36 protein-coding genes (2 of these 36 running past the window's edge) are annotated in these 57671 nt (G+C 72.3%); 13 read left to right on the top strand and 23 right to left on the bottom strand.

The features are described 5' to 3' along the window. From ACZDYF_RS02895 to ACZDYF_RS02845, 11 genes are all read right to left on the bottom strand, one after another. Positions 1-57, bottom strand: partial view of an ABC transporter permease gene (locus ACZDYF_RS02895; RefSeq protein WP_475053114.1) — the start only. Its footprint begins 1062 nt before the window's first position; 57 of the gene's 1119 nt are visible here — the first part of the coding sequence; it begins with the start codon at positions 55-57; its stop codon lies beyond the left edge, outside the window. Next, complete coding sequence (locus ACZDYF_RS02890) at positions 54-1187, bottom strand: ABC transporter permease (protein WP_191792188.1); 1134 nt, start codon at positions 1185-1187, stop codon at positions 54-56. The genes ACZDYF_RS02895 and ACZDYF_RS02890 overlap by 4 nt, the downstream gene beginning before the upstream one ends. Continuing rightward, positions 1184-2797 carry a sugar ABC transporter ATP-binding protein gene (locus ACZDYF_RS02885; RefSeq protein WP_191792189.1) on the bottom strand — a complete coding sequence of 538 codons (1614 nt, stop codon included), beginning with the start codon at positions 2795-2797 and terminating at the stop codon, positions 1184-1186. The genes ACZDYF_RS02890 and ACZDYF_RS02885 overlap by 4 nt, the downstream gene beginning before the upstream one ends. Continuing rightward, positions 2794-4056 carry a Gfo/Idh/MocA family protein gene (locus ACZDYF_RS02880; RefSeq protein WP_475053105.1) on the bottom strand — a complete coding sequence of 421 codons (1263 nt, stop codon included), beginning with the start codon at positions 4054-4056 and terminating at the stop codon, positions 2794-2796. Before ACZDYF_RS02880 ends, ACZDYF_RS02885 begins: the two co-directional genes overlap by 4 nt. A gap of 186 nt (positions 4057-4242) precedes the next feature. Further along, positions 4243-5247 carry a sugar phosphate isomerase/epimerase family protein gene (locus tag ACZDYF_RS02875; RefSeq protein WP_191792191.1) on the bottom strand — a complete coding sequence of 335 codons (1005 nt, stop codon included), beginning with the start codon at positions 5245-5247 and terminating at the stop codon, positions 4243-4245. 77 nt (positions 5248-5324) lie between these two features. Continuing rightward, positions 5325-6014 carry a hypothetical protein gene (locus ACZDYF_RS02870; protein ID WP_475053097.1) on the bottom strand — a complete coding sequence of 230 codons (690 nt, stop codon included), beginning with the start codon at positions 6012-6014 and terminating at the stop codon, positions 5325-5327. Between the two features lie 396 nt (positions 6015-6410). After that, the gene (locus ACZDYF_RS02865) at positions 6411-11942 is read right to left on the bottom strand and encodes a ThuA domain-containing protein (RefSeq protein WP_475053092.1); all 5532 of its coding nucleotides are present in this window, start codon (positions 11940-11942) and stop codon (positions 6411-6413) included. Between the two features lie 161 nt (positions 11943-12103). Then, positions 12104-13279 (bottom strand): Gfo/Idh/MocA family protein, encoded by a 1176-nt coding sequence (locus tag ACZDYF_RS02860; protein ID WP_475053086.1) that lies wholly within the window; start codon positions 13277-13279, stop codon positions 12104-12106. Between the two features lie 90 nt (positions 13280-13369). Further along, entirely contained in the window at positions 13370-14431 is a 1062-nt protein-coding gene (locus ACZDYF_RS02855; RefSeq protein ID WP_475053079.1) for a substrate-binding domain-containing protein, read from the bottom strand. Positions 14432-14560: 129 nt separating this feature from the next. Then, positions 14561-15616, bottom strand: coding sequence for an ABC transporter permease (locus tag ACZDYF_RS02850; RefSeq protein WP_191792195.1), 1056 nt, complete (start codon positions 15614-15616; stop codon positions 14561-14563). Beyond that, positions 15613-17139: a sugar ABC transporter ATP-binding protein gene (locus ACZDYF_RS02845; protein WP_475053070.1), complete on the bottom strand. Its 1527-nt coding sequence runs from the start codon at positions 17137-17139 to the stop codon at positions 15613-15615. The genes ACZDYF_RS02850 and ACZDYF_RS02845 overlap by 4 nt, the downstream gene beginning before the upstream one ends. 429 nt (positions 17140-17568) lie before the next feature. On the opposite strand from ACZDYF_RS02845, the gene ACZDYF_RS02840 reads away from it, so the two are divergent. Next, the gene (locus ACZDYF_RS02840; RefSeq protein ID WP_191792225.1) at positions 17569-18702 is read left to right on the top strand and encodes an ROK family protein; all 1134 of its coding nucleotides are present in this window, start codon (positions 17569-17571) and stop codon (positions 18700-18702) included. A gap of 17 nt (positions 18703-18719) precedes the next feature. Continuing rightward, on the top strand, positions 18720-19385 hold the full coding sequence (locus tag ACZDYF_RS02835) for a ThuA domain-containing protein (protein WP_191792226.1): 666 nt from the start codon (positions 18720-18722) through the stop codon (positions 19383-19385). A gap of 141 nt (positions 19386-19526) precedes the next feature. Here ACZDYF_RS02835 and ACZDYF_RS02830 read toward each other — a convergent pair whose 3' ends face one another. Further along, positions 19527-20648: a hypothetical protein gene (locus tag ACZDYF_RS02830; RefSeq protein WP_475053066.1), complete on the bottom strand. Its 1122-nt coding sequence runs from the start codon at positions 20646-20648 to the stop codon at positions 19527-19529. An 81-nt stretch (positions 20649-20729) separates the two neighbouring features. Here ACZDYF_RS02830 and ACZDYF_RS02825 point away from each other — a divergent pair, with 81 nt between their 5' ends. Then, positions 20730-21719: a dihydrodipicolinate synthase family protein gene (locus ACZDYF_RS02825; protein WP_475053063.1), complete on the top strand. Its 990-nt coding sequence runs from the start codon at positions 20730-20732 to the stop codon at positions 21717-21719. Positions 21720-21744: 25 nt separating this feature from the next. Here ACZDYF_RS02825 and ligA read toward each other — a convergent pair whose 3' ends face one another. Next, positions 21745-24240, bottom strand: a complete 2496-nt coding sequence (gene ligA, locus ACZDYF_RS02820; protein WP_475053060.1) for an NAD-dependent DNA ligase LigA — start codon at positions 24238-24240, stop codon at positions 21745-21747. Positions 24241-24583: 343 nt separating this feature from the next. Further along, positions 24584-27313, bottom strand: coding sequence for a bifunctional acetaldehyde-CoA/alcohol dehydrogenase (gene adhE / locus ACZDYF_RS02815; RefSeq protein ID WP_475053054.1), 2730 nt, complete (start codon positions 27311-27313; stop codon positions 24584-24586). A gap of 189 nt (positions 27314-27502) precedes the next feature. On the opposite strand from adhE, the gene ACZDYF_RS02810 reads away from it, so the two are divergent. Then, positions 27503-29683 carry a prolyl oligopeptidase family serine peptidase gene (locus tag ACZDYF_RS02810; RefSeq protein WP_475053047.1) on the top strand — a complete coding sequence of 727 codons (2181 nt, stop codon included), beginning with the start codon at positions 27503-27505 and terminating at the stop codon, positions 29681-29683. Between the two features lie 114 nt (positions 29684-29797). On the opposite strand, the gene ACZDYF_RS02805 is transcribed toward ACZDYF_RS02810, so the two are convergent. The 3 genes from ACZDYF_RS02805 to ACZDYF_RS02795 form a co-directional block, all read right to left on the bottom strand. Beyond that, entirely contained in the window at positions 29798-32275 is a 2478-nt protein-coding gene (locus tag ACZDYF_RS02805) for a glycoside hydrolase family 65 protein (protein ID WP_475053041.1), read from the bottom strand. After that, entirely contained in the window at positions 32275-33015 is a 741-nt protein-coding gene (locus tag ACZDYF_RS02800) for an HAD family hydrolase (RefSeq protein WP_475053036.1), read from the bottom strand. Before ACZDYF_RS02800 ends, ACZDYF_RS02805 begins: the two co-directional genes overlap by 1 nt. Before the next feature lie 157 nt (positions 33016-33172). Next, a complete protein-coding gene (locus ACZDYF_RS02795; protein WP_475053033.1) occupies positions 33173-34237 on the bottom strand; it encodes a uroporphyrinogen decarboxylase/cobalamine-independent methonine synthase family protein in 1065 nt (354 codons plus the stop codon). Positions 34238-34481: 244 nt separating this feature from the next. Here ACZDYF_RS02795 and ACZDYF_RS02790 point away from each other — a divergent pair, with 244 nt between their 5' ends. Further along, positions 34482-35039: an ester cyclase gene (locus ACZDYF_RS02790; RefSeq protein WP_475053030.1), complete on the top strand. Its 558-nt coding sequence runs from the start codon at positions 34482-34484 to the stop codon at positions 35037-35039. A 22-nt stretch (positions 35040-35061) separates the two neighbouring features. Here ACZDYF_RS02790 and mnmA read toward each other — a convergent pair whose 3' ends face one another. Both mnmA and ACZDYF_RS02780 read right to left on the bottom strand, forming a co-directional pair. Beyond that, positions 35062-36318, bottom strand: a complete 1257-nt coding sequence (mnmA, locus tag ACZDYF_RS02785; protein ID WP_475053024.1) for a tRNA 2-thiouridine(34) synthase MnmA — start codon at positions 36316-36318, stop codon at positions 35062-35064. Beyond that, entirely contained in the window at positions 36315-37583 is a 1269-nt protein-coding gene (locus ACZDYF_RS02780; RefSeq protein ID WP_400274654.1) for a cysteine desulfurase family protein, read from the bottom strand. Before ACZDYF_RS02780 ends, mnmA begins: the two co-directional genes overlap by 4 nt. A 257-nt stretch (positions 37584-37840) precedes the next feature. Between ACZDYF_RS02780 and ACZDYF_RS02775 the strand changes: the two genes are divergently transcribed. Continuing rightward, positions 37841-38914, top strand: a complete 1074-nt coding sequence (locus ACZDYF_RS02775) for a phosphotransferase family protein (RefSeq protein WP_475053020.1) — start codon at positions 37841-37843, stop codon at positions 38912-38914. An 88-nt stretch (positions 38915-39002) separates the two neighbouring features. Here ACZDYF_RS02775 and ACZDYF_RS02770 read toward each other — a convergent pair whose 3' ends face one another. Both ACZDYF_RS02770 and ACZDYF_RS02765 read right to left on the bottom strand, forming a co-directional pair. Next, complete coding sequence (locus ACZDYF_RS02770) at positions 39003-39980, bottom strand: electron transfer flavoprotein subunit alpha/FixB family protein (protein WP_475053015.1); 978 nt, start codon at positions 39978-39980, stop codon at positions 39003-39005. An 11-nt stretch (positions 39981-39991) separates the two neighbouring features. Then, positions 39992-40801 (bottom strand): electron transfer flavoprotein subunit beta/FixA family protein, encoded by an 810-nt coding sequence (locus ACZDYF_RS02765; RefSeq protein WP_475053009.1) that lies wholly within the window; start codon positions 40799-40801, stop codon positions 39992-39994. Positions 40802-40982: 181 nt separating this feature from the next. Between ACZDYF_RS02765 and glgX the strand changes: the two genes are divergently transcribed. Next, entirely contained in the window at positions 40983-43277 is a 2295-nt protein-coding gene (glgX, locus tag ACZDYF_RS02760) for a glycogen debranching protein GlgX (protein ID WP_475053003.1), read from the top strand. 86 nt (positions 43278-43363) lie between these two features. Beyond that, on the top strand, positions 43364-45136 hold the full coding sequence (locus ACZDYF_RS02755) for an FAD-binding dehydrogenase (RefSeq protein ID WP_475052997.1): 1773 nt from the start codon (positions 43364-43366) through the stop codon (positions 45134-45136). A gap of 43 nt (positions 45137-45179) precedes the next feature. Here ACZDYF_RS02755 and ACZDYF_RS02750 read toward each other — a convergent pair whose 3' ends face one another. Continuing rightward, a complete protein-coding gene (locus tag ACZDYF_RS02750; protein ID WP_475052991.1) occupies positions 45180-45944 on the bottom strand; it encodes a hypothetical protein in 765 nt (254 codons plus the stop codon). 386 nt (positions 45945-46330) lie between these two features. On the opposite strand from ACZDYF_RS02750, the gene ACZDYF_RS02745 reads away from it, so the two are divergent. Continuing rightward, positions 46331-47161, top strand: a complete 831-nt coding sequence (locus ACZDYF_RS02745; protein WP_475052985.1) for a hypothetical protein — start codon at positions 46331-46333, stop codon at positions 47159-47161. Between the two features lie 71 nt (positions 47162-47232). Here ACZDYF_RS02745 and glgP read toward each other — a convergent pair whose 3' ends face one another. Then, on the bottom strand, positions 47233-49818 hold the full coding sequence (gene glgP / locus ACZDYF_RS02740; RefSeq protein ID WP_191792218.1) for an alpha-glucan family phosphorylase: 2586 nt from the start codon (positions 49816-49818) through the stop codon (positions 47233-47235). Positions 49819-50030: 212 nt separating this feature from the next. Between glgP and ACZDYF_RS02735 the strand changes: the two genes are divergently transcribed. The 4 genes from ACZDYF_RS02735 to ACZDYF_RS02720 form a co-directional block, all read left to right on the top strand. Then, positions 50031-52142: an alpha-1,4-glucan--maltose-1-phosphate maltosyltransferase gene (locus ACZDYF_RS02735; protein WP_475052982.1), complete on the top strand. Its 2112-nt coding sequence runs from the start codon at positions 50031-50033 to the stop codon at positions 52140-52142. Continuing rightward, positions 52139-53938, top strand: a complete 1800-nt coding sequence (treS, locus tag ACZDYF_RS02730; RefSeq protein ID WP_191792220.1) for a maltose alpha-D-glucosyltransferase — start codon at positions 52139-52141, stop codon at positions 53936-53938. Before ACZDYF_RS02735 ends, treS begins: the two co-directional genes overlap by 4 nt. 33 nt (positions 53939-53971) lie before the next feature. Next, positions 53972-55534: a phosphotransferase gene (locus ACZDYF_RS02725; protein WP_475052979.1), complete on the top strand. Its 1563-nt coding sequence runs from the start codon at positions 53972-53974 to the stop codon at positions 55532-55534. Between the two features lie 160 nt (positions 55535-55694). Then, positions 55695-57671, top strand: partial view of a glycoside hydrolase family 2 protein gene (locus ACZDYF_RS02720; protein WP_475052976.1) — the 5' portion only. The gene runs 774 nt beyond the window's last position; only the first 1977 of its 2751 coding nucleotides appear in the window; it begins with the start codon at positions 55695-55697; the stop codon falls past the right edge of the window.

Below are 57671 nucleotides of genomic sequence, written 5' to 3'. Positions count from 1 at the left end.
CTCGGCCGGCGTGGCGCCCGGGGTGCTCGGGCGGGCCGCGGGGCTGCTCGCGCTCATCGGGTGGCCTCCTTGCCGGTCGTGGCGGACGGGTTCTCGGGGTTCGCGGGCGCCCCTGGGCCGCCCGGTCCGCTGCGGGAGCCCGGTCGGACGGACTGGGCCAGGGCCCGGAACCTCGCTCTGCTGCTCGCGGGGTCGATCTGGCGGCGGGCGTACATGGCGACAGCGGCGATGATGATCGCGCCGCGCAGGACGTCCTTGAAGAACGGGCTGACGTCGAGCACGTTGAACACGGTGTCGAGCGAGGCGAGGATCAGGACGCCGGCGATGGTGCCGAGGATCGAGCCACGGCCTCCCATGAGAAGGGTCCCGCCGAGCACCACGGCGGCGATCGAGTTGAGGTCGTAGCCGTAGGTGTAGACCAGGGCGTTGCCCGTGCCGAACCGCGCCGCGATGAGCAGACCGGCAACGCCCGCGCACAGCGAGCACAGGACGTGGGCCAGGATGATCGACCGGTCCGTGCGGATCCCCGAGAGGCGGGCGACGTCGATGTTCCCCCCGACCGCGAACATGTGATAGCCCGGGCGGGTGCGGGTCAGGAGCACGACGCCGAGCACCATGACCACCGCGAGCACGACGACCGAGACCGGCACCGGGCCGATGCGCGTGTACCCGAAGGACTGGAACGCCTTGGGGACCTCGCCCGACGGGCCCTTGAACTGCGTGTCGAGGTAGCCCTTGATGATGAGACCGACACCGAGCGTCGCGATGAACGAGTTCACGCGGAGCTTCGAGATGACGAGCCCGTTGACCAGCCCGACGCCCGCGGCGACCGCGAGCGCCGCCACCACACCGAGCCAGATGCGCGACGGGTCACCGGCCATGGTCGTCGCGGCCACCAACGAGGACCAGGCCACGACGTACCCGACCGACAGGTCGAGCGACTTGCAGAGGATGACGAACGTCTGGCCGATCGCGACGAAGCCCAGCAGGCTCGTCTGGGACAGCAGGTAGAACAGGTTCCCCTGGCTGAAGAAGCTGCCGCCCTGTGCTGCGACGAGACCGGCCGAGATCACGAGGATGCCGACGAGCGCGAGGTAGACGATGCCCGTCGAGCCGAGCCGGCGCCGTCGGGGGCCGGACGTCGCGCTCCCCGCCCTGGGCGAAGCGGTGCTCACCGCGGTGCTCATTTCTCCTCCTGGAGGGTGTCGCTGTGCGCGGGACGGGGTGGTCGGACGGTGGACCCGACGGGGACGTCGAGCGCGGAGAGGTCGACCTCGACGTGCTCCGACGTGTCCCCCGCCCCGGTCGCGAGCGCCATGATGGTCTCCTCGTCGCTGCCCGCGGGGAGCTCGCCGGCCAGGCGGCCGTCGCGCATCACGAGGATGCGGTCGGCCATGGCGACGACCTCGGGGAGCTCGGACGAGATGAGCAGGATCGCGACCCCGCGCGCCGTGAGGGTGCGCATGAGGTCGTAGACCGCGCGCTTGGCGCCGACGTCGATGCCTCGCGTGGGTTCGTCGAGCACGATGACCGACGGGTCCGTCACGAGCCACTTGGCCAGGACGACCTTCTGCTGGTTCCCGCCCGAGAGGTACTGGACCTCGGCGTCCTCGGAGCGCGAGACCAGGTCGAGCGACGACAGGATGCCGGGGATCGCCTTGGCGCGGCGGTCGGACGAACCGGGGGTCACGGCGTCGAGCACGAGCCGCGCGTTCGCGGAGATCGACTGCTCGAGCGCGAGGCCCTCGGCCTTGCGGTCCTCGGTCACGAGCGCGAGCCCGAGGCGGACCGCCTCGCGGGCCGAGCCGACCGTGACGGGCTTGCCGTCGAGCAGGACCGTCCCCCGCGTGAAGGGGGCGACACCGAACACGCCGTGCGCGATCTCGGTGCGCCCGCTGCCCTGGAGCCCCGCGAGCGCCACGATCTCCCCTGCGCGGACCTCGAGGTCGATCCCGTCGACCTGGGTGTTGCCCGCACCCGCGAGGGCGAGCTTGACGGCTCCGGGCACCGTGCCCGGGTCCTTGTCCGGGTAGTAGCCCGCGAACTCGCGCCCGACCATGGTCCGCACGAGCTGGTCCGGGGAGATGTCGGCCGTCGCGGTCGTCAGGACGAAGTCGCCGTCCTTGAGGACCGTGATGGTGTCGCAGAGGTCGAAGATCTCCTTCAGGCGGTGCGAGACGTAGAGGATCGCGACCCCGCGGGAGCGCAGCTGCTGGACGAGCGCGTACAGCAGCTCGACCTCCTGGTCGGCGAGGGCCGCGGTGGGCTCGTCCATCGAGATGATGCGGGCGTCGTAGGAGACGGCCTTGACGATCTCGACGATCTGCTGCTCGGCCACCGACAGCGACCCGACACGCATCCACGACGCGAGGCCGTGGAGGCCGAGGTCGGCGAGCAGCGCGTCGGTGTCGCGGGCCATGCGCCGGGCGTCGACGATCCCGAACCGGCGCGGCTCGCGACCGAGGTAGACGTTCTCCGCGACCGTGCGCTCGGGCAGGAGGTTGAACTCCTGGAAGACGGTCGAGACCCCGGCCGCCTGCGCGGCGAGCGGGGACGCGAACGTGGCGGGCGCGCCGTCGAGCTCCATGGTCCCCGCGTCGGGCTGGTGGACCCCGGCGATGATCTTCATGAGCGTGGACTTGCCGGCGCCGTTCTCCCCGACGAGCGCGTGGACCTCGCCGGGTCGCACGTCGAGGTCGATGCCGCGCAGGACCGAGTTGCCGAAGAAGACCTTGCCGATGCCCCGCAGCTGCAGGAGGGGCGCGCTCGCGCCCTCGCCCGCCGTCGGTGCTGTCATGCCTCTACCTCCACCCAGGTGCCGGTGCGTGCGGAACGGGCCACGGCCTCCGCGAGGTGCGCGGCCCGGAGCCCGTCGGCGAACGTGGGCAGCCCGTCGGGCGTGCGCCCGGCGATGGCTGCGGCGGTGTCGCCGACGAGAGCGTTGAAGCAGTCCTGGTACCCCTGGGGGTGTCCCGCGGGGAGCCGGGAGTAGCGGGCGGCCGCGGGCGAGAGCGCCTCGGGGTCGCGCACGAGCAGGCGGCTCGTGTCACGGCGGCCCTCCCAGAGGCTCTCGGGGGCCTCCTGGTCGAACGCGAGCGTCGACTCGGAGCCGGAGATCTCGAGGAAGAGGCGGTTCTTGCGACCGGCCGAGACCTGGCTGATGACCGCGGAGCCGAGCGCCCCGCCGTCGGTCTCGTACTGGAGGGTCACGGCGTCCTCGGTGCGCACCGCGGTCGGTCGTCCGTCGGCACCGAGCCGCTCGGCGTTGACGGTCGCGGTCTGCGCGACGAGCCGCACGATGCGCTGGCCCGTCGTGAACTCGAGGAGGTCGCAGAAGTGCGACCCGATGTCGCCGAACGCGCGGCTCGCCCCGCCGAGCGCGGGGTCGACGCGCCAGTTGTCGTCGCTCGCGCGCAGCAGCCAGTCCTGGAGGTAGGACCCGTGGACCAGGCTGATCGTGCCGACGGCGCCGCTGCGCACCCGCTCGCGCGCCTCGCGCACCATCGGGTGGAAGCGGTAGGCGAAGGGCACGACGGTGACGCGGCCGTCCGTGGCGGAGGCCCGCGCGGCGAGGTCGGCCAGGGCGACGGCGCCGGCGAGGTCCGTGGCGAGGGGCTTCTCGCACACCACGTGCTTGCCTGCCGCGAGCGCCGCGGTGGCCAGGGGGACGTGCAGGAAGTTGGGGGTGCACACGTGCACGACGTCGACGTCGGGGTCGTCGATGAGCTCCTGCGCGGTGGCCGCGTAGCTCTGCGCACCGAGGTCGGCTGCTGCCTCGCGGGCACCGTCGAGGTCGATCCCGGCGACGGAGACGAGGTCGCCCCCGGCCGTGCGGATCGCACGGGCGTGGACCTCGCCGATGAAGCCGGTGCCGATGAGGCCGGCGCGGTATCCCGCGGCGGGCAGGCGGCTCGGCAGCAGGTCGGTCGCGGAACGGTCAGGGACGGGGATGGTCGCAGCGCCCACGGCGGCGTGTCCGTCCAGGACGGACGGCTCCGTCCTGGCGGCGGGGGCGTCGATGGCCCCGTGGTCTCGCGCGACTTCTTCGGCTCGCATGTCCCACACCGTAGGGCGACTTCTGACGAGCGTCAAGCAAAAGCCGAATGTTAGATGTCACCGTTCGGTAACTCCATCGGTTAAACAATTGCCGAGGCCTACCGTTCCCCCGGCAGACCGCCGTCCCCGGGCACGCCGAAGGGCGCCCTCCCCGGTGGGAGGGCGCCCTCACGGTGAGCTCCTGGCCTACTCCTTGGTCGAGAACGCCGCGTCGAACGCGGCCTCGGGAGCCTCGAACGCGTACTGCTTCACGAACGCGAGCGCCTCGGGCGCGCCCACGAGGCGGTCCATGCCCGCGTCCTCCCACTCGACCGAGATGGGCCCCTCGTAGCCGATGCTGTTGAGCATCCGGAAGGCGTCCTCCCAGGGCACGTCGCCGTGGCCGGTCGAGATGAAGTCCCAGCCGCGGCGGGGGTCGGCCCAGGCCAGGTGCGAACCCAGACGACCGTTGCGGCCGTTGTGCATGCGCTTCTTCGTGTCCTTGCAGTCCACGTGGTAGATCCGGTCCTGGAAGTCCCAGAGGAACCCGACCGGGTCCAGGTCCTGCCACACCATGTGGCTCGGGTCCCAGTTGAGGCCGAACGCCTTGCGATGACCGATCGCCTCGAGCGTGCGGACCGTGGTCCAGTAGTCGTACGCGATCTCGCTCGGGTGCACCTCGTGGGCGAAGCGGACCCCGACCTCGTCGAAGACGTCCAGGATCGGGTTCCACCGGTCGGCGAAGTCCTGGTAGCCCGCGTCGATCATGTCCTGCGACGCCGGCGGGAACATCGCGACGTACTTCCAGATCGACGAGCCGGTGAAGCCCACGACGGTCTTGACGCCCAGCCTCGCCGCGAGCCGGGCGGTGTTCTTCATCTCCTCGGCCGCGCGCTGCCGCACACCCTCAGGATCACCGTCGCCCCACACGCGGTCCGACAGGATGTCGCGGTGCCGCTGGTCGATCGGGTCGTCGCACACCGCCTGCCCCTTGAGGTGGTTCGAGATAGCGTAGACCTTCAGCCCGTGCGCCTCGAGCAGCGCGAGCTTGCCCGCGACGTACTCCTCGTCGTCCCAGCGCCACGGGTCCAGGTGGTCACCCCAGCAGGCGATCTCCAGGCCGTCGTAGCCCCAGCCCGACGCGAGGCGCACGACCTCCTCGAAGGGCAGGTCGGCCCACTGGCCGGTGAACAGGGTGATGGGTCGTGCCATGTCGATGTCTCCTTCGTTCCGACGCCCGGTGGTTCGGGATGTCTGGGTGGTTTCTGGGGCTCGGTGGGCGTACCGGCTCAGGGGCGCTTGGTGGCCGTCGCGCGGCGACGGAGCACGAGCACGGCCCCCGCTGCGAGGAGCAGGACCACGCCCCCCACGACGAGCGCCGTCGTCGGGACGCCCGACCCCTCGTCGCTCGCGGCCGCTGCCGAGGCCCCCTCTCCCGAGGCGTCGCCCTCGGCACCGTCCTGCGCACCGTCCTCCGCGGGCGCGGGCGCGGCGGGCGGCGGGACCACGTCGATCTGCGAGGTCGCGGTCGTGGCGACCGGGGTGGTCGTCGTCGCGGTCACGGTCCAGTGGCCGTCGGTCAGGACGTCGGGCGCGGACGTGTACCACCCCACGCCCTCGGAGGCCGACGAGAGCTGGAGGGGGCCGATCTCCGTCCCGGCGTCGGACACCGCCGTCACCATGACGTCGACGATCTCCTCGACCGGGTGCCCGTCCGTCTTGTAGGTCACGTTGACCGAGATGCCGCCGGCGCCGTCGCCGCCGATCGACAGGATGATGTCGCCTCCGTGCGCGCTCGCGGGCACCGCGCCGAGCACGGTCGCGAGCAGCGTCCCGAGCAGCAGCGCCATGCCGGCGGCCGCGGCCGCGCGCACGCGCCCGAGGGCGCGGGTCAGGGGGCCGGAGCGGGCGCGAGGGCGCGGGGTGCGCGCCCGGTCGGGACCGGTCTGCCGGTTCTGCTGCTGAGTCATGTCGCTCATCACCTCGTCGTGAAGAAGGGTCGTGCGTCGGGCTGTGCGGCCCGGTGGACCGAACGGTACTGCTGGACGTGCGGTGCACGACCGCGCCTCGCGCGGCGGTGCAGCCGGTGGTGCTCGCCCGCGGGTCGGACGTCCCACGGGCGCCCCCTCCGGTCTCGGAGGGGGTGGCTCCCGGCACCGGCCGGAGCACCGGGGTTCCGGTGCCGGGGGCCGGTGCTCCCCGGTCGCCGACTCACGTCGTCGTCCGGGGAGCACCCGGGTGTGCGCGGCCTTCGACCGTGCTGGCGAGGTCCCGGCCGAAGGGCCCTCGCCGGCACACGTCGGTCGACGCTCCACGGCACACCGGTCGTTGCCGGTGAGGTCGCGGCGTCACCGCCACGACCTCACCGGGGCCGGTCAGCCGCAGCTCGCCGCGGCGTGGTCGACCGTGTAGGTGGTGGTCCTCCCCTCGGCGTCCGTCGCGGTGACCGTGACCTGTCCGGCGCCGATCGACGCCGCACGGGTCGCGAACGACTGGTGGGCCGACTTGCCCGCCGCGACGCCCGTGAAGGTCTTGGTGCCGTAGGCCGAGCGGACCACGATCGTGACCGGGGCGTCGCCCGAGTTCACGGCCGTGACCGCGAGCGTCACGCGGTTCGCGACGCACTTCGGGGCCGCCGAGACCGTCACGGGGACGGTCTCGCCCGCGGGCACGTCGACCGACTGCGCCGAGACGTTCCCGGCCATGTCGGTCGCCCGGTACGCGAACGTCACGGCCTCGTCACCGACGGCGACCGGGGCGTCGTACGCGGCCCAGGTCGTCCCGTCGAGCGAGTACTCGACCGAGGCGACGCCCGAGACGGCGTCCGTGGCGACGACCTCGACCGTGCGGTCCTCGCGCAGCGTCGCCGCCACGCTCGGGCCGTCGGCGTCGATCTTGACCACCACGTCGGCGCCCGTCGCGTTCTCGGTGCCGGCCGAGGCCCGCACCTTGAGCGTGTGCTCGCCCGGGCCCGACACGACCACGGGGGCCGTGTACTCGGCCCACGCGCCGCCGTCGAGCTGGTACTCGCGGTAGACCTGCTGGCCGGCCGCACCGCCCGTGGTGGCGACCGTGACGGTCACCGGACCGGTCCACCAGCCGTTCGCGCCCGACGGCGAGGCCGGGTCGAGCGACCCGCTCACCGTGAGCGGCTCGGCTGCCGGGCCCACGACCTTGAAGTGCTCGAAGGTCGCGGTCGCGGAGGCCTGCTGGCCCGCGCCCAGGGCGTACAGACCGATCTTCGCGTCCGCCAGACCCGGGTTGGTGACCTTCTCCGCCATCTCGGTCCACGTCACGCCGTCGGCGCTGTACGAACCTGTGTAGGTCGTGCCCACCTTGGCCAGACGCAGCCACCACACGCCCTGCGTCAGGCTGTTGACGTTGGGCTGCGGGTTGAGGACGGTCGCATCGGCCTCGCTGCGCATCTCGAGCCCACGGTCGACCGCCGCGCCCGGCTGGTTCTTCGTGATGAAGTCCAGCTTGACGTAGTTGTCGTCGTCGCCGTACAGGATCAGACCACCCTGCTGGTACTGCTGGTCGAACGTCGAGCCGTCGACCTTGGTCTCGACGGTCCAGTCACCGGCAGGCTGGTCCTGCAGGACGATGTTCGGCACGTCGGTGTTGCCCGTGCCGTAGATGTCCGTGGGCGTCGTGTCGATCTCGAGCTTGCCACCGGCCACCCGGAGGCCCGACGCGTCAGGACGGACCACGGAGCCCCAGCGGCAGCCGTCGAGCGACGTCCCCTCGAACTCGTCGTCCGGCCCGGCCGCGGTGGCCGTGTCGTCCGGCGTGATGTGGAACCAGTCGAACTTCGCGTCGACCACGTCGGGGACGGAACCGTCGTTCGCGAACGCGACGAGCCCGATCTTCGGGTTCACGAGCCCGTGCAGCGACTTGGTCTCGGACATGGCCGTGAAGTCCAGACCGTCGGCCGAGTAGTACGCCCGCAGGTTCGACCCGTCGCTCGTGTAGCGCACGTAGAACGTGTCGGGGAACGCGGCCCCCAGGTTCGCCGTGTTGGACGCGGCCACCTCGTTGGGCGTGCCGTTCTCCTCACGGATGAACTGGAAGATGCGCTGGCTCGCGTCCGGCGTGGTCGAGCGGCCCTGGATGACCATCTTGGCGTAGTTGTCACCGTCGCCCCACAGGAGCAGACCGGCCTGCTGGTACTGCGCGCGTGCCGGGAAGGTGACCTTGGCGGTCGCCGTCCACGGACCCGAGGGCAGGTCCTGCAGGACGATGTTGGACACCGGTCCCTCGCCCTGGCCGTAGAAGTCCGCCTTGCTCGCGGGGATCACCAGGTGACCGTCGGAGACCGCGAGCTTCTGGTCCCGGCGGATGATCGTGGACCAGCGGTCCTCGTCCACCGCGGTGCCCGTGAAGTCGTCCGAGCGGCCCGAGAAGCACATGACCGGACCGGCCTCGTTGACCTTGATGTTCACGTACTTGACCGTGTACGCGCCACCGGCGTCGGTCACGCGGACCTGCAGCCGGTAGGTGCCGGCGGCCGTGTACGTGTGCGAGAACTCGGGACCGCCGTCGACGAACCCGCCGCCCAGCCCGTCGTCCCACGCGTAGACCAGGTCGGACGCCTCGCCGTCGGGGTCGGAGCCCGTCGCGGTCGCCGTGACCGTCAGCGGGGCCGGACCGACGAGCGTGGGCACGTCGAGCTCGACGTCGGGACGGACGTTGTCCGTCACGCCACGGCCCTCGATGTCCATCCAGTTGACGTTGATGCCGCCCGAGAGCAGGACGAAGTAGAGCGTCCCGCTGCCTTCCGGCACGTTCGTCAGCTGCGTCGACACGTCGCGGTAGACCTGCCAGTCCCCCGTGTTCGGCACGGTGATCCGGCCGATCTCGGGGCCGTCCGCCGCGTCCCAGCGCAGCGAGACCACGCCGTTCGCGTTGGGCGAGGCCACGCGCAGGCTGATCGCCTCGACGTTGGCCAGGCTCACGGGCTCGTGCGCCCACCAGTCACCGGGCTCGATGTAACCCAGGTTCTGGCCGCCGCCCGCGGAGTCCGAGGTGGTCTCCTTCTGGACGCCGGGGGTGCCGCTCGTGCCGATCGAGGTCTCACGACCCGTCGAGGTGTAGAACTCCGACTGGACGCGCTTGGGCTGGAGCACCTGCAGCGCGTTGCCCGTGAGCGGGACGCCGGCGTCGCCGCCGTCGTCCGTGTACGAGCCCTCGATGACCCAGAAGATGTTCGACTCGATGCCGTGCCCCTCGTCGCGAGCGGTCTGGAGCACGCCCTCGCAGCCGTACAGCTCCTCCATGGGGTGCGCGTGCGAGTCGTGGCCGAGCGAGGTGCGCAGCGCCACCGTGGAGCAGTCCACCTCACCGTCGGGGTCGTCGACCGTGATCCGGTAGCGGACCTGGTCACCCCACTCGAAGAACCCGCCGTTGTCCGGGAACTCGATCTTCACCACGGGCGCCTGGTTGCCGACGACGATCGTGACGTTCGCGACCGCGAGCTTGCCGTCGGGGTCGCTCACCGTGAGCTGCGCCGTGTAGGAGCCGTTCGCGGTGTAGGTGTGGGTCGGGTTGGCCTCGGTCGAGGGCGCGGAGCCGTCGCCGAAGGTCCACTGGAGCGAGATGGGCTCGCCCGCCGGGTGACGCGTGCCCTCCGAGGAGAACTGGACCGTCAGGGGCGCGGAGCCGCTCGTCACGTCCGCCTGGGCGTGCGCGATGGGCGACGGGTCACCCTGGACGTAGTTGACCTTGTAGACCGCGCTCGAGTCGTTGTTGCCGCCGAAGCCCGAGCCCCAGTCGATCACGTACAGCGCGCCGTCGGGACCGAAGTCGAAGTCCATCGGCCGGTCGAACCCGTTGGACGGGTCGAGCACGCCCGGCAGCACCCGGTTGATGTCGACGATCTGGTCACGCTTGTCGCCGTCGAGCTGGATCGAGAACATCGTGCCGTGGTTCCACTCGCCGAACAGCGCCTTGCCGTCCCAGTACGCGGGCCACTTCACGTCGGAGTCGAGCTCGGGGTCGAACTCGTAGACGGGACCGCCCATGGGCGCACCGCCGCCGCCGATCTCGGGGAACTGCGGGTTGGCTGCGCCGGTGTACCAGATCTCGGCGGCCGTGGCGGCCGGGAGCTTCTGGATACCCGTGTTGTTCGGCGAGTCGTTGGTCGTGCCCGCCGCGCAGTCGAACGACGCACCGGACTGGCCGGTCGCGAAGTTGTAGTCGACGTAGGACGTGTTGGCGCCCGTGCAGTACGGCCACCCGTAGAAGCCGGGCTCGCTCACGACGTTCCACTCGACCGCGCCCCGAGGACCGCGGGCCGGGTCGGCCGCCCCCGAGTCGGGACCGTAGTCGCCGACGAGGACGTTGCCCGAGGCCGGGTCGAGACCGATCCGGAACGGGTTGCGGAAGCCCATGGCGTAGATCTCGGGGCGCGTCTTGTCGGTGCCCGGGGCGAACATGTTGCCCTCAGGGACCGTGTACGTCCCGTCGTCCTGCGGCGTGATGCGCAGCACCTTGCCGCGCAGGTCGTTCGAGTTCGCCGACGAGCCCTGGGCGTCGAAGTGCTTGCGACCGGGGCGCTCGTCGGTCGGCGTGAAGCCGCCCGACTCGAACGGGTTGGTGTTGTCCCCCGTGGCGAGGATCAGGTTGCCGTCCTCGTCGAAGATCATGTCCCCGCCCGCGTGGCAGCACGTGTCGCGCTGCGTCGTCACGGTCAGGACCCTCTTCTCGCTCGCGAGGTCGAACGTCCTGGACGCCGCGTCGTAGGTGAAGCGCGAGATCCGGTTGTGCGGGCCGTCCGACCCGACGTTCGCGGGCGACCAGTAGGCGTAGAGCCAGCCGTTCGCGGCAAAGTCGGGGTCGAGCACCAGGCCCAGCAGCCCGTCCTCGTTCGCCTGCGTCACGTTCAGCGTGAGCGCCGTCGAGGTGACGTTGGTGTCGTGGTCGATGCGGCGGACGCGGCCGTCACGCTCGGCGTAGAACACCGTGCCGTCGGGTGCGACGTCGAGCATCATCGGGTTGCTCGTGTCCTCGTCGAGCGCGACGCGCTCGAAGCTCGCGCTCTGCGTCGCGTTGCAGTCCGAGTCGACGACGCCCGCGGCGGTCTGGATGCCGCCCAGCAGGTGCTCGACGAAGTTCGGCTCGGTGTAGCTGGCCTGCGTGTGGCCGCCACCGGTGTACCAGGAGCGCCCGCCCTCGTAGGTCTGGCACCAGGCGATCGGGTGGTCGGAGCCCATCTTGGCGCTGCCCGCGTCGTAGGACGTCTCGTCGAGGCTCGCGAGCACGTGCACCTTGTCGCGCGGGCTCGTGCGGAAGTTGTACCACTCGTCGAACCTGTCCCACCGGGACGGCAGGTGCGCGGTCGAAGGGTGGACCCCGTCCTCGACCTTGATCGTGGCGTCCTGGTTCTGCGGGTGACCGGAGAAGTAGGCGCCCACGAGGTTGCCGTACCAGGGCCAGTCGTACTCGGTGTCGGACGCCGCGTGCACGCCGGCGTACCCGCCGCCGTTGGCGATGTACCGCTCGAACGAGGCCTGCTGCTCGGTGTTGAGCACGTCGCCGGTCGTCGAGAGCCAGATCACGACCTCGTACTGCGCGAGGTTCGCGTCGTTGAAGTCGGCCGCGTCCTCCGTGACGTCGACCGTGAAGCCGTTCTCGGTGCCGAGCTTCTCGATCGCCGCGATCCCGGCGGGGATCGCGTCGTGCCGGAACCCGGCGGTCTTGGAGAAGATCAGGGCGTCGAAGGGCGCCGCGGCGGCCTCCGGGGCCGCCGCGACGGACGCGGCCGGCCGGACGGAGCTGAGGGATCCGGGTGCAGCGGCGAATGCCGCCGCCCCGGTCGCCATGGACAGTGGGAGGGCCACCGCGGTAGCGGCGACGGCCGCGACCGTGCGCATCGTTGCGCGCGGTGCTCTCCAGAGCACGTTTCTCACCAAGGACTCCTCGTGATGATGGGACAAGGGTGCTGCGCTCCGGGGCGACGACGGCATCGGCCATGACCCGTCGTCGCCGGTGACGGACCTGCTCCGCCGGGCATCTCGCACCACGTTCCACGTGGCTCCCCCGCCGGTCCGGCGGGACGGTGGACCTCCTCTCAGATCTGCTGCCAGTCGCTGTCGGACGCAGCGCTGCGCTCGACGGCTTCGAGGACTCGCTGGACGGCCAGGCCGTCGGCGAAGGACGGGGTGGGCTGGGTGCCTGCCGCGACGTCGCGCACGAGGTCGACGGCCTGGTGCGTGAACGCGTGCTCGTAGCCGAGCCCGTGGCCGGCCGGCCACCAGCTCGCGATGTACGCGTGCTGGGGCTCGGTCACGACGATCCGCCGGAATCCCGCGACCTGCGGGTCGTCGGACGCGTCGAAGAAGTGCAGGACGTTCATGTCCTCGAAGTCGAACGCCACGGAGCCGCGCGAGCCGTTGATCTCGAGCCGGATCGCGTTCTTTCGACCGTAGGCGAAGCGGGTGGCCTCGAAGACCCCCAGCCCCCCGCCCGTGAGCCGTGCGAGGAAGACCGCGGCGTCGTCGACCGTGACCGGGCCCTTCTCGGTGCCGGCGGTGCCGGACAGGCCCGAGAAGCCGGTCGCGATCGGGCGCTCGTCGACGAACGTCTCGAGGACCCCCGAGACCCCGGTGATCGCCTCGCCCGTGATGAACTGCGCGAGGTCGATGATGTGCGCCCCGATGTCGCCGAGCGCCCCGGACCCCGCCTTGGTCTTGTCGAGGCGCCACGAGAGCGGCACGTTCTCGTCGGCGATCCAGTCCTGGAGGTACTGGGCGCGCACGTGGCGGACCGTGCCGATCCTGCCGTCGACGACGAGCTGGCGTGCGAGCTGGACCGCGGGGACCCGACGGTAGGTGAAGCCCACCGTGGAGAGCACACCGCGCTCCGCGGCCGCCTCGGCGGCGGCGACCATGAGCTCGGCCTCGGCGACCGTGTTGGCCAGCGGCTTCTCGCACAGCACGTGCTTGCCCGCCTCGAGCGCCGCGATCGCGATCTCCGCGTGCGTGTCGCCCGGGGTGCAGATGTCGACCAGGTCGACGTCGTCGCGCGCCACGAGCTTGCGCCAGTCGGTCTCGACGTCGCGCCAGCCGAGCTTGTGCGCGGCCGCGGTGACCGCGTCCGCGTTCCGGCCGGCCAGCACGCGCATCTCGGGCGCGAGCGGCAGGTCGAAGAACCGCGGTGCGGTGCGCCATCCCTGCGAGTGGGCAGCCCCCATGAACGAGTACCCGACCATGCCGATCCCGAGGGCCGGGTGACCGTCTTGCGCCATCTCAGGCACTTCCTTTCGTGGTGGACGTCACGGGCGGGCGGGAAGCCGGGGCGACCGGCCCGCCCGTGACGACGACGGGGTGGGACGTACTCAGGACTGGAAGGCCGACGGCAGGTACTCGTCGACGTTGTCCTTGGTCACGACCGGCGCGTAGAGCTGGATCTGGCGCGGGACGCCCATCGAGGCGAGGTCGCTCATCGACTTGCCCTGGACTGCGAGGCGGGCGAGCTTGATGCCGTCGGCGGCCTGCGTGGACGGGTAGACGACCGTGGCCTGCAGGACCGTGTCGCCCGCCTTGATGTCCTCCATGACGTCCTTCGACCCGGCGCCGCCGACCATGAAGAACTCGTCACGGCCTGCCGCGTCGATAGCGGAGAGCACGCCGATGCCCTGGTCGTCGTCGTGGTTCCAGATCGCGTCGATCTTGGGCGCGGCCTGCAGGAGGTTCGACGCGGCCTGCTCGCCGCCCTGGACGGTGAAGTCGGCAGCGACGCGGTTGCTCACGTCGAGCCCGCAGCCCTTGAGCGCGTCGGCGAAGCCCTGGCTGCGGTCCTGCGTCAGGGGCAGCGAGTCGATGCCGGCGATCTCGGCGATGACCGCGTCCTTGTTGTCCCCGAGCTGCTCGCAGATGTACGTGCCGGCGCTCACGCCCATGCCGTAGTTGTCGCCGAGCACGGTGGCCCGTGCGGCGAACGGGCTGGAGAACTCGCGGTCGACGTTGATGACCGTGATCCCCGCCTCCATGGCGTCGGTCGCGACCTCGGTCAGCGCGGCGCCGTCGAACGGCAGGATGACGATCGCGTCGACGCCGTCGTTGATGAAGGTCTCGATCTGGCTGATCTGGAGGTTGACGTCGTTGGTGCCCTCGGCGACCTTGAGCTCGACGTCAGGGTACTTGGCGGCCTCGGCCTGGGCGGCCTTGGTGATGGCTCCCATCCAGCCGTGGTCGGCGGCCGGGGCCGAGAACCCGATGACGACCTTGTCGCCCGACGCGTCGTTGTCGGACGACGCGACGGGAGCGGCGGCCGCGCCGGTCTCCTCGGCCTCCGGGGTGTTCGACGTGCAGGCCGACGCGAACAGCGCGACCGAGGTCAGAGCCACGGTGGCGAGGGTCAGGCGGCGACGCACCGAGGTGCGGGTACGAGCGGACATGAGGATCTCCCTTGATTCTGGTCCTGCTGGTGCTGGTTGGGACGTGCGGGGTCCGGCCCCGGGGGGCGGGGCCGTGGTGCGGTGGTGCGGTGCGGTGGTGCGGTTGCGAGAGGCCCCGACGGCGGGGCGTCAGGCGGATCTGGCGCGCGAGGCGAATCGCTGCTGGAGGAGCACGGCGACCACGATGATCACGCCCTTGGCGACGGCCTGGGCCGAGGTCGACATGTTGTTCTGCGTGAAGACGTTGGTCAGCGTGGTGAAGATGAGGACGCCGAGCACGGTGCCGACGATCGTCCCGCGACCGCCCACGAGGAGCGTCCCGCCGACGACGACCGCCGCGATGACGTCGAGCTCGTAGAACAGGCCGTTCGTCGAGGACCCGGCCGTGGTGCGGGCGAGCATCATGACGGCCGCGATGCCGGTCGTGAGACCGACCAGGCCGTAGAGGTACATCGTGTGGCGCTTGACCTTGATGCCTGCGAGCCGGGCCGCCTCGGGGTTGCCACCGACGGCGACCGTGCGGCGGCCGAACGTCGTGCGGTTGAGGAGGAACCAGCCGGCGACGGCCACGACCGCGAACATCCACACGAGCACGGGGACGCCGAGCAGGTCCGCGCGGAAGAAGTCGAGGAACGCGTCGACCTCGGTGACGCGCTGCGTCTGTCGGTTGGAGATCATCTCGGCGAGACCGCGGGCGCCCACCATCATGGCGAGGGTCGCCATGAACGCGACGACCTTGCCGTAGGCGACGAGGACGCCATTGATCAGGCCGCACGCCGTGCCGACCGCGAGGGCCACGCCGACCATGACGATCCAGTGGGTGTCGGCGGCCATGGTCTGGGTCGCGAGCGTGCTCGCCCAGACCGTGGCCAGTCCCATGACGGACCCGACGGACAGGTCGATCCCGCCGCCCGTGATGACGAAGGTCATCCCGATGCTCAGGACGCCCAGGACGGCGGCAAGGCGCAGGATCGTCAGCAGGTTGTTGACGTTCGCGAAGTTCTCCCCCGCGGTTGCGTACCCGACGATGCACAGCGCGACGAGCGCCACGACGAGGCCGATGTTCCGCCCCACCGATCCACTGAACAAATTGCGGCGCGACCGTCTGCCGTCGGGTACCTCGGAGCTCGGGGCGTGCCCCGGTCCGTCCACGACGGCGGCGCGAGCCACCTCCTGCTCGCTCATGCGGCACTTCCTTCCATGACGAGGTCGAGCACGCCGTGCTCGTCGATCGAATCTGCTGGGCCTTCGTGCACGACGCGTCCCTCCGAGATCACGAGGACGCGGTCGGAGAGACCGAGCACCTCGTCGATCTCGCTCGAGACCACGAGCACGGCCGCACCGGACGCCGCGAGGTCGCGGATCAGTGCGTAGATCTCGGCGCGCGCCCCGACGTCGACGCCCCGGGTGGGCTCGTCGAGCAGGAGGACCCGGCACCCGTGCACGAGCCAGCGCGCCAGCAGCGCCTTCTGCTGGTTGCCGCCGGACAGAGTCCGGGCGTTCCGCTCGACCCCGGCGGGGCGCAGGTCGAGCGAGACCGCCTGCTCCTTCGCCGCGGCCCGCTCCGCCCTCTCGTCGAGGAAGCCCGCCTTCGCGAAGCGAGCGAACGTCGAGAGCGTGATGTTGCGGTAGACGGGTTCGTCGAGCAGCAGGCCCTGGCTCTTGCGCTCCTCGGGGCACAGGCCGATGCCCGCGTCGACCGCGGCGGCGACCGAGCCGCCGCGGAGCTTCTTGCCGCCGACCGCGACGGTCCCCTGGGTCGCACGACGCGCCCCGTAGACCGTCTCGAGGATCTCGGACCGGCCCGAGCCGACGAGCCCGGCGAAGCCGAGGACCTCACCGGCACGGACCTCGAACGAGACGTCCGCGAACTTCCCCTCGAGCCCGAGCGACTCGACCGCGAGCAGCACGTCCGCGTCCTCGGCGACCGGCTCGCGCCCCGGGAAGACGTTGTCGACCGCGCGACCCGTCATGAGCTTGATGAGCTCGGCGGTCGGTGTCTGCGAGACCGCGAGGTTCTGCGCGACCGTGCGCCCGTCCTTGAGGACCGTGATCCTGTCGCCGATCGCCCGGATCTCCTCGAGGCGGTGCGAGATGTAGACGATCGCGACCCCGCTCTCGGTGAGCTGGCGCACGACGCGGAACAGGTTCTCGACCTCTTCGCTGTCGAGCACGGCGGACGGCTCGTCCATGACGATCACCCGTGCGTCGTGCGAGAGGGCGCGGGCCATGGACACGATCTGCTTGCCCGCGGCGGACAGCTCGCCCACCTCGCGGTGGGGCGAGATCTCGGGGTGCCCCAGGCGCTTCATGAGCTCACGCGTGTTCCTGGCCGCCGTCCGGCGGCTGGAGAAGCCCGCGGTCGACAGCTCGTGCCCGAGGTAGATGTTCTCGGCGACCGTCAGACCGTCGACGACGTCGAGCTCCTGGTACATCGTGGCGACCCCGAGCTTGAGCGCGGCCACGGGGTGCGGGATGGTGACCACCTCGCCGTCGATGAGGATCTGTCCCTCGTTGGGCTGGTGCGCGCCGGCTAGCACCTTGATGAGGGTGGACTTGCCGGCCCCGTTCTGCCCGAGGAGACAGTGGACCTCTCCGGGGAGGATGTCGAGATCGACGCCGTCGAGTGCTCGGGCGCCGGGAAACTGCTTGACGATGCTCTGCATCTGCAGGAGCGGCCGGGTGGGCTGAGGGTCTGCGTTGACCATGTGGGAGAAACTAACCGACCTTTTGACGGCGGTCAAGCAGAAGGTCCTGATCTTTCGCTTCGTTACCCCACCGTGACCGACAAAAGTGGGCATGACCGTCCCAACCGCCGAGGGCGACCGGCGGGTGACCCACGTCACTCATGGGCCGCCGCGACACTGCGTGCCGAGCGGTGCATAGAGGAGGAAACGGTCGAACGACAGGGGTTCCAGGGTCTCGACCGGCGAGGCGCGAGCTCCCGCAGGGCTCCGGCGACCTTGCCGCAGCAAACCACACGCTAGGTCGGCTTTTGTCGATCGTCAAGCAAAAGCCGAAGATCGCAGTACGCTAGACGGATTGTCACCACTGCGTAGCAACGAGAGGCTCCGTGATACATCGTGCCCACCGAGGAACTGCTGAAGTTCGCCCCCCGCCCGACCGGCGCCGGGGACATGTTCCAGCTGCTCCGCGACGGCCAACCCCGCACGCGGGCTGACCTCGCCGCGATCACCGGGCAGGCGCGGTCCACGATCGCCGCCCGCATCGACCTGCTCATGGCCTCCGGGCTCATCGCGCCCGCGGGCGAGGCGAGCTCGACCGGCGGCAGACCGCCCGTGACGTTCGCCTTCAGCCCCGGTGCACGCATCGTGCTCGCCGTGGACCTGGGCGCGACGCACGCGCGCCTCGCGGTCACGGACCTCGCGTCGAACGTCCTCGCAGAGGTCGACGCACCGCTCGCCATCTCCGACGGTCCGGAGAACGTCCTCGCCTGGGTCGCCGAGACCGGCGAGAAGCTCATCGCGACGACCGGGCGCGACCTCAAGGACCTGGTGAGCGTCGGCGTCGGGCTCCCGGGCCCCGTCGAGCACTCGACCGGACGACCCATCAACCCGCCCATCATGCCCGCGTGGGACGACGTCGACGTGCCCGCGATCCTCAAGCGCACGTTCGACGCCTCGGTCCTCGTGGACAACGACGTCAACATCATGGCCCTCGGCGAGCACCGCACCGCATGGCCCGGCGTGAGCGACCTGCTCTTCGTCAAGGTCGCCACGGGTATCGGCGCGGGAGTCATCTCGGACGGCGAGCTGCGCCGCGGCGCCCAGGGCGCGGCCGGCGACATCGGCCACATCGCCGTGCCCAACGCGACGGACACCCCGTGCCGCTGCGGGAACATCGGCTGCCTCGAGGCCGTCGCGAGCGGCCAGGCCATCGCCGGCGCCCTCAAGAAGGAAGGGCTCGAGGCCGCCAACAGCGGCGACGTCGTGTCCCTCGTGCGCGGCGGCGACCTCATGGCGAGCCACGCCGTGCGCCAGGCCGGCCGCGACATCGGGGCCGTCCTCGCCGCGTGCGTGAGCCTGCTCAACCCCTCCATGATCGTGGTCGGCGGCGTCATCGCCGACGCAGGAGAGCACCTGATCGCGGGCATCCGCGAGATCGTCTACCAGCGCTCGCTGCCGCTGGCCACGCAGCACCTGCGCATCGTCACGTCCCAGGCCCGGGGGCAGGCGGGCGTGCTCGGTGCGAGCGCCATGGCGATCGATCACGTACTCTCTCCCGCAGCGATCGATGCCCTGATCGCGTGAGCGCCAACGGAGGACTCATGAGCGTGCCGGACCGTCGGGCCCTGATCGTCCGGGGAGGATGGCCAGGCCACTCCCCCGAGGAGAGCACCGACCTCTTCGTCCCCTTCCTCAAGGAGTCGGGCTTCGACGTCGTCGTCGAGTCCTCGCTCGAGGTGTACGCCGACGCCGAGTACATGGCCGGCGTCGACCTGATCGTCCAGTCCTGGACCATGGGCGAGATCCTGCCCGACGAGATGCGCGGCCTGCGCCAGGCCGTGACGAACGGGACGGGTCTTGCGGGCTGGCACGGCGGGATCATCGACTCGTACCGCATGGCGACCGACTACCTGCAGATGCTCGGCGGCCAGTTCGCCGCGCACCCGGGCGACCTGGTCGACCACACCGTCGAGATCGTGCCCGAGCACGCCGAGCACCCCATCGTGGCCGGCCTCGGCCCCATCGCGCTGCGCTCCGAGCAGTACTGGGTCCTGGCGGACTCGCTCAACGAGGTCCTCGCGACCACGACCATCGAGCCCACGGCCGACTCGCCGTGGCGCTCGCCCGTGGTCTCGCCCTCGATCTGGACCCGCCGGTGGGGTCAGGGGCGCATCTTCGTGTGCGCACCGGGGCACCAGCTCGCGGACCTCGAGACCCCCGGGCTGCGCACCGTGATCGAGCGCGGCCTGCTGTGGGCCGCCCGGTGACGCTCCCCCGCGCCTAGCGGGCGCGGACGACGAACGGTCGACGACCGGGGTCGTCGACCGTTCGTGCTCCCGACGGCGCCACGCACCGGAGCGAGCCGGTCAGCGAGGTGCGCTGCGCCGTCGGGCATGCGCCGAGCGCTCCTACCAGGCGCGCGCGACCGCCGTGTGGACGTCGAGCAGCGGGCCCGTGCGCTCGCTCGGGCCACGACCGAACCCGCACTCGGTGCCGACGCCGATCTCCCGCTCCCCCAGCACCTGGGCCGCGGCCGCGAGGCGACGCTGCGCGCCCTCGACGCCGTCCTCGTGGTGCACCACGCCGAGGTAGAGCTCGGTCGCAGGATCGATCGTGAGGTCCGCGAGCGGCGCGACGTACTCGACGTCGTCGCGCTCGATCGGCACGGGCAGGTGGAACCACGCGATCTCGCGCGTCACGGTCGCGGCCAGGCCGTTCGCGACCTCGACCAGGCGGCGCGTGTCGGACGGCTCCACGAAGTGCTTCTCGGCGACGTCCCCGTAGCAGAGGTGAAAGCCGAGCTCGACGTCCGCGGGCACCGTGGAGGCCACGCGTGCGGCGCGCGCGACGCAGCCCGCGAGCACCTCGTCGGAGTCGATCGCGAACCACGCCTGGGCCGGTCCGGCCCCGAGGTTCGCGCCCTCGACCAGCGCGAACTCGCTCGCGAGGTCGAGCTGGATCGCGAGGTCGCCCGCAGGGACCGCGGCGACGATCGCCTCGATCTCGCGCAGCATCGCGGCCTCGTAGGCGGGGTACACGACCTCGCGCGCCTCGGGGACCACGAACGCCACGACAGGGGCGAGCGGAGTGGGCAGGCACACCTGGAAGCGCGTGGTCGCGGGGATCACGCCCTGCGCGCGCAGCCGCACGAAGTCCGCGTACGACGCCGTCGCGGCGGCCGCGTAGCCCAGCTCGCCGAAGACCAGCTCGTCCGCCGGGACCGAGCCGTCGAGCACGTGGGGACGGACGTCGAACCCGGCGACGACCACGGGCTCGATCGGCAACCGTGCCAGCCCGGGTACGGCGTCGAAGCGCGCGCCCTGGAAGAGGATCCAGTGGAAGCGCTCGCCCACCTCGCCGTCGGGGATGCGCCGGAGGTGGGTGCCCGCGTGGGCCGCGACCGTGCGGAACGTGTCCTCGGCCGTGGGGAGGTTCACGGAGCCGACGAGGTGCGCGCCGCGCACCTGGGCGGCTGCCTGCGGGTCGTCGTCCTGCGGGGAGGGCCGGGTCGCGGAGGTCGCCTGAGTCATGACCGCATCGTAGACGTGGGTACCACTTCACGGGCCGGGCTGTTCATCCTTCGGCAGACGGCCTGTGGCACCATCTCGGGGATGACCTCCCCGACGCCCTTCACCGGGCTGCTCGCCTACCCGATCACGCCGCTGGACTCCGACGGACGCCCCGCACTGGGCACGCTGACGCGCGTCGTCCAGGACGCGGTCCGCGCCGGGGTCGACGGCGTCACGGTCCTCGCGTCGTCGGGTGCGGGCACGTCGTTCGCACCCGAGGAGCGCGCTGCCGTGGTGGGCGCCGCGGTCCGGGCGGCGCACGACGCCGGCCCCGGTCCCTCGGGGCAGCACGTCCCGGTGCACGTCGCGGTCGCGGCCCCCTCGACCACCGAGGTCGTGCGGAACGCGGTCGCGGCGCAGGCCGGCGGCGCCCACGGGCTGGTCCTGACCCCGTTCGCCTACACCCCGCTCGTCGACGCCGAGGTCGTGGCCCTGTTCGAGGCCGTGGCCGCCGAGACCGACCTCCCCGTGTGCTTCTACAACCGGCCCGTCCAGAACGGGTACGACGTGATGCCCGAGGTGCTGGCCCACCTCGCCCGCACCACCAGGCTCCGGGGGCTCAAGGACCCGGCCGGGCGGACGGACGCGGGCGCCCGGCTGGACACCATCCGTGCCGCGGTCGCGCGTGAACCGTTCGCCGTAGGCCTGAGCGGCGACCTCGCGATGACCGAGGGGGCCTTCACGACCCTGCCTGCGAGCGACGCCTGGCACACCGGGGTCGCGGCCCTCGTGCCCGACGAGTACGTCGTGATGCGCCGCGCGCACGTCGACCGCCGGCCCCTCGACGCGGTCGTGGAGCGGTCCTGGCTCCTGGCCCTCGTCCGCGAGCTCGGACGGCTGCGGCCCGTCGCAGGACTCCACGCGCTCGCCGGGCTGCTCGGCGTGCCGACCGGTCCGCCGCGGGGGCCCGTCCTGGCGACACCGACCGAGCAGACCGCAGGGCTGCGGGCCGTGCTGGCCCGCCGGCCGGCTGCGGTGCCGGGTTCCGGGGTGTCGACCCCCGCGGACACCGGGACCGGGACCGCGAGGTAGACCCCTGCCAGCCCCGTGCGGGCGGTCAGTCGGCCGTCGGCCCCACGGTGTCCTCGGTGACCTCGGCGTCCGAGCCCTCCGGCTCCGAGTCCTCGGGCTCCGGCGCGTCCCCGACCGCCGCCGGTCCGCCTGCGAGGAGCGCCACGAACCCGGCCTCGTCGAGGATGCGCAGGCCCAGGTCCCTGGCCTTGGTCTCCTTCGAGCCCGCGTTCTCCCCCACGACCACGTAGTCGGTCTTCTTGGAGACCGACCCCGAGGCCTTGCCGCCCGCGGTGAGGATCGCCTCCTTGGCGCCGTCGCGCGAGAACCCTTCGAGGCCTCCCGTGACCACGACCGTCAGGCCAGCGAGCGGGCCGGTCGGCTGCTGGCGCGCACCGGGGCCGGGGTGCCCCGGGGTCTCGAACCGGACCCCGTCCCGCTGCCAGGTCTCGACGATCTCCCGGTGCCAGTCCACCTCGAACCAGGCGAGCACCTCGTCGGCGATGACCGGTCCGACGCCCTCGACCGCGGCGAGCTCGTCGCGGCTCGCGGCCCGGACCGCGTCGAGCGACCCGAACCACTCCGCGAGGGCCCTGGCAGCGACCGGCCCGACGTGCCGGATGTTGAGGCTCACGAGGATGCGCCACAGTTCCTTGGTCTTCGCGATCCGCAGCTCGTCCACGAGCGTCTGCGCCGTGGTCGACGGGCCGTACACCGGGAAGTCCTTGCGGACTCCTGCGGCCCGGCGCTCGGCGGGGGTCGCGTCCTCGAACCCCGGCGGGTAGGTGCGGGCGGCGACCTTCTGGAACGGTCGGACGACCTTGGCCAGCAGCACCGAGCCGTCGGACATCTCCACCTCGCCCGACTCGCCCACCCCTTCGAACGGCCGGGGCAGCCCGGTCTCCGGGTCGCGGACGACGACGCGGATCGGGGCGAGCTGGTCGACCGTGAGACCGAACAGGTTCTTCTCGGTGCGCAGCGGCGGCTCGGCGGGCTCGTAGGGCTGCGTGAGCGCGGCCGCGGTGACCTCGCCCAGCGCCTCGATGTCGAGGCCGCCGCGCGAGCCGATGTGCTCGACCCTCCCGCGGACCTGCGCCGGGCAGCTCTCCGCGTTGGGGCAGCGCAGGTCGACGTCCCCCTCCTTCATGGGGCGCAGCGGTGTCCCGCACTCGGGGCACTCGGCCGGCATGACGAACTCCGTACGCTGCACGCCGTCCTCGCGCAGGGCGACGACCGGCCCGAGGATCTCCGGGATGACGTCCCCCGCCTTGCGCAGCACCACGACGTCCCCGATCAGCACGCCCTTGGCGCGCACGACGTCCTGGTTGTGCAAGGTCGCCTGACGCACCGTGCTCCCCGCGACGAGCACGGGCTCCATGACGGCGTACGGGGTTGCCCGGCCGGTCCGCCCGACCCCGACCTGGATCGCGAGCAGGCGCGTGTTGACCTCCTCGGGCGGGTACTTGTAGGCGATGGCCCACCGGGGCGCGCGGCTCGTGGCCCCGAGGCGGCGCTGGAGCGCCAGCTCGTCGACCTTGACGACGATCCCGTCGAGCTCGTGCTCGATGTCGTGCCGGTGCTCGCCGAAGTACGCGATCATCTCCTGCACGCCCGCGAGCCCGTCGACCACCCGGTTGTGCGGTGAGACGGGGATGCCCCACTGCTCGAACAGCGCGTAGGCGTCCGACTGGCGCGCGAGCTCGGCGTGCTCCCCCTCGTCCCACTGGAGCGCCCCGACGCCGTGCGCGTACATGCGCAGGTTGCGGCTCGCGGTCACGGCCGGGTCCTTCTGGCGCAGGGAGCCTGCCGCGGTGTTGCGCGGGTTCGCGTACGGCGCCTGCCCGGCCGCGACGAGCGCCTCGTTGAGGGCCGCGAAGTCCTCGACCCCGAGGAAGACCTCGCCCCGCACCTCGATCACCGCGGGATGCGAGGCCGGGTCACCGGCGAGCTGCTGGGGGATGCTCGTGATGGTGCGGACGTTGGCCGTGACGTCCTCGCCCGTGCGCCCGTCGCCGCGCGTCGCGGCCCGCACGAGCCGCCCCCGCTCGTACAGCAGCGCGATCGCGAGGCCGTCGATCTTGACCTCGCACAGGTACTCCACGGGGGCCTGCGGCGAGACGCCCAGGTCCCGGTGCACGCGCGCGGCCCACGCGGCGAGGTCCTCCTCGGAGAACGCGTTGTCGAGCGAGAGCATGCGCTCGAGGTGCTCGACCGTCGCGAAGCCCGTCGCGGCGCGCCCGCCGACCCGCTGCGTGGGCGACTCGGGGGTCTGGAGCGCGGGGTGCGCCGCCTCGAGCGCCTCGAGCTCGCGCATGCGCGCGTCGTACTCGGCGTCCGACGACACGGGGGCGTCGGCCTCGTAGTACGCCCGCTGGTCGGCCTCGACCTGGGCGACCAGCTCGGCCCAGCGGCGCTGGGCACCGGCCTCGTCCAGCGCCGGGGCGGCATCGGGGGCGACAGCGGTGTCGGAGGCGGCGGTCGCGAGGGCCGTGCTCGTGCTGTCGGGGCTGGCTGCGGGGTGCGGCGGGGTGGCGTCGTTCACGTGCCCATCATCGCTCGCCCCACCGACAGCCGCCTGCCCCGGTGGCGGCGCGTCCCGCCCGACGGCGGCGCTCGCCCCTGCCCACCGGCGCACCCGGGAGCTCGGGCCGGACGCACCAGGCGCGCTCCGCCGTCGGACCTTCGCGTGCCCGGACGCCGAGCAGCGCCCCCGCGCTGGAGGACGCGGGGGCGCTGCGAGCGGGACCGAGGCCAAGGGGGATGCCTCGGGCCCGTGGTGAGTGGCGCCACCCGGCAGGACGCGCCACCCGACCGTGACCCGTACCGCTCGGGTCGTCGTGCGGGCTACCGGCGTCCGGGCTGCTTCCCGGACGCCGGTGCCTGGATCACTTCGAGGGCTCGTCCGCGGCGGGGGCCGCGGCCTTCTTCTCGGCAGTCTTGCGGGCTGCCTCCTCGGTGGCCTTGCGCTCGGCGCGGACCTCTTCGCGGCTCGTGCCGTAGTACGCCGCGACCATGATGTCCTTCATGTCCTCGAGCATCGGCAGACGCGGGTTCGCGGGGGCGCACTGGTCCTCGTAGGCCCGCATCGACAGGGCGTCGAGGCCTCCGATGAACTCGCGCTCCGAGACGCCCTGCTCCTGGAACGAGCGCTCGATCCCGACCTTGGCGCGCAGCTCCTCGACGGCCCGGGCGTAGGACTCGACGGCCTGCTCGGGCGTCGAGGCCGGCAGGCCCAGATGCTTGGCGATCTGCTGGTAGCGCTCGTGCGCGATGTACTTCTCCGCCTTGGGCCAGCCCGTGACCTTGGTCGGGATCTGCCCGTTGTAGCGGATCGCGTGCGGCAGGAAGATCGCGTTCGTGCGGCCGTGGACCAGACCGAACGTCGAGCCGACCGTGTGGGCCATCGCGTGGACGATCCCGAGGAACGCGCTGCCGAACGCCATGCCGGCGATCGTGGCCGCGTTGTGCATCTTCTCGCGGGCCTCGGGGGCTGCCGCCCCCTGCGTGACGGAGGCCTCGATGTGCTCGAAGACCAGCTTGATCGCGTGCAGCGCCAGACCGTCGGTGAAGTCGTTCGCGTAGACCGACACGTAGGCCTCGGTCGCGTGCGTCAGGGCGTCGAACCCCGAGTCCGCCGCGAGCTTCGCGGGCATCGTCGCGGTCAGGACCGGGTCGATGATCGCGACCGACGGGGTCAGCGCGTAGTCGGCGAGGGGGTACTTGTACCCGGTCGCGTGGTCGGTGATCACCGCGAACGGCGTGACCTCCGAGCCCGTGCCCGACGACGTCGGGATGCAGACCAGCTTGGCGAGGTCGCCCAGGGTCGGGAACTTGAACGCGCGCTTGCGGACGTCGAAGAACTTCTCGCGCAGGTCCGAGAACGCCATCTCCGGGTGCTCGTACTTGAGCCACATGACCTTCGCGGCGTCCATGGGCGACCCGCCGCCGATCGCGACGATCGTGTCGGGCTTGAAGTCGCGCATCATCTCCGCGCCCTTCTCGACCGTCTCGACGCTGGGCTCGGGCTCGACCTGGTCCATGATCTGGATCGAGACCTTGTTGGGCCGGCGGTTCAGGACGTCGAGGACCTTGTCGACGATACCGATCTGGCTCATGACCTTGTCCGTGACGATGGTGACGCGCTCGACGTCGGGCATCTGGGTCAGGTACTGGATCGAGTTCGGCTCGAAGTACGTCTTCGGCGGGATCTTGAACCACTGCATGTTGTTGTTACGACGTCCGATCCGCTTGACGTTGACGAGGTTGACGGCCGACACGTTGTTCGACACCGAGTTGTGCCCGTACGAGCCGCACCCGAGGGTCAGCGACGGGATCAGCGCGTTGTAGATGTCGCCGATGCCGCCCAGCGCGGAGGGCTGGTTCCACAGGATGCGGACGGCCTTGACGCGCTGGCCGAACTCCTCCGCGATGTCCTTGTCCTCGGTGTGGATCGCGCCCGAGTGACCCAGGCCGTCGAACTCGACCATCTGCTCGGCGAGCGAGATGCCGTGGTCGGTCGACTCGGCGCGCAGCACCGCGAGGACGGGGCTGAGCTTCTCGCGCGTCAGGGGCTCGGCGGGGCCGACCTGGCTGCACTCCGCGAGGATGATCGAGGTGTCGTCGGGGACCGAGAAGCCTGCCTGCTCCGCGATCCACTGGGGGCTCTTGCCGACGATCGTCGCGTTGAGCTTGGCACCCGCGCAGTTCGCCCCGCCGGCCTCGACGCCGAAGATGAAGCGCTCGAGCATCGCCTTCTCCTCGGGGTTCGCGAGGTAGGCGTGCATGTGGGCGAACTCGGCGAGAGCCGCGTCGTAGATCTCGGCGTCGAGGATGACGGCCTGCTCCGAGGCGCACACCATGCCGTTGTCGAAGCCCTTGGACAGGACCACGTCGTTGACGGCGCGGCCGAGCTTGGCGGTCTTCTCGATGTAGGCGGGGACGTTGCCCGCACCGACGCCGAGGGCCGGCTTGCCCGCCGAGTAGGCGGCGCGGACCATGGCGTTGCCGCCCGTGGCGAGGATCAGCGAGACGCCGTCGTTGTTCATGAGTGCCGACGTGGCCTCGAGCGAGGGCTGCTCGACCCACTGGATGCAGTCCTCGGGGGCGCCTTCGGCCACGGCGGCGTCCCGCACGATGCGGGCTGCGGCGACCGAGCACTTCTGGGCGCTGGGGTGGAACGCGAAGATGATGGGGTTGCGCGTCTTGAGCGCGATGAGCGACTTGAAGATCGCGGTCGAGGTCGGGTTGGTGACGGGGGTGATGCCCGCGACCACGCCGACCGGCTCGGCGATCTCGACGATGCCCGTGAGTTCGTCGCGCCCGATGACGCCGACCGTCTTGAGGTTGGCCATCGAGTTCGGCACGTGCTCGCACGCGAAGATGTTCTTGGTGGCCTTGTCCTCGAAGACGCCGCGCCCGGTCTCGGAGACCGCGAGCTGCGCGAGGCGGCCGTGCTCGTGGAGCGCCGCGACGGACGCCTTCTTCACGATGCGGTCGATGTCCTCCTGGGTGAAGGCGTCGTACTGCTTGAGCGCCTTGAGGCCACGGTCGACGAGGGCGTCGATCTCGGTGACTCCGGCGGGGGTCTTCACGGGGGCCTTGCTCGTGCTGCTCACGTTGCTCCTCCAGTGACCCGAGCGGCCGGGTCTGCGTGGTGTCTTTCCCTTGCTTGTGAATACTTTCACAAGGTACGGATAGATGCAAGTGATGTTCGATGGTGATCTCGGACGAGCCTCCCCCGCCCCCGCTCTCCCCTGGCATCTATGCATGCCCGGTCCCGCGGATCGGTCGCCTAGTGTGTTGGCATGAGTGCTGAGAACGTCGTGACCGACCCACCCACCGGACAGCCGACCACGCCGCACGACCCGTACCTGTGGCTCGAGGAGGTCGAGGGCCGCGAGGCGCTCACCTGGGTCCAGGGCCGCAACGCCGAGACCGCCGCGACGATCGAGGCCACGAGCGAGTTCGCCGCGACCGAGCAGTCGATCCGCGAGGTCCTCGACTCGGACGACAAGATCCCGGACGTCTCGAAGATCGGCGAGCACTACTACAACTTCTGGCGCGACGCGCAGCACGAGCGCGGCGTCTGGCGCCGCACGACGCTCGACTCCTACCGCACCCAGCACCCCGAGTGGGAGCTCGTGCTCGACCTCGACGCGCTGGGCGAGGCCGAGGGGCAGAGCTGGGTCTGGCACGGTGCGAGCGTCCTGCGTCCCGCCCCCGGCGGCGAGTGGCGCCACGCCCTGGTCGACCTGTCGCCCGGCGGCTCCGACGCCGACGTGACCCGCGAGTTCGACCTCGTCACCAAGCAGTTCGTCGCCCCCGAGGACGGCGGGTTCTTCCGCGAGGAGTCCAAGGGCGGGCTCGGGTGGATCGACGCCGACACGGTGTACGTTTTCACGGACTTCGGACCGGGCTCGATGACCCCCTCGGGATACCCCCGGATCGTCAAGCGCTGGCGCCGCGGCACCCCGGTCACCGAGGCGACGGTCGTGTACGAGGGCGAGCCTGAGGACATGTACATCTTCGGCTGGCGCACCCACTCCCCCGGGTTCGAGCGCGACTTCGTCGGCCGCTCGATCGCGTTCTACGACAGCGAGACCTACCTCGTCCAGGACGCGGGCACGCCCGACGAGCACCTCGTCAAGATCGACGTCCCGCGCTCGGCCGAGGTCGGCGTCAAGCGCGAGTGGATGCTCGTCGAGCTGCGTGACGACTGGACGGTCGGCGGCGCCACCTACCTCGCGGGGTCGTTGCTCACGACCCGCTTCGAGGACTTCCTCGCCGGGGCGCGCGGCTTCACGGTCCTGTTCGAGCCCACGCCCACGACGTCGCTCGCCGGGGCCACGTGGACCGCGCACCATCTCGTGGTCAACGTCCTGGAGGACGTCAAGAACCGCCTCCACGTGCTGACGCCGCCCTCGTCGGGCACGGAAGCGGACGCCGACGCGCAGGGCCGTGGGTGGACCCGCAGCGAGCTGCCCGGCCTGCCGACCATCGGCACGGTCGTCGTGGGCGCCGTGGACTCCGAGGAGAGCGACGACGTCTGGCTCGTGGTGACCGACTACCTCACGCCCTCGACGCTCTCGCTCCTGTCGGTGGGCGCGGGCGCCGAGCCCGAGGTCCTCAAGTCGAGCCCCACCTTCTTCGACACCGCAGGCCTGGTCATCGACCAGCACTTCGCCGTGTCCGACGACGGCACGCGCGTCCCGTACTTCGTCGTCGGGCGCGAGGAGCTCGTGCGCCCGGCGGCCGGTGCCGCCGAGGCGGGCGCCGGCTCCGCTCCCGTGGGCGCCGCGCCCACGCTGCTCTACGGCTACGGCGGCTTCGAGGTCTCGCTGACCCCGGGCTACTCGGGCACGCTGGGACGCGCATGGCTCGCCGACGGCGGCGTGTACGTCGTCGCGAACATCCGCGGCGGCGGCGAGTACGGCCCGTCGTGGCACCAGGCCGCCCTCAAGGCCAAGCGGCACAAGGCCTACGAGGACTTCGCGGCCGTCGCGCGCGACCTCGTCGCCCGCGGCATCACGACCCCCGAGCACTTCGGCATGGAGGGCCGCTCCAACGGTGGCCTCCTCGCGGGGAACATGCTCACGCAGTACCCCGAGCTCTTCGGCGCCGTGATCGTCGGCGTCCCGCTGCTCGACATGCTGCGCTACACGCACCTGCTCGCGGGGGCGTCGTGGGCCGCCGAGTACGGCGACCCGGACGACCCCGAGCAGTGGGAGTTCATCAAGACGTTCTCGCCGTACCACCTGTTCGACGCCGAGCGCGAGTACCCGCCGGTGCTCTTCACGACGTCGACCAAGGACGACCGGGTCCACCCCGGGCACGCCCGCAAGCTCGCCGCGAAGATGCTCGCGGCCGGCAAGGACGTGACGTACTACGAGAACGTCGAGGGCGGGCACGGCGGCGCCGCGAACAACGCCCAGGCCGCGCACATGTCCGCGATCCACTACCGCTTCCTGCGCGAGCAGCTCGGCTGACGCCGGGCGACCGTTCGTCCGCACGACGCACGCGCAGACGCACGGAGGGCGGGGTTCCCCCCGGGGGAGGGGGGACCCGCCCTCTGGCGTGTCTGCGGACGACCCGCCCGCGACCTACGAGTGGGGCACCGTGGCCGTGATGAGCGTGCCGTCCTCGCGACGGTTGCCGGTCAGGTCCCGCAGGCTCGGCACTCCCTGGCGGACGGGCCCCTGCCCGTCGAGGGCCACCGTCACGGGCTCGCCCGCGGCGACCCGCACGGTCTCGCCGCGCACCAGCACCTCGGCGCTCTCGCCCGTCTCGCACACGAGCGTGATCGCGTCGGACGTGACCGTGACCTTCAGCCGGGCCCCGCGCAGCGTGACGCGGAACGTCAGCGACTCCCACGACTGCGGCAGGCGCGGGTCGAAGCTGATGCGACCGCAGTCGTCACGCATGCCGCCGAACCCGAACGCGAGCGCCGACCAGGTCCCGCCGGCCGAGGCGACGTGCACGCCGTCGGACGCGTTGGCGTGACGGTTCTCCAGGTCGACCAGCAGCGACGACGTGAAGTACTCGAGCGCGAGCTCGTGGTAGCCGACCTCGGCCGCGATGATCGACTGGACCACGCCCGACAGCGTCGAGTCCCCCGTGGTCAGCGGGTCGTAGTACTCGAAGTCGGCCAGCTTCTCCTCGGGCGTGAACTCGGACCCCTGGAGGAACAGCGCGAGGACGACGTCCGCCTGCTTGAGCACCTGGTAGCGGTAGATGACGAGGGGGTGGTAGTGCAGCAGCAGGGGCCGCTTGTCCGCAGGTGTCGCCGCGAGGTTCCAGATCTCGCGCTCGAGGAAGTGCGAGTCCTGCGGGTGGATGCCCAGGTGCTCGGCGTACGGGATCGACATGCGCTCGGCCGCGTGCTCCCACTCCGCCGTCTCCTCCTGCGAGACCCCGAGCCGGATCGCGAGCCGCTCGTACTCGTGCGGCGCGTCGCGTCGCATGGTCTCGAGCGTCTCGGCCGCGACGCGCAGGTTGAAGCGCGCCATGACGTTGGTGAAGAGGTTGTCGTTCACGACGGTCGTGTACTCGTCGGGGCCCGTGACGCCGTGGATGTGGAAGTGGTCGTCCCCGTTGGCCCGCCAGAAGCCGAGGTCGGCCCACATGCGCGCGGTCTCCACGAGGATGTCGACACCCTCGCGCTCCAGGAAGTCCAGGTCCCCCGTCGCCCGCACGTACTGCATGAGGGCATAGGTCACGTCGGCGTCGATGTGGTACTGCGCGGTGCCCGCGGCGTAGTAGGCCGAGGCCTCCTCGCCGTTGATCGTGCGCCACGGGAACAGCGCGCCCTGCTGCGAGAGCTGCCCGGCGCGGCGGCGGGCGGCGTCGAGCATCTGGTAGCGGAAGCGCAAGGCGTTGCGCGCGTACCGCGGGCTCGTGTACGTCAGGAACGGGAGCACGTAGATCTCGGTGTCCCAGAAGTAGTGGCCGCCGTAGCCCGTGCCCGTGAGGCCCTTGGCGGGGACGCCGTTGCCCTCGGCGCGGGCCGTGGCCTGCGCGAGCTGGTAGATGTTCCACCGCACGGCCTGCTGGATCTCGGGCTGCCCCGGGATCTCGACGTCGGAGCGCGCCCAGAACTCGTCGAGGAACTCGCGCTGCTCGGCGTGCTGGAACGCGATGCCCTCGTCGCGCACGCGGTCGAGCGTGCGGCGGCACCGGTCGATGAGCTCGCGCGCGGGCACCCCGCGGGACGTGTGGTAAGCCACGGTCTTGGTGAGACGGACCGGCTTCCCCGGTTCGGCCTGGATCCGGTAGACGTGCTTGGCCAGGTCCTCGTCCACCTGGGTGCGCACGTCGTACGTGTTCTCCGTGACCAGGTCGTCGTCCGCGGCGACCGCGATCGTCATGCCCGAGTTGGTGCAGCGGTACGACAGCACGAGGCGCTCGTCGTCCCCCCACTGGGCCTGCGGCTGCAGGACGCGCTCGGTGAACTGGTTCGCCTTGCGGGGGTCGAAGCCCTGCCCCATGGCGGCCGACGGGACGTGGTACTCGTCCTGCCCGTCCTGCCGGTTGAGGATCTGGGACGAGATCGCGATGGGCGCCGGGTCGTCGAGCATCGTGACCTCGAACGTGATGACGGCCAGGTGCCGCTCGACGAACGAGACCATGCGCTCGGACTTCACCAGGACGCGCTTGCCCGACGGCGTGCGCCACAGCAGCTCGCGCCGCAGCACGCCGTCAGCCATGTCGAGCGACCGCTCGTAGGAGACGAGGTCAGCGACGGGCAGCAGGAGCGGCTCGTCGTCGACGTAGAGCCGGATGATCTTGACGTCGGGGACGTTGACGATGGTCTGCCCGACCTCGGCGAACCCGTACGCCTCCTCGGCGTGGTGGATGCGCCACGTCTCGTGGAAGCCGTTGATGAACGTGCCCTGCGTGTGGGACTCGCGCCCCTCCTCGACGTTCCCCCGCATGCCGAGGTACCCGTTGCCGACCGAGAAGAGGGTCTCGGTGACCCCGAGGTCGTGCGCCGAGTAGCGGTTCTCGGTGAGCCGCCACGGGTCCGCCGGGAAGCGGCTGCGGTCGACGGTGCCGTCGAAGCCGTGCTCGAACCCGGCCATCAGCGGGCCTCCTCGTGCGCAGGGCGGTCCAGGACCGTCGCGTCGAGCTCGCCCAGGTCGGACACGACCACGTCGGCGCCGTGCTCGGTCAGGGCGTCGGCGCCGACCCCGCGGTCCACCCCGACGACGAGCCCGAAGTCACCGGCCGCTCCCGCCTGGACACCCGAGATCGCGTCCTCGACCACGATCGCGGCGGTCGTGGGAACGCCCAGGAGCTGGGCCGCGTACTCGTAGGTCGCGGGCGAGGGCTTGCCGTCGAGTCCCTCCGCGGCCGCGACGGCACCGTCGACGACGACCTCGAAACGGTCCGCGATCCCCGCAGCCGCCAGGACCGACGGGGCGTTGCGCGACGACGAGACGACCGCGACGAGCGCCCCGGCCGCGGTCACGGCGTCGAGGAACGCGATCGAGCCCGGGTACGGGTCGATGCCCTCCCGGGCGAACATCGCGTTGACGATCTCGTTCTTCTTGTTGCCCAACGCGCAGACCGTGCCCTCCCCGGGGGCGTCGTCGATCGTGCCCCACGGCAGCTCGATCCCGCGCGAGGCGAGCATCGTGGCGACCCCGTCGAAGCGGGGCTTGCCGTCGATGTGCGCGAAGTAGTCCGCCGAGGTGTACGGCGCGACACCGCGCTCGGCGCACAACGGCGCGAACAGGCGTTCCCAGGCGCGCATGTGGACCTCGGCGGTCGGTGTCAGGACACCGTCGAGGTCGAAGAGGACGGCGTGCAGAGCGGGCATCGCGCTCCTTCGGGAGAGTGGACGGACGAGGGAGCGCCGCGAGTTCGGCACCTCGCTCCGAGCCTACGCACCAGGGGGCGTCACGGCGAAAACGGCGGGGCAGCAGGGGCCGACGTCACACCGGGGCGGGCACGGAGCGCGCGGTCCGGCGGGCCGCTCAGTCCTGTGCCCGCTCCGCGAGCATCTCCGCGACCCGGCCGAGGTTGCCCAGCATCGCGCGGTTCTCGTCGATGCTCCCGAGCCGCTGCCCAGACCCCAGCCCCACTCCCCCCGCACGCGGTGCGGCGAGGAGCGTCACGTCGTCGAGCCCCGACGCCGGGAGGCCGATCCGGCGCCATGGCACCGTCACGAGCGACGCGAGCTCACCGAGGTTCGGCCCCGAGCACTGCGAGATCTTCGCGGGCGGCAGCCCGGCCCAGACCCCGACGCCGCGCTCGACCGCGCGCGCGGCCAGCTCCCAGCCCTTCTCGTCCCAGCCGTCGGCCCGGGCCGCGAGGTCCAGGCCCACGGCGTCGGCGCCGGCGAGGACGACGGGAGCGATCCCGACCCACGCGGGCCCCACGTGCACGACGCTGCGCGCACCCCCGTCCCGCACCGCCCCCAGGACCGTCTCGAGGCCCTCCACGATCGCGGGCCCCTCGACGGGCCGCAGGCGGGAGAACCCGGAGAACGTGGGCAGCACGCCCGCGTTGATCTGACCCAGCAGCGGCTCGGAGACCTGCACCACGAGCTCGGCGCCGGGGACCTGTCGTCGCACCTCGTCGAGGTGTGCCCGCACCCCGACGGCGAGCGAGGCGGCCAGGTCGGCCCGCGCGCCCTGGTCGGCGAGCACCCTGTCCCCGCGCGCGAGGTACAGCTCGGCCGCGAGCGTCCACGGCCCCACGACCGACACCGCGAGCGGCCCGACGTACCCGTGCCCGGCGATCGCGAGCGCCCCGAGGTCGTCCCGGAGGAAGGCCCTGGCCCGGCGCTCGTCCATGCCGGGCCGGTCCGCGAGCTTCCACCCGTGCGGCCCGACCTCGACGGGCAGGTCCGCGAGCAGGGTCGCGGTGCGGCCCACGCCGTCGGACCCCGGTCCCCGCTGGGGCAGACGCACGAGGAACGGGACGGGCGTGACGCCCGTGGGGACCTCGGCGAGGTCCCCGAAGATCATCTGCTGCGCCTCGAGGACGTCGGTGCCCTCGCCGCCGGGCCACGGCCCGTGGCCGCTGACTGACGTCATGTCCAGGTCTCCTTGCTGTTCGACGTGCTCGACGACCGGCCCCACGGCCCGGCCGGTCCATCAACTGCCTCGACTGCACCGACGGCGTCCGTTCCTCGGACGCTCGCCGGATAACTCACCCGGGCATCACCCGCACGAACTCTTGCGGTGTCCCTCTCTCCGAGTGAAGGCTGATGAGTATGCACCACAGACCGTGACGACGCGGTGGCCGCTGGACCGACCCCGCCGGACGAGCGAGGCGGACATGAGCAGCAGCAGGCACGAGGCGACCGGGACCACCCTTCCCGGCGACCGGGACGAGGCGGACACGACCGCCGCCCGCACGACCAACAAGGCGGCCGCGATCGCGGTCCACACGCAGGCCATCCCTGGGAACCACGCCGAGGCGCTCGCGGCGCTCGTCGCCGCCGACTTCCACAACCACGACCCGGCCCCGGGCTGCTCGGGCGGCATCGAGGGGCTCGTCGCGACCATGCACTGGTTCTCGGACGCGTTCTCGGACCAGCGCGTCGAGGTGCTGCACGCGGTCGCCGAGGGCGACCTGGTGGCGCTGCACGTCGCGTTCAGCGCCCGGCACACGGGCTACTTCCGGGGCCTGGCCCCGACGGGCCGTCACTTCACGGTCCGCGAGATGCACATGCTGCGCTTCGTGGACGGGCGCGAGGCCGAGCACTGGGCGGTGCGCGACGACGCGTGGCTCGTGCGCGAGCTCAGCGAGCACCCCGTCGTCCCGACGAGCGCGGTGCTCGCCGCGACGCAGCCCGGTGCCGCGGTGGGGAGCAGCGTCCCGGTCGCGGTGTGACGAGTGGCGCACGGCCGGTCGTTCAGCGGGCGGCGCTCGCCGCGCGCTGCGCCCGGTAGGCGCGCTGCACGGTCGACTGCCCGATCACGCGCGTCCCCTGGTACACGACGAGCGACTGCCCAGCGGCCACGCCGCGCAGCGTCTCACCCGTGAGCTCGACCTCCGTGCGCGCGCCGTCGACGGCACCGGGCGCCTCACGACCGTCCGCCTGCCCGACGACGGCGCGCACCCGCGCAGGGACCGGCGTCCCGTGGGCACGCACCTGGACCGACGCGTCGAACCAGCCGGACACCTGACCGGCTCCCGCACCGTCGGGCCCCGGCCCGGCAGGGGCCTGCTCCCACCCGGCGGCCGCGAGGACGTCGTCCGCGAGCCACACCGAGCGGTCCCCCTCGATGCGGTCGACCGTGAGCAGCTCTGCCGGACCCACGACGACCCGGTTGGAGACCGGCTCGACCTCGAGCACGTAGCGCGGCTTGCCGTCCGCGGCCGGTCGTCCCAGGGACAGCCCCTTGCGCTGGCCGACCGTGAACGCGTAGGCCCCCTCGTGCTCCCCGAGGACCTCGCCCGAGGTGTCGACGATCTCGCCCGTGCGCGCGCCAAGGCGCGCCTTGAGGAAGCCCTGCGTGTCGCCGTCGGACACGAAGCAGATGTCGTAGGAGTCGGGCTTGTTCGAGACCGACAGGCCTCGCCGCTCGGCCTCGGCACGGACCTCGTCCTTGGACGCGAAGCCGCCGAGCGGGAAGATCGACCGGGCCAGCCGTTCCTGGCCCATCACGGCGAGCACGTACGACTGGTCCTTGGCCTCGTTGGGCGAGCGGTGCAGCTCGCGGACGGTACGGGTCACGGGCTCACCGTCCGTCCCCGGGACCGTGACCTCGCGCGTGAGGACCTGTGCGTAGTGGCCCGTGGCGACCGCGTCGAAACCGAGCGCCGTGGCCTTGTCGAGCAGCGCCTCGAACTTGATGTGCTCGTTGCAGCGCACGCACGGGTTGGGCGTGCGCCCGGCCTCGTACTCGGACAGGAAGTCCGCGACGACCGTGTCCTCGAAGCGCTCCGAGAGGTCCCACACGTAGTACGGGATGCCCAGCACGTCGGCGGCGCGGCGCGCGTCGCCCGCGTCCTCGATCGAGCAGCAGCCGCGCGAACCCGCCCGGAACTGCTCGCGGTTGCGCGACAGGGCCATGTGCACGCCGACCACCTCGTGGCCGGCCTCGACGGCCAGGGCCGCCGCGACGGCCGAGTCGACACCGCCGGACATCGCTGCCAGGACTCTCATGCGGACCTCCCTGTCGTGGCGGCCGGGCGCGTCCTCGGGGGCCCGGACCGGGCCGACGACGCCAGCCCGGCGGCCTGGGCGCGCGCCACCACCTGCGGCAGCGCGTCGAGAAGTCGCGCGACGTCGTCGTGCGTCGAGGTCGCCCCGAGCGAGAACCGCAGCGCGCCGCGCGCGTCCTCCTCCGAGACCCCCATCGCGAGCAGGACGTGCGAGGGCTGCGGCACACCCGCCTGGCACGCCGAACCGGTGGACGTCTGCACGCCCGCCGAGTCGAGCAGGTACAGCAACGAGTCGCCCTCGGAGCCGGGGAACGTGAAGTGCGCGTTGCCGGGGAGCCGCAGGGACGGGTCGACCAGCGGGTCGGGGCCGCGCAGCACCGCGTCCGGCACGGCCGCCCGCACACCCCGGACCAGGTCGTCGCGCAACGACGCGAGATGCTCGGACCGCTCGGCGCGAGCACCGACGGCCTCGGTCACCGCGACCGCGAACGACCGGATCGCGGGGGTATCGAGCGTGCCCGAGCGCACGCCACGCTCCTGCCCACCGCCGTGCAGCACCGGGGTCAGGGGCAGCCCGCGCTTGGCGATCAGCGCACCGACACCCATGGGTCCGCCGAGCTTGTGGCCCGTGAGCGTCAGGGCGTCGAGGCCGCTCGCGGCGAAGTCGACAGGCACCTGCCCGACGGCCTGCACCGCGTCGGAGTGCACGGGGATGCCGTAGGGACGGGCGATCTGCACGACCTCGTGGACAGGCTGGATCGTCCCGACCTCGTTGTTCGCCCACATGACCGAGATGAGCGCGACCTCGTCCCCCTTGGCCGCGAGCTCGGCGCGCAGGGCGTCGAGGTCGAGCCTGCCGTCGACGTCGACGGGCAGCAGGACGATCTCCGCACCCGTGTGCTCGGCCATCCAGAAGGCCGGGTCGAGCACCGCGTGGTGCTCGACGGCCGAGACCAGGATGCGGCGACGGTGCGGCTCGGTGGTCCGTCGACCCCAGAACAGGCCCTTGATCGCGAGGTTGTCCGACTCCGTCCCCCCGGCCGTGAAGATCACCTCGCTCGGTCGCGCACCGAGCGCAGCGGCGACGGCCTCGCGCGACTCCTCGACGACGCGGCGAGCGGCGCGGCCCGCCGCGTGCAGCGAGGACGGGTTGCCGGTCTGGGCGAGCTCCGCGACGAAGGCCTCGAGCGCGGCCGGTGACATGGGGGTCGTGGCGGCGTGGTCGAGGTAGGCGCCGTGCGAGGGCTCGGCGGGCGTGGCGGTCATGAGGCGATCACAGTCGTCCAGTCTACGAAGGTATTCGCGGCCGCCGCCGCCACGGTGCGCACGAGGTCCGTGAGTTCTGTGGAGCATTGCTGGACAGCACAGGAAAAACCGATATCTTGACAGATGCTCGTTCGCCTCCTGGAACCCCGCAGACTGACCGTCGCGCCTCGTCGCACGGCCGGGGTCCGCTCATGAACGGCGACACCTCGACCGCCCCGCCTCCCGTCCCTCCTCACCCCGTGCGAGCGTTCTGCCCCATGCCCGACGACGTCGCGACCTCCCGCGTGGTCCTCTCACCGCAGGATCCGCGCGCCCACGCGAGCGACCGCCTACGGTGGGCCATGCTGCCCCGTGAGCTCCGCGACGAGATCGAGGCCACGATGGAGGCGCACGTGGTCGAGGAGATCAGCGTCGTGAGCGGCTTCAGCCCTGGCATGGGGTCGTTGCTCCGGCTGTCGACGGGCGGGCAGGTCTTCCTCAAGGCGGCGCGCACGCGCGACGAACGCGAGTGCGCCGACCTGCACCGCGCCGAGGCACGCATCGCGACCCGCCTGCCCTCGACGGTCCCGACGCCGCGCTTCCTGTGGGGCCACGGCGACGGCGACTGGATCGTGCTCGCCTACGAGGCGATCGACGGCTACCCGCCGCAGGTCCCGTGGGAGCCCGCGGTGCTCGCCCGGGTCCTCGACACCCTCGACGACCTGGCACGTGTCCCCGGGGCCCGGCAGATCCCGCTCCCACCGGCCGGACCACAGCTCGCGTCCACCGCGATCGGGTGGGGTCGGATGCTGCGCGAGCCCTGGGAGCCCCTGGGGGCGCTCGCGCCGTGGGCAGCCCGTCGGCTCGCGTCGCTCGCCGAGCTCGAGCTGGGCGTCCTCGTAGCGTGCGAGGGGGAGTCGATCGTCCACGGCGACATGCGCGCGCGGAACCTGACCGTCACGGACGACAGGGTGTACGTCCTCGACTGGCCCTACGCGATGCGTGGGGCCGGGTGGCTGGACCTCGCGCACCTGCTCGTCACGGTCGGCTCGCAGGGCGTCGACGGCGTCTTCGACCCGCCAGAGGTGTGCGTGCCGACCGACGGCTTCCCGCCTCTCGTGACCTGGGACGACGCCGAGCGTGCGGGGGCCTGGCTCACCGCGGTGTTCGACGACCACCCCCTCGGCGCCGAGGTGCACCCCGGAGACCTCCGGTCGATCGTCGGCGGGTTCGCGGGCTTCAGCATGGACGCCGCGCGCAGACCCGCCCCGCGGTCCGACCCGTGCCGCCCCACGGTGGCCCTCGGGCAGTCGGTCTCGGCCCTCGCCTGGCTCGAGCACCTGGGTCTGTGACCCGCCTCGGTCGCCCGCGACCTCGTCCCCGGACGCACGGACACCCCGGCGGGCCGAGCCCGCCGGCGCGTCCGTCAGGGTCAGGGGGTCAGCCCTTGTGCTCCCGCAGGACCTGCGCTGCCTGCGGCAGGACCTCGGCGAGGTCGCCCACGACCGCGAAGTCCGCGATCTCGAACAGCGGGCTGTCGGAGTCGTTGTTGACGGCCACGATCACCTGCGAGGCCTGCATGCCGCCACGGTGGTGCGGGGCCCCCGAGATCCCGGCGCCGATGTACAGGCGCGGCGCGATCGTCACACCCGTCTGGCCGATGAAGGTGTCGAACCAGCCCTCGTAGACCGCGTCGCGCGTCGCGCCGACGGCCGCGCCGAGCACGTCGGCGAGCTCCTCGATCGGCCCGAAGTCGCCGTCGGTGCCGCGACCGCCCGCGACGACCGTCGCAGCCTCGGCGAGCGCGGGGCGCCCACCCTCGACGACCGGCTTCTCCTCACGGGACACGACCGTGACGTTCGTCGCCGACGCCGGTACGTCGACGGGGAACCCGATGACCTCGGTCTGGACCGAGGACTCGGCAGGCTCCGGGACGACGGAGTTGGCGCGGACCGTGAACACGGCCTGCTCGGTGACGACCTCGCACGAGGTGTCCCACGAGCCCGCGAAGACCCGCTTGTAGCCGACGGCCTTGCCGTCCTCGGCGCGGACCGCGGCCGCGTCGATCACGAGGCCGGCGCCCAGCGCGTAGGCGAGCCGCGCGGCGGCCTCCTTGTTGGGGAACGTCGCCGAGAGCAGCACGATGTCCGCGTTCGCGCGGCGCACGGCGGTCTCGAGGGTCGCCGAGACGACCGCCGTGAGGTGCGCGGCGTCCGCGCTCACGGACGTGGGCAGCTCGGCCTGGAGGACCGTGTCGACACCGTAGGCGCCGAGCTGGGCGAGCGTCGTGACGCTCGGGCTGCCGAGCGTCACGGCCTTGGGGCGGCCGAGGCTGCGCGCGATGGTCAGGAGCTCGAGGGCCGCGGAACGCAGCTGCGTCTCCGGGGAGTCGAGCAGGACGAGGACGTTGGTGGTCACGGTGTTCCCTCTCAGACCAGGTCGTTACGGATGAGGAACTCGGCCAGCGCGCGGCCGCCCTCGCCCTTGTCGACGACGACCTCGACCTCGGGACGCGGCGGGCGCGGCGTGGCGGCGAGGACGCGGGTGCGGGCTCCGGCGTCACCCACGGTCGCGGGGTCGAGCCCCAGCGCAGCGAGGTCCCAGACCTCGATCGGCTGCGTCCGCGCGGCCATGATGAGCTTGAAGTTGGGGAAGCGCGGCCAGTTGGCGTGGTCGGTCACGCTGACCACGGCGGGCAGCGGTGCCGAGAGCACCTCGAGCGCGTCGTCCAGCTCGCGCGTGACCTGGGCCGTGCGGGCAGCGGTGTCGACCTCGAGCTTGCCCGCGAGCGTGAGCTGCGGCAGGTCGAGCTCGGCCGCGAGCAGCACGGGGACCACGGACCCCAGCCCGTCGAGGGCTGCCATCCCCGTCAGGACGAGATCGACCGGCCCCTCCTCCTCGAGCTTGCGGATCGCCGCGGCGAGCGTGGCGACGGTCCCGAAGTAGTCCGAGCCCGCGAGCGCCTCGTCGCTCACGCGCACGCCGCGTCCGACGCCCATCTGGTAGGCCTTGCGGATCGCGGTGTCGGCCTCGGGGCCGGCCATGGTCAGGACGACGACCTCGGAGGTCTCCTGCTCGGCCTCCGGCAGCGACTCGACGATGCGCAGCGCGGCCTCGATCGCGTTCTCGTCGAGCTCGTTGAGGGTCCCCTCCTCGGACGATCGCACCACTCGTCCGGCGTCGAACCGCCGGTCGGCGTGGATATCGGGAACGTACTTGACGGCGACGACGATCCTCATCGTGATGTGCTCCGTGGTTGGGACGACGGTGGACCCGGGTGGTACCCGCACGCCACAGCCCTCCGTGGAAGGTGTGGCACAGGCGAAACCCTACCGGGCAGCGCCGCGCAACCGGGTGAGATCTCGCGCACGACCACCTGGTGAGCACGAGCCGTCCACATGCGGGCCGCACAATGGAGAGGTGCAAGCGCTTGCCCCCTCCCCCCGCCCCCGTCCCTCGCACGGCCCGGTCCCCCGGCTCGGTGTCCATCTCGCCGGTGACGGCGTCGACGTCGCCGTGCTCGCCTCGCACGCGAGCGCTGTGCACCTGTGCCTGCTCGACGTCTCGGCCGACGGCGAGATCCGCGAACGGCGCGTGGCTCTCGGCGGGCCGGCCCACGGCGTCTGGCACGGGCACGTCCCCGGGGTGCGCGAGGGGCAGCGCTACGGCTTCCGGGCCGAGGGCCCGTGGGACCCTGCGGCCGGCCTCCGGTACAACCCCGCGAAGCTGCTCCTCGACCCGTACGCGCACGGGATCGTGGGCGTGCTCGACGACGACCCGTCCACGCGCGGTCACGTCGCCGAGCGGGACACCGCGGGCGCGCTCGTCGGTGACGTCCGCGGTCCGGCCGACCCCCGCGACTCGGCGCCGCACGTGCCGCACGCGGTCGTCGTCGCGCCCCGCACGGGGCACGAGCCCGTGCGCCGTCCGCACGTGCCGTGGGTCGACACCGTCGTCTACGAGGCCCACGTCCGCGGCCTGACCATGCAGCTCGACGCCGTGCCCGAGCACCTGCGCGGCACCTATGCGGGGCTCGCGCACCCCGCGACGATCGCGCACCTGAAGTCGCTGGGCGTCACGACGGTCGAGCTGCTGCCGATCCACGCGTTCCTCACCGAGCCGCACCTCGTGGCCCGGGGCCAGACCAACTACTGGGGCTACTCGACCGCGGGCTTCTTCGCCCCCCACGCCCCGTACGCGACGCGCGCCGCGCAGGAGGCCGGGCCCGGCGCGGTCATCGACGAGGTCCGTGGCATGGTGCACCTGCTGCACGAGGCCGGGCTCGAGGTCCTGCTCGACGTCGTGCACAACCACACGTGCGAGGGCGGCGCGGACGGCCCGCACCTGTCGTGGCGCGGCCTCGACAACCCCGTCTACTACCTGCACGACGGCGCGTCCCCGGCCGAGCTGGCGGACGTCACCGGGACGGGGAACAGCCTCGACTTCCGGCGCGCGCGCGTGGTGCAGATGACGCTCGACTCGTTGCGCTGGTGGGCGCAGGAGGTCGGCGTCGACGGCTTCCGCTTCGACCTCGCCGTGACCCTGGGCCGCGGACCCGCCGGGTTCGACCCCGACCACCCGTTCCTCGTCGCGCTCCAGACCGACCCGGTCCTCAACGGCCTCAAGCTCGTCGCGGAGCCGTGGGACGTCGGTCCGGGCGGGTGGCGCACGGGGCAGTTCCCCGCGCCGTTGGCCGAGTGGAACGACCGCTTCCGGGGCGCGGTGCGCCAGTTCTGGCTCGCCGACCCGCGCGAGGCCTCGCACGGGCGCCCGGGGCAGGGCGTGCGCGAGCTCGCGACCCGCCTGGCCGGGTCGGCGGACCTCTTCGGGCACAGCGACCCGCCGCTCATGCGCGGGCCGGTGGCGTCGGTCAACTTCGTGACGGCGCACGACGGGTTCACGCTCGCGGACCTCGTCGCCTACGAGCACAAGCACAACGAGGCCAACGGCGAGGGCAACCGCGACGGCAGCGACGACAACCGGTCGTGGAACCACGGGTTCGAGGGGCGCGTCGAGAACGAGGAGATGAGGATCGAGGGCTTCGAGCCGGGGCTCGAGATCGCGCCTCTTCGCCGCCGCTCGATCCGCAACCTCATGGCGACCCAGGTCCTGGCGGCGGGGACGCCCATGCTCACGGCCGGCGACGAGATGGGACGCACCCAGCGCGGCAACAACAACGCGTACTGCCAGGACGGGCCGGTGTCGTGGGTGAGCTGGGACCTGTCGCCCTGGCGCAAGGACCTGCTCGCGACCACGGCCTACCTCCTGGAGCTGCGCCGCGAGCACGCGGCGCTGCGCAGCGAGACGTTCTTCCACGGCCGGCCCCGGCACTCGGCGCAGGACGCGGTGCCGGACCTCGCGTGGTTCGACGCCGCGGGCTGCACCCTCGACCACGCGGCCTGGCACGACCCCGGGTTCCGCGTGCTGCAGATGCTGCGCACCGGGCCGAGTGCGGGCGACCGCGACGTGCTCCTGGTGCTCAACGGAGCGCTCGACACGGTCGAGGTGACGCTCGCGGACGTGCCGGGGCGCTCCGCCCCCGGGGCGGCCGAGGGGGACGGTGCCACCGCGTGGGTGCTTGCGTGGGACTCCGACTGGGAGCACCCGACCGAGGGCGGCGACGCCGAGCCCCCCGGCCCGCACGAGGCCGGAGGAGCGCCCGGGACGGCCCTCCTGGAGCCGCTCAGCCTGCAGGTCTATCTCTCGCCGAGGTAGAGGGGTCGCGTCGGGGGAAGGGCTGGGCCCCTCTCCCGACGACTGCCCCCTACCTCGCGGCGGGGCGCGGGGTCTAGTCTCTGCGCATGAGTGACAACGACGTCAGCATCCCTTCCGCGAGCAACGCCGTCCCGTCGGGCACGCCCGCCCACGGGAGCGCTCCCAGCCGCTCCGGCCCTGATCGTGCCGAGGTGATCGTGGTCGGCGCGGGACTCTCGGGCCTCGTCGCCGCGACCGAGCTCACGGCCGCGGGGCGCCACGTGATCCTGCTCGACCAGGAACCTGCCGCGAGCCTGGGCGGCCAGGCCTACTGGTCCTTCGGCGGCCTCTTCCTGGTCGACTCCCCCGAGCAGCGCCGCATGGGCGTCAAGGACACGCCCGAGCTCGCGCTCGACGACTGGCTCGGGTCGGCGGACTTCGCCCCCGGCGCCGCCGACGGCGAGGGTCCCGACCGCTGGGGCTACGCCTGGGCGCGCGGCTTCGTCGACTTCGCGGCGGGCGACATGCGCTCGTGGCTGCACGCCAAGGGGGTGCGCTGGTTCCCGCTCGTCCAGTGGGCAGAGCGCGGCGGCTACCCCGCGGGCGGCCACGGCAACAGCGTGCCCCGTTTTCACGTGACCTGGGGCACCGGCCCCGGCGTCCTCGAACCCTTCGTCCGCGCGGCCCTCGACGCCCGGGCAGCCGGTCTGCTCGACATCCGGTTCCGTCACCGCGTGACCGACCTCGTCGTGACCGACGGCGCCGTCACCGGCGTGCGGGCCGAGATCCTGGCCGACGACCCGGCCGAGCGCGGCGCCCCCTCGGTGCGCGACGTCGTGGGCGAGGTCGAGCTCTCGGCGAGCGCCGTCGTCGTCTCCTCCGGGGGGATCGGCGCGAACCACGACCTGGTCCGTGCGCACTGGCCCGCGTCTGCGGGCGTGCTGCCCGCGCGCATGCTCTCAGGAGTGCCGGACTCGACCGACGGGCTGCTGCTCGGCATCACGCGCGACGCGGGTGCGGCCCTGGTGCACGAGGACCGCATGTGGCACTACCCCGAGGGCATCGCGAACCACTCCCCCGTGTGGACCGACCACGGCATCCGCATCCTGCCCGGCCCGTCGTCGCTGTGGGTCGACGCGCACGGGCACCGACTGCCCTCGCCCCTGTTCCCCGGCTTCGACGCCCTGGGATCGCTCCAGCACGTCACGGCGCGCGGCGACGACCACTCCTGGTTCGTGCTCAACAAGGCGATCATGGAGAGCGAGTTCGCGCTGTCGGGCTCGGAACAGAACCCTGACCTGACCGGCCGGAGCGTGCGCCTGCTGGCGCAGCGCGTGCTGCCGGGGGCGGTCGGGCCCGTGGCGCGGTTCGCCGCCGAGTCCCCCGAGTTCGTGTGGGGTGCGAACCCGACCGAGCTCGCGGCCGGCATGAACGCCCTGACCGACGCGACCCCCGGGGCCCGCGGCCACATCGACGCGGAAGAGCTCGAACGGCTCGTGCGGCTGCGCGACGACCAGGTGCGCTCGGGACTCGGCAAGGACCACCAGGTCGTCGCGACGGCCATGGCCCGCAAGTTCTTCGTGGACCGCGTCATCCGGGTGTCGCCGCCGCGTCCGCTCACGACACCCAAGGACGGCCCGATGCTCGCGGTGCGGCTCTCGGTCCTGACCCGCAAGACGCTCGGCGGTCTGCACACCGACACCGACGGTCGCGTGCTGCGCCCCGACGGATCGGTGTTCGAGGGCCTGTACGCCGCCGGTGAGGCCGCGGGGTTCGGGGGCGGCGGCGTGCACGGCCACCGGGCGCTCGAGGGGACGTTCCTCGGCGGATGCCTGTTCTCGGGTCGGACCGTGGGGCGCGCGCTCGCTCGGAGCCTCTAGGTCGGCGGAGCGGCCCGGGTCCGCAGGCGGAGGACCGCTCCCGTCACCAGTCTGCGGGCATCTGCACCGGGTCGTCCGGGCTCACGCGCGACGCACGGAGCCCGGGCACCGCGAGCAGCGCCTCGACCAGGTCCTCGCTGCCTCCGAGGTCCGTGGCCACGGTGTCGAGCTCGGTGCACACGAACCACGACCGGTCGTCGGGCCACCACAGCGTGGGCGACTGGCTCATCGTCGCGAAAGCCGTCGCGGCGACGAGCGGCCCGTGCCACAGGTGATAGTCGCGGTGCGGCAGCGCGAGCATCGGTGCTGCGGGCCGCTCGGCCTGGTGCGCGGCCCGCAGCGCTCGCACCCTGGCCTCGGCCTGCGCCTGGGCGAGCGCGAACGAGGACCCCGGCGCGTCCCCCTCGCCCACGTCGTCGATCGCGTACGTCAGCACGGCGAACGACGTCGAGTCCTCGGGTCGCGTCCCGTGGTCGTACAGCCACCCGTACCCGGTCCACAGCGCGAAGTGGCAAGGCTGGTCGCCCGTGAACGGCGCGAGGGCCTCGATCAGGAGATCCATCTGCTCGGGCCCGGTCCGCTCGCTCCGTCCCAGGTAGAGCGACCCGATCCCTTCCTCCTCCTCGGCCCACGCGGGCACGTCGGGAATGCGCGCGTACGCCGCGAAGCCCGACGGCACGCACCCTCCGACGGTCCCGGGATCACCGAGCCGCGGCCCGATCCAGTCCCCGGCCGACGCGTCGACGTCCCACGCGACCCCGCCGAAGGGCGGGGGACGGTCGGGGAGGTGAGCGGCGTCGTCGGGCATGAGGCGAACGTAGCCGCGGCGAGGCCGCCCGGCCACCGCTCGCCCACGCCGGTACGCTCCCCGCATGACCCCGCCCGACGACGCCCCTCCCCCCGGTCCTCCGGCCGCCGGGCCGGCCGTGGCCCACCTCGACGTCGAAGGAGTCGTCTTCCGTCGAGATAGAACCTACTGCGTGAGATAGGACGCGCTGCGTACTACGTCGACCAGGACGTTCTACTTCGCCCGCGGGTTGTCCACAGATACCCAGTCGCCCCACCCTGTTCCCGTCGATCACCGGCACGCTGAGCGGCATGGGAAGAACAGAGGCTGCTCGTCGGGTCCCACCCGCGTTGCGGTACGAACCAGCGACCCGGGCCCGGCTCGAGAAGAGCCGACGCGAAGGACAGGTGGTCCGTGTCCGACCGGGGGTCTACCTGCCGCTCCCCACCGGAGAGGGGCACGCGCTCGGACGCGAGGCCGAGGTGCTCGCGAGCGTCCGAGGGGTCGTGGAGAGGCTCACCACCTCCTACTGGCTGAGCCACGAGACCGCAGCGCTCCTGTGGGGGTGCTGGACCTGGAGGCTCGGGCGGCTGGTCCATGTGACGCAGCTCGCGAATCCCAGCGTGCGCCGCGACGCCGACCTGACCACCCGACGACACTGGACTGCCTTGCCGGAGCGTGACCGGAGCGACCTGGACGGTGTCCCGGTCACCTCCCTGGAGCGGACCGTCGTCGACTGCGCTCGTTCGCTGCCGGCCCCCAGCGCCCTGGTCGTCGCCGACTCTGCCCTGCGTCTCGGTGCCGAGGTCCGGCTGCTCGACCAGATCCTCGACGAGTCGGCGGGAAAGCGCGGAGTGGTCCAGGCGAGGCAGATCCTCCAGCTCGCCGACGCTCGGTCCGAGTCCCCCGGCGAGACCCTGGTGCGTTGGACCGCCCTCGACGTCGGCCTGCCGCCCCTCGTCCCTCAGTTCCCCGTCATCACCTGGCTCGGCGAGTTCCGGCTCGACCTCGCCTGGCCCGAGCTTCGCATCGGGCTCGAGTTCGACGGCGCGGTCAAGTACGCCGGAGGCATGGGCGATCCCAGAGAACGGCTGCTTGCCGAGAAGAGACGCGAGGACGCCCTCCGGGAGTCGGGGTGGACCATCCTTCGCGTGACCTGGGAGGACCTGAAGGATCCAGAACGCCTGGTGGGTCGGCTCCGCGCGGCCAGACGGCTGGCTCGCGAACGCTCGACGTAGTACGCGCCGCGTGAAGTAGAACGTAGGGGGTTCTACCTCACGCGGCGCGTACTACTTCGGCGTCGAGGCGGTCAGGCGTTCGCGACCAGCCCCAGCTCCGCGACGCTCGCCAGCCCCTCGTGCTTGGGCACGATCCGGATGGTGTACCCGAACGGTCCCGACGCCTCGAGGCGCACCGACCCGGCGAACGCCGCCCGGCCCGCCTCGTACGTCTCGGCGAGCGCGAGCGGCTCGGCCGTGAACGACTCGATCACGTCGGCCTCGGTGACGCGGCCGTGGACCACCTGCACCTCGACGTCGCCGGGTGCCAGGTCTCCGAGCGACACGTAGGCCTTGACGGTCAGGAGGTCCCCGACCTGCGGCACCTCGCGGATCCCGCTCGACTCGACGTGGTCGACGCGCACGTGCGACCAGTCCCCGCGCACGTGCGCCTTCCATGCCGCGAGCTCGCGTGCGGGCTCGAAGCCCGGGGCGTTGAGCGTGCGCCCGGCGACCGCGGCGGGCCCGTAGAGGCGGTGCACGTAGTCGGCGACCATGCGCGTGGCCTGGACCTTGGGGCCGAGGGTCGCGAGCGTGTGCCGCACCATCTGGAGCCACCGGACGGGCACACCCCGCTCGTCACGGTCGTAGAACCGTGCCGCGACCTGGGTCTCGATGAGGTCGTACAGTGCCGCTGCCTCGAGGTCGTCGCGGCGGTCGGTGTCCTCGACGCCGTCGGCCGTGGGGATGGCCCAGCCGTTCTCGCCGTCGTACCACTCGTCCCACCACCCGTCGAGGATCGACAGGTTGAGGCCGCCGTTGAGCGCGGACTTCATGCCCGACGTGCCGCTGGCCTCGAGCGGGCGCAACGGGTTGTTGAGCCACACGTCGCAGCCCGGGTAGAGCGACTGCGCCATGCCGATGTCGTAGTTCGGCAGGAACACGATGCGCCCGCGCACGTCGTGCTCGTCGGTGAACCGGACGAGCTGCTGGATGAGCCGCTTGCCCTGGTCGTCAGCGGGGTGCGACTTGCCGGCGACGATGAGCTGGACGGGCCGCTCGGGGTCGAGCAGCAGCGAACGCAGCCGGTCGGGGTCGCGCAGCATGAGCGTCAGGCGCTTGTACGTGGGCACGCGGCGCGCGAACCCGATGGTCAGGACGTCGGGCGAGAGCGCGTCGTCGACCCAGCCGAGCTCGGCGGGGCTGGCCCCGCGCTCGCGCCAGGACCTGCGCAGCCGGTTGCGGGCCTCGTCGACGAGCTGTCCGCGCAGCTCGCGGCGCATGCCCCACAGCTCCTCGTCGCTCACCCCGGCGGGGTCGAGCCAGCCCGACGACGCGGCGTCGGCCGTGAGCTCGTCGAGCCCGAGGCGCTCGGCCTCGAGGGTCGCCAGGCGCGGGTCGACCCACGTGGGCGAGTGCACGCCGTTGGTCACGGACGTGATGGGGACCTCGCGCGAGTCGAAGCCCGGCCACAGGCCGTTGAACATGCCGCGCGAGACCTCGCCGTGCAGGAGGGACACGCCGTTGGCGCGGCCGCCCAGGCGCAGGCCCATGACGGCCATGTTGAAGACGGTGGGGTCGCCGCCGTCGTAGTCCTCGGCGCCCAGCGCGAGGACCTGGTCGACGTCGATCCCGGGGATCTGGTTGTCGCCGCCGAAGTACTGGCCGATGAGGTCGCGGCCGAAGCGGTCGATGCCCGCGGGGACGGGCGTGTGGGTCGTGAACACGGTCGCGGCGCGCACGGCCTCGAGGGCTGCGTCGAACGTCAGCCCCGCGCCCGTCACGAGCTCACGGATGCGCTCGACGCCGAGGAACCCGGCGTGCCCCTCGTTGGTGTGGTAGACCTCGGGCTCGGGGGCGCCGGTCAGGTGCGACCACAGGCGCAGCGCGCGCACACCGCCCACGCCGAGCAGCAGCTCCTGCTGGAGCCGGTGCTCGCCGCCGCCGCCGTAGAGGCGGTCGGTGACCTTGCGCGCGGCCTCGTCGTTGCCGGGGACGTTGGAGTCGAGCAGCAGCAGCGGGACGCGCCCGACGGCCGCGACCCACACGTGCGCGTGCAGGACGCGCCCCCCGGGCAGGTCGATCGAGACGCGCGCGGGCGTGCCGTCGTCCTCGCGCAGGATCGTCAGGGGCAGTCCGTCGGGGTCGAGCAGCGGGTAGGTCTCGACCTGCCAGCCGTCGCGCGTGAGGGACTGGCGGAAGTAGCCCGCGCCGTAGAGCAGCCCGACGCCGACGATGGGCACGCCCAGGTCGGACGCGCTCTTGAGGTGGTCGCCCGCGAGGATGCCGAGGCCGCCCGAGTACTGCGGCAGGACCGAGGTGATGCCGTACTCCGGGGAGAAGTAAGCGATCGCCTGCGGGAGCTCCTCGCCGCCCGCGGCCTGCTCCTGGTACCAGAGCGGGTCCTGGAGGTAGCGGTGCAGGTCGGCTGCGGCCGCGCGGACGCGGCCCACGAACTCCTGGTCGGCCGCGAGCGCCGCGAGGCGGTCGGGCCCCAGGGCGCCGAGGAGCGCCACGGGGTCGCGCTTCACGGACTCCCACAGCTGCGGGTCGATCCCGGAGAAGAGCTCGCGCGTGGCGGTGTGCCAGGACCACCGCAGGTTGAGGGACAGCTCGTCGAGGTCGTGCAGCTCGGCGGGCAGGACGGTGCGGACGGTGAAACGTCTGATCGCTCTCACGGGTCCGACAGTACGCAACTGTGGGCCGCTGTACACCCTCTACCTGCCGTGTGCTCGCGACGGGCTCGGGCCGTTTCACCCGCCGGCAACCCGTCGGCAACCTGTCGGCTTCCCGTCCGCGAGCGGTCGGCCGGGCAGCCGCGCGCCACGGGTTGCGCGCCACGCCCGCCCAGCGGGTGCCGCACCTCGCCCGCGCTCGATACCTTGTGCTCGTGCCTGAGAACTCCACGAGCCCCGTGACCCCCGCGCCGGCGCCCCGACCGACCGCCCCCTCGATCGTGTCCTCCGTCGCCCCGGCGACGGTCCCGCTCGCTCCTCCGATCGCCCCCGCCGCCCCGATCGGGCGCATCCCCGTCGTCGAGGTGTCGCCCGTGGTCGAGGGGGGCCGCTGGCCCGCGAAGGCCGTGGTGGGCGAGGTCGTCCCGGTCGAGGCCACGGTCTTCCGCGAGGGGCACGACGCCGTCGCGGCGACCGCGGTGCTCGTCGCCCCGGACGGCTCGGACCACTCGTGGGCGCGCATGGTCGACGTCGCTCCGGGACTCGACCGGTTCCGGGCGACGGTCTCTCCCGACTCCCCGGGTGAGTGGTCGTTCCGCGTCGAGGCGTGGTCCGACCCGTACGGCACGTGGGCGCACGACGCGGCGATCAAGGTCGCGGCGGGCATCGACGTCGAGCTCATGCTCGCCGAGGGCGTCGCGCTCTTCGAGCGCATCACCGCCCTGGAGGGCCTGAGCCCGCGGGACGCGAAGACCCTGCACGACGGCGCCGCGGCCCTCGCGGACCCGTCGCGCCCTTCCCCGGCGCGGCTCGCGGCAGCCCTGTCGCCCGAGGTGCGCGACGCCCTGGGCCGCACTCCCCTGCGGGACCACGTGACGCCGTCGGGCACGTATCCCCTGCGGGTGGACCGGCCGCTCGCGCTCGCCGGTGCCTGGTACGAGATGTTCCCCCGCTCCGAGGGCGCGCGGCGCCTCAAGGACGGGACGTGGCGTTCCGGGACGTTCACGACCGCGGCCAGGCGGCTGCCCGCGATCGCCGCGATGGGCTTCGACATGGTCTACCTGACGCCCGTGCACCCCATCGGGACCACGCACCGCAAGGGCCGCAACAACTCGCTCACCGCACTGCCGGGAGACCCGGGCTCGCCGTACGCGATCGGCTCGAAGGACGGCGGGCACGACGCGATCCATCCCGAGCTGGGCACCGAGCGCACGTTCAAGGCGTTCGTGAAGGAGGCCCGGCGCCTGGGCATGGAGGTCGCTCTCGACCTCGCGCTCCAGTGCTCGCCCGACCACCCGTGGGTCACCGAGCACCCCGAGTGGTTCACGACGCGCGTCGACGGCTCGATCGCGTACGCCGAGAACCCGCCCAAGAAGTACCAGGACATCTACCCGCTCAACTTCGACAACGACCCGGCGGGCATCTACGCCGAGGTGCTGCGCGTCGTGCGGGTGTGGATCGCGCGCGGCGTCACGGCGTTCCGCGTCGACAACCCGCACACCAAGCCCCTGCCGTTCTGGGAGTGGCTGCTCGCGGAGGTCCGCGCGACGAACCCCGAGGTGATCTTCCTGTCGGAGGCGTTCACCAAGCCCGCGATGATGCACACGCTCGCACGCATCGGGTTCCACCAGTCGTACACGTACTTCACGTGGCGCAACGAGAAGACCGAGCTCGCGGAGTACCTGACCGAGGTCTCGGGGCCCGCGGGGTCCTACATGCGCCCGAGCTTCTGGCCCACGACGCACGACATCCTGCCGCCCTACCTCCAGCACGGCGGTGTCGCCGGGTTCGCGGTGCGGGCCGTGCTCGCGGCGCTCGGGTCCCCGACGTGGGGTGTCTACTCGGGCTACGAGCTCGTCGAGAACGTGCCCCGCCCCGGGGTCGAGGAGCAGATCGACAACGAGAAGTACGAGTACAAGCCGCGCGACTGGGCGCTCGCCCAGGAGATCGGCATCTCGACGCTCCTGACGACCCTCAACGACGTGCGCCGCGAGCACCCCGCGCTGCGCCAGCTGCGCAACCTCACGGTCCACCCCACGACCAACGACCACGTCCTCGCGTTCTCGCGGCACCTGCCCGAGCGCGTGTCGCCGGACGGGACGGTCGTGCCGGCCGACACCGTGATCGTGGTCGTGAACCTCGACCCGTGGGGCACGCAGGAGTCGATGGTCCACCTCGACCTCGCCGCGCTGGGCCTGGCGCCCGAGCAGCAGTTCGTCGCGCACGACCTGCTCTCCGGCGCCTCGTACGGGTGGGGCCAGGACGTCTACGTCAGGCTGGTCCCCCAGGAGCAGGTGGCGCACGTCGTCCACGTGAGGACGCCATGAGCAGCTCGCCGTTCTCGGCCCGCGCCGCAGGGCCGGCCGCCCGCGCCGCAGGGCCCGCCGCGGGGCCTGCCCCCGTGGCCCCGACGACCGCGCCCCTGCCCGTCGGCGCCCTGCCGGTACGCCGCCAGCCAGAGGCTCCGTCGGCGCAGCGCTCGGGGCTCTCCGCGGACCCCGCCTGGTACAAGACGGCCGTGTTCTACGAGGTCCTGGTCCGCGCGTTCTCGGACTCCTCGGGGGACGGCTCGGGCGACCTGCGCGGGTTGATCGAACGCCTCGACTACCTCCAGTGGCTGGGGATCGACGCCTTGTGGCTGCCCCCGTTCTACCCGTCGCCGCTGCGGGACGGCGGGTACGACGTCGCGGACTACACGGCCATCGCGGGCCAGTACGGCTCGATGGCCGACTTCACCGAGCTCATCGCCGAGGCGCACTCGCGCGGCATCCGGATCGTGATCGACCTGGTCATGAACCACACGAGCGACCAGCACCCGTGGTTCCAGGCGTCGCGCGCCGACCCCGAGGGCCCGTACGGCGACTTCTACGTGTGGAGCGACGACAACACGCGCTACCAGGACGCGCGGATCATCTTCGTCGACACCGAGACGAGCAACTGGACGTTCGACCCGGTCCGGCGCCAGTACTTCTGGCACCGGTTCTTCTCGCACCAGCCGGACCTCAACTTCGAGAACCCGCGCGTCGCGGACGCGATGCTCGACGTGACGAGGTTCTGGCTCCAGGTGGGCGTGGACGGGTTCCGCCTCGACGCGGTCCCGTACCTGTTCGAGGCCGAGGGCACGAACTGCGAGAACCTTCCCGAGACGCACCGGTTCCTGCGGCGCGTGCGCGAGATGGTCGACGCCGAGTTCCCGGGACGGATCATCCTCGCGGAGGCGAACCAGTGGCCCGCGGAGGTCGTGGACTACTTCGGCACCGAGGAGGAGCCGGAGTGCCACATGTGCTTCCACTTCCCGGTCATGCCGCGCATCTTCTACGCGATCCGCGACCAGCGGGCCAACCAGATCGTCGACATCCTGCGCGACACCCCGCCCATCCCTGCGGGCGCGCAGTGGAGCACGTTCTTGCGCAACCACGACGAGCTGACGCTCGAGATGGTCTCGACCGAGGAGCGCGCGTCGATGTACGGGTGGTACGCGCAGGACCCGCGCATGCGCGCGAACGTCGGCATCCGCCGCCGCCTGGCGCCGCTGCTCGACAACTCGCGCAAGGAGGTCGAGCTCGCGCACGCGCTGCTCCTGTCGCTGCCGGGCAGCCCGTGCCTGTACTACGGCGACGAGATCGGGATGGGCGACAACATCTGGCTGCCGGACCGGGACGCGGTCCGCACGCCCATGCAGTGGACCCCGGACCGCAACGCGGGCTTCTCGACCGCCGACCCGGGCAAGCTGTACCTGCCCCCCATCCAGTCGCTCGTGCACAACTACGGGTACGTCAACGTGGAGAACCAGCTCGCGCAGCCGACGTCGCTGCTGCACTGGGTCCACGGCATGCTCGCGGTGCGCAGGCTGCACCCGGCCTTCGGGGCGGGCGAGCAGGTCACGCTCAGCACGGACAACGAGTCGGTCCTCGCGTTCCTGCGCCGCAACGAGGCCGAGACCATCCTGTGCGTCGCGAACCTCTCGGCGACCGCGCGCACTGCCACGATCCACCTGCCCGAGCACGCGGGCGCGACCCTGACCGACGTGTTCGGCGGGGCGACGTTCCCCTCGGTGGGCGAGGACGGCGACGTCGTGATGACATGGGGTTCGAGGGACTTCTACTGGCTCACGGTGTCGTAGGACGCCCTGACCTGCCCGGCAGAAGGAGCTGACGTGGTGCCGAAGACCGTCTCGTCCTCGCCCGTCGTGTCGCGCCCCGGGCCGCTCGGGTCGGCGCAGCGCGTCCCCGTCCCGGACGCCCGCCTGCTCGGGCTCCTCGACGCGTGGCTGCCCGCGCAGCGCTGGTACCCGGTGAAGGGCCTCGCGGTGCGGCACGTGCCGTGGATGAGCTTCGCGCTCACCGAGCGCTGCACGCTGCACCTCCTGCGGATCGTGGGTGACGGGGTGGACCTGGTGATCCAGGTCCCCCTCGTCGTGACGCCTGCGGGCGGGCTCCCGGCGGGCCTCGGGCCTGCGGACGCGCGTCCGGCGGGGGCTTCCGGGGCGTCGGGCACCGCGGACGCGGGCCGCGCGCCCCTCCCGGGCCTGGTGGGCTTCGTCCCGGAGCCGGACCGGCGACCGGACGGTGTACGGGGTGGGAGCGGGGCGAGCGACCCCGAGGGTTCTGCGGCACCGCTCGCGGTGCACGACGGCGCCACGCACCCCGACCTGTGGGTGGCCCTCCTGGGCGCGCTCGAGCAAGCGGGCGACGCGCGCCAGGACGGTCGCGACCGTCCGGTCGACCTGACGGGTGCCCGGATGGTCGGCGGCGAGCAGTCGAACTCCTCGGTGATCCTGCCGGGGGTCGCGGGCGGTTCGATCCTCAAGATCCTGCGGACGATCGCGATCGGCCCCAACCCGGACGTCGTGGTCCCCGACGCGCTCGCCCGCGTGGGGTGGACCGGTGTGCCGCGCCCGCTCGGCTGGGTCGAGGCGACGTGGGAGCCGCTCGACGTGCCGGCGGGCGCTCTGGCCCTGGGCCCGGCGAGGACCGCGCACCTCGCGGTGCTGAGCGAGCTCGTCACGGACGCGCGCGACGGGTTCGAGCTCGCGTGCGCCTACGCGGCCCGGGACACCTCGTTCGCCGACCTCGCGGCCGACCTCGGCCGGACGCTCGCGACCATGCACCGGGCGCTGCGCGAGGCGCTGCCGACCGGGCCACCGCTCGAGGCGGGCTGGCTGCTGGGCGACCTGCGCCGTCGGGCACGCGAGGCCTGTGCCTCGTCCGCCCCTCTCGGGCGACGCGCCGCGCAGGTCGAGGTGTTCCTCGACGGCGTGGCCGAGCGACTCGCCCGCGAGGAGGCACCGCCTCCCGTGCTCCAGGCGATCCACGGCGACATGCACCTGGGGCAGGCCCTGCACGCGCTCGGCGACGGCTGGAAGATCCTCGACTTCGAGGGCGAGCCGCTGCGGCCCGTGGCCGAGCGCACGCGCCCGGACCTGCCGCTGCGCGACGTCGCGGGGATCGTGCGCTCGCTCGACTACGCGGCGGCGGTCGGCGGGGCGCGCTCACCCCGGTGGACGACGACGGCGCGCACCGCGTTCGTCGAGGCGTACCGGCGCGCGATCGGCGACGACGACGGGACCGCCGGGCTCTCGGACGCGACGACCGAGGCGCTGCTGCGCGCCCTGGTCCTCGACAAGGCGCTGTACGAGGTCGTGTACGAGTCGCGCAACCGCCCGGCGTGGGAGCCGATCCCGCTCACCGCGGTGGACCGGCTGCTGGGCGGACGGTAGCCGCGCGGCCGGCCGTGCGCGACGTGCCGTCGCCGACCGCTGCGCAGGAAACCCACCGTCACCAGGCATGATGGTGACGCGGTTCGACGACGACCCCTCACCTCTCTGGAGCTTCCCCGTGACCTCGGCCCCGGCCTCTGCAGACCTCGCGCCCTCGACGATGACAGCGCTGACATCCCCGCCCGCCCAGACCCCTGGCACCGAGACCGGCGCGCCGAGCACGGCCCGCCGTGAGCTGCGCACGGGCTGGACCGTGCGCGCCGTCGCCGGCCCCGTCCCCGCGCACCTCGCCGAGCAGGTGCACACCCCCGTGCCCGCGACCGTGCCCGGCACGGTCCACACCGACCTCCTCGCGGCCGGGATCGTCCCGGACCCGTATCTCGACGACAACGAGCACGTGCTCGCGTGGATCGGCCGCTGCGACTGGGAGTACCGCACGACGTTCGAGTGGGCCCCCGACGGTCACGAGCGCCACGACCTCGTCGCCGACGGCCTCGACACGGTCGCGGCCGTGACCCTCAACGGGCACCTGCTCGCCGAGACCGCGAACCAGCACCGCACCTACCGCCTGCCCGTCGACGAGCACCTGCGGCCCGGTGCCAACGAGCTCGTCGTGCGGTTCTCCTCACCGCTCGCGTACGCCGCCGCGCAGAACGTCGCTCTGGGCTACCGCCCCCACACCAACCCCCACCCGTTCAACGCGATCCGCAAGATGGCGTGCAGCTTCGGCTGGGACTGGGGACTGGAGACCGCGACGTCGGGCATCTGGCGCCCGCTCGCGCTCGAGGGGTGGACGGGCGCGCGGCTCGCGGCCGTGCGGCCCGTGGCGTCGGTCACCGGCGACGGGCACGCCCTGGACTCGCCCGACGCCGCCGTCCCCGGCCGCCTCACGGTCCACGTCGAGCTCGAGCGCTCCCCCGACGTCGACGGCCCGCTGGACGTCGCGGTCCACGTCGACGGGCTCGTCACGAGCGCCCGGGTCCCGGCAGGACAGGCCTCCGCGGTCGTCGACGTCGACCTCCCTGCCGTCCGGCGCTGGTGGCCCCGCGGGTTCGGCGAGCAGCCGCTCTACGAGGTCGCGGTCGAGCTCCTCGCCGCACCGTCGGCCGAGGAGCGCGACGGCCGCCAGGAGCACGAGCCGCGCGCCGCCGTCGGGCCGCTCGACGTGCGGCGCCACCGCGTGGGCTTCCGCACCGTGCGCCTCGACATGCTCCCCGACGAGCACGACGGCGAGCCCGGCACGTCGTTCGTGATCGTCGTCAACGACCAGCCCGTGTTCGTGCGCGGCGCGAACTGGATCCCCGACGACGCCTTCCCGCACCGCGTGACGCGCGAGCGGTACGCGGCGCGCATCGCCCAGGCCGAGCAGGCGAACGTCAACCTGCTGCGCGTGTGGGGCGGCGGGATCTTCGAGGCCGACGACTTCTACGACCTGTGCGACGAGCGCGGCATCCTCACGTGGCAGGACTTCCTCTTCGCGTGCTCGACGTACGCCGAGGAGGAGCCGCTGCGCAGCGAGGTCGAGGCCGAGGTGCGCGACAACGTGACCCGCCTGGCCCCGCACCCGAGCCTCGTGCTGTGGAACGGCAACAACGAGAACCTGTGGGGCTTCCACGACTGGGACTGGCAGCCGCGCCTCCAGGGCCGCACGTGGGGCCTGGGGTACTACACCGAGCTGTTGCCCGCGCTGCTCGCCGAGCTCGACCTGGGCCGCCCGTACACGCCGGGCAGCCCGTGGTCGGGCACGCTCGACCTGCACCCCAACCTCGACGCGCACGGCTCGGTGCACGTCTGGGACGCGTGGAACCGCCAGGGGTACGAGGTGTACCGCGACCACGTCGCGCGCTTCGTCGCCGAGTTCGGCTGGCAGGGCCCGCCCACGTGGTCGACCCTGCGCGACGCCCTGTCCGACGAACCGCTCACACCCGAGTCCTCCGGGATGCTCGTGCACCAGAAGGCCGCGCAGGGCAACGACAAGCTGACCGACGGCCTCCTCCCCCACTTCCCGCTGCCCGACGACATGGACGACTGGCACTGGGCCATGTCCCTCAACCAGGCGAACGCCATGACGGTCGGGATCGAGCACCTGCGCTCGTGGAGCCCGCGCTGCGCGGGCGCGATCGTGTGGCAGCTCAAC

The organism is Oerskovia sp. PE-21s (assembly GCF_056158145.1).
The sequence above is the reverse complement of the archived record's forward strand: the minus strand, read 5'-3'. Positions and strand labels throughout refer to the sequence as shown.

What these genes read in the sequence shown, in the direction of transcription:
- ACZDYF_RS02855 (WP_475053079.1), bottom strand. Translation starts at nt 14,431, where the DNA reads ATGTCCGCTCGTACCCGCACCTCGGTGCGTCGCCGCCTGACCCTCGCC.
- ACZDYF_RS02775 (WP_475053020.1), top strand. Translation starts at nt 37,841, where the DNA reads ATGCCCGACGACGTCGCGACCTCCCGCGTGGTCCTCTCACCGCAGGAT.
- ACZDYF_RS02790 (WP_475053030.1), top strand. Translation starts at nt 34,482, where the DNA reads ATGAGCAGCAGCAGGCACGAGGCGACCGGGACCACCCTTCCCGGCGAC.
- ACZDYF_RS02825 (WP_475053063.1), top strand. Translation starts at nt 20,730, where the DNA reads ATGACCTCCCCGACGCCCTTCACCGGGCTGCTCGCCTACCCGATCACG.
- ACZDYF_RS02885 (WP_191792189.1), bottom strand. Translation starts at nt 2,797, where the DNA reads ATGACAGCACCGACGGCGGGCGAGGGCGCGAGCGCGCCCCTCCTGCAG.
- ACZDYF_RS02755 (WP_475052997.1), top strand. Translation starts at nt 43,364, where the DNA reads ATGAGTGACAACGACGTCAGCATCCCTTCCGCGAGCAACGCCGTCCCG.
- ACZDYF_RS02765 (WP_475053009.1), bottom strand. Translation starts at nt 40,801, where the DNA reads ATGAGGATCGTCGTCGCCGTCAAGTACGTTCCCGATATCCACGCCGAC.
- ACZDYF_RS02805 (WP_475053041.1), bottom strand. Translation starts at nt 32,275, where the DNA reads ATGGCCGGGTTCGAGCACGGCTTCGACGGCACCGTCGACCGCAGCCGC.
- ACZDYF_RS02840 (WP_191792225.1), top strand. Translation starts at nt 17,569, where the DNA reads ATGTTCCAGCTGCTCCGCGACGGCCAACCCCGCACGCGGGCTGACCTC.
- ACZDYF_RS02810 (WP_475053047.1), top strand. Translation starts at nt 27,503, where the DNA reads ATGAGTGCTGAGAACGTCGTGACCGACCCACCCACCGGACAGCCGACC.
- ACZDYF_RS02870 (WP_475053097.1), bottom strand. Translation starts at nt 6,014, where the DNA reads ATGAGCGACATGACTCAGCAGCAGAACCGGCAGACCGGTCCCGACCGG.
- ACZDYF_RS02835 (WP_191792226.1), top strand. Translation starts at nt 18,720, where the DNA reads ATGAGCGTGCCGGACCGTCGGGCCCTGATCGTCCGGGGAGGATGGCCA.
- ACZDYF_RS02750 (WP_475052991.1), bottom strand. Translation starts at nt 45,944, where the DNA reads ATGCCCGACGACGCCGCTCACCTCCCCGACCGTCCCCCGCCCTTCGGC.
- ACZDYF_RS02860 (WP_475053086.1), bottom strand. Translation starts at nt 13,279, where the DNA reads ATGGCGCAAGACGGTCACCCGGCCCTCGGGATCGGCATGGTCGGGTAC.
- ACZDYF_RS02880 (WP_475053105.1), bottom strand. Translation starts at nt 4,056, where the DNA reads ATGCGAGCCGAAGAAGTCGCGCGAGACCACGGGGCCATCGACGCCCCC.
- ACZDYF_RS02875 (WP_191792191.1), bottom strand. Translation starts at nt 5,247, where the DNA reads ATGGCACGACCCATCACCCTGTTCACCGGCCAGTGGGCCGACCTGCCC.
- ACZDYF_RS02845 (WP_475053070.1), bottom strand. Translation starts at nt 17,139, where the DNA reads ATGGTCAACGCAGACCCTCAGCCCACCCGGCCGCTCCTGCAGATGCAG.
- ACZDYF_RS02890 (WP_191792188.1), bottom strand. Translation starts at nt 1,187, where the DNA reads ATGAGCACCGCGGTGAGCACCGCTTCGCCCAGGGCGGGGAGCGCGACG.
- ACZDYF_RS02780 (WP_400274654.1), bottom strand. Translation starts at nt 37,583, where the DNA reads ATGACCGCCACGCCCGCCGAGCCCTCGCACGGCGCCTACCTCGACCAC.
- ACZDYF_RS02800 (WP_475053036.1), bottom strand. Translation starts at nt 33,015, where the DNA reads ATGCCCGCTCTGCACGCCGTCCTCTTCGACCTCGACGGTGTCCTGACA.
- treS (WP_191792220.1), top strand. Translation starts at nt 52,139, where the DNA reads ATGAGCAGCTCGCCGTTCTCGGCCCGCGCCGCAGGGCCGGCCGCCCGC.
- ACZDYF_RS02830 (WP_475053066.1), bottom strand. Translation starts at nt 20,648, where the DNA reads ATGACTCAGGCGACCTCCGCGACCCGGCCCTCCCCGCAGGACGACGAC.
- mnmA (WP_475053024.1), bottom strand. Translation starts at nt 36,318, where the DNA reads ATGAGAGTCCTGGCAGCGATGTCCGGCGGTGTCGACTCGGCCGTCGCG.
- ACZDYF_RS02850 (WP_191792195.1), bottom strand. Translation starts at nt 15,616, where the DNA reads ATGAGCGAGCAGGAGGTGGCTCGCGCCGCCGTCGTGGACGGACCGGGG.
- ACZDYF_RS02795 (WP_475053033.1), bottom strand. Translation starts at nt 34,237, where the DNA reads ATGACGTCAGTCAGCGGCCACGGGCCGTGGCCCGGCGGCGAGGGCACC.